Below are 57,671 nucleotides of genomic sequence, written 5' to 3'. Positions count from 1 at the left end.
GGAGCTAAAAAGATAAACAGCATCCCAACAATGACAACGACAGAAATAAAGTTTGGCGCATATAAAAACAGCTGGATATTTTTCTTAATGGCTGCTCTTCTGACTTGGTTCAGCATCAGGGCAAGGATAATGGGAATCGGGAATCCAAGCAAAAGCCCGTATAAACTGAGCTTAAGTGTGCTCATAAAGATTGTTTCGAAGTTTGGCGAGGTCAAAAACTCTTCAAAATGTTTAAAGCCGACCCATTCGCTGCCCCATATCCCTTTAATTGTGCTGAAATCCTTAAAAGCAATGATGGCTCCGTACATCGGAACATATTTAAAAACGATTGTCAGAATAACAGCAGGTGCGATCAGCAAGTACAAAAAGTAATTCTTTTTTATATAGTCCCATTTGTGCTTTGCCTTTGCCTTTTTTTCCGGCTTGCTAATGATAACGCTCTCATCTTTTGCCTTCACTACCTCCTGCATGCAACTCCCCCTTTGATAGAAAACCTATATAAGCGCTTTCAAAATTGATGTTCCAGAGATCTCTTTTCTGTTTCTCTGTATCTTCACTTTATCAAACAGGCATTTTGAAAAAGTTTGAATTCTTTGGAGGAAGGAGTTTAATATTTTTGGCACTTAAAAAAAGAAAAAACCCGAGTCCGAAGACTGCGGGTTCCGTTTAGTGCAAATTTCTCTGTAAATCCATTGTGTTTTTAACTGCAAATTGTATTTTTCTCCTCTAAAATGGAACAACTTGTGCAGCGACCCCATTTCATTACTAGTCATTTATATCATCCAGTCCACTGTTTATTTTCGCCACTGCCTTATCTGCAGATGCTTTTACCTCTTTTCCGCCTATGCCGATGTCTTCAAATAATTCCTTAAGAGAATCGCTTATGACCGGGTATGCGGGGGAAACTGGCCGGTTTTTTGAGTACTTCAATGCCTGCTGCACAAAGATATTTTTGGGGTAGGCAGTCAGCTCAGGAAATGCTTTTAAGACGGAAAATCTTGCTGGCATATCGCCTGTTATATCCACATATTTTTTTGAACCCTCAAAGCTTGTCATATACCTGATAAACTTCCATGCCTCTTCCGGATGCCCGGATTTAGCCGAAATTCCGAGTGCCCAGCCTCCATTTGGAGTAACCTGATAATTTCCCTTTGGCAAAGGAGCTACTCCGAAGTCCTCCCCAAGTTTAAAATCAGGGTTATTCCGTTCGATTTCCCCAAGCATCCATGATCCCAAGACAGACATGCCCAGGTGTCCTGTTATAAACGGATCGGGAGGCAGTTCAACAGACGCCACTTTGTAGCGGTGATAGAGGTCCTGATAGAATTGCAGGGCCTGTACCGCGTTTTTTGAATTAAGATAACCGGAGGCAGTTTTTCCATCAGGGCTCAAAACATCCGCACCAAATTGCCATAATAAAGGCGTTTTGAAGTAGCTTGGAGATTCCCCGTCGCTGAATCCCTGTGCAGGATCAATCCCGAAGATTTCATTCCCGGGATCATTTATTTTTTTGGCCATTTCCACTACCTCGTCCCATGTCATTGGAGATGCAGGATCATCGGATGGAAGCGGCAATCCGGCTTTTTTAAATAGGTCAATATTATAAAATAAGGCCACACCTGATTCTGCAATGGGAGACAGATAGATTTCATCTTCAAATTTCATTCCTTCAAGTGTTGAAAAAGGAATATCCTCGATCTCTCCTTCTTCTTTCATTTCCTTGTCAATCGACAACAGCGCACCTGAATTGGCATAGAGGGCGAGGTTAGGACTGTCGATCGACATAATGTCAGGCGGGCTTCCGGCCGCGATTTCCGTTCTCAGTCTTAACTCATAATCTCCATACGGGATGGCATTCATTTTAATAGTGATTCCAGGATGAGAGGATTCAAAGGCTGCTATCAGTTCTTTATAAGCTTCATTTTCTAGCTTGGTGCCATAATTCCTCCAGAAAGTCAGTTCAATGTTCTCTGATTTCCCAGAGAGCACTCCTGGGTTGTTTTTTTCCTCATTTGAAAACAAGCTGAATGAAGAAAAGGCATAATAGCCTGCTGCAATGAACAGCAGAATGACTGGTATAAAAATGGCAGCTCTTTTTTTCATCGTCTTTCCCTGCCTGCTATTTCATCCATGTTTAGTGCTGCCTTCCGATATTCTGCAGGAGTCTGTCCGGCATGTTTTTTAAAAACGGTGCTGAAGTAGCCGGAATTAGAATAACCTGTCAAGTACGCGATATCAATCACTTTCAGCTGTCTGTCTTTTAATAATTCACATGCATGCTTCATCCGTACCTCCACTAAATAATCACTGAAGTTCTGGCCGACATGAAGCTTAAAAAGTTCAGATAAGTAGGCACTATTGATATGAAATTTTTCAGATAAAGAGGTCAGCGTCACTTCATTTGCAAAATTCAGGTCCAAATAACGGCGGACATTTTCAACAATAGCCAAACCGTTTGGTGAAGAACGTGACTTGCTTACCAGAAGGATAATTCTGTGAGCAAATTCCATTACTTGCTCAATCACTTTTTCATGGGCGGTCAGTTCTCCGATGCTCTGCTGGCAAGTCCACATCGTCTGATTGATTTCCGCTCTGTTCATATCATATTTCGCAGCAAGTGATTCAAGCAGAAGGAGCAGCCGATTGGCTGCAAAAGAAAAAGACAGCACGGACCCCGCTTTTGCTTCATTCAGAAGGTCATGTATCAGCTTCCTGCCATCCTGCAAGTTTCCATTTTCAATCAAGTTTGCTGCTTTTTTCTCCTGATCAGGTGAGAGTTCGAAAACGTCCTTATGAAGCGTTCCATCGATTACTTGTGATTTCAGTCCCGTATCACTCTGGCTCCAGGCAAGTAAAGAAGAAATATAGCCTGTTTTTAACTCCGCCAGATTTCTTACCTTCTTGCCCATCCCGATCACTGTTTCAGCTTGGAGATACTTTTTAACATACGTTTGTACCTTTTTCACAATACTCGAGGTTTCTAAAGACTTCTTTCTATCTATGCAATGAAGAAAGTGAAGCATGTTTGAATAGCCCGGATCATAATATGCACAAGTCCCTTCATACTGTTCGGCTATTTCTTTGCAGAGCATCCTAAACGGGAGCCAAAGTTCTTTTACTGAATGTTCTTCTGACGCCCTAAGTTCAACAGTGAAGAATTGAACGTGTTTTTCTTCTTCTGCAAGAAAGCCCAGCTTGAGGTGCTGGAGTCTTTCTGCAGCGAGAAATGGTTCAGACCATTCTTCCTTTACCAGCTGCAGCAAATACTGTTCTTTCATTTCTTCCAGCTGGGTGTGAACCATCCTGGAGATTTTTTCTGATTCAAGCAGCTGTTTTTTTTCAAGGACAATTTCTTCTTTCACTCTTCTCAAAGCCCCTGTGAGCTCATCGGGAGCTACTGGCTTCAGCAAGTAATCTTTCACACCTTCAACAAGAGAAGATCGGACATATTCAAAATCTGAGTACCCCGATAAAACGATGACTTTTACATGGGGATATTTCCTGTGGCACTTTCCCGCGAATTCAATTCCGCCCATGACCGGCATCCGTACATCTGTTATGACCAGATCTGCCTTTGTTTCTTCCACTAATTGAAGCGCTTCCCATCCATTTGATGCTTCTCCGGCAATCTGGAATCCTTCTTCCTCCCACTTTGCTTTCATTTTCAGCCCTCTGCGGACTTGAATTTCATCATCCGCTATAATGACCTTCATCATGTATATCCCCCTCATTTTCCTTTATACATAATGCAATGCTTGTCCCGGCTCCTTCTTCTGACTTGATTTCGATTGAAAAGCGGCTGCCGCAGAAGAGCTTCAATCTTCCAATCACATTTCGCAGGCCAATGCTGCTTCCGCTGCTGTCCAATACGCCCATGGTTTCATATTCTTTTTCTTCTGCCAAAAGCTGCGAAATCATCTCCTGAGACATGCCTATGCCATCGTCTTCTATCGATATCGTTAACCTGTTTTCTCTCCATTCTGTCCGAATCAGAATCTCTGCATCTGTTTTTTCCAGTAAACTGTATTTCACTGCATTTTCAACAAGCGGCTGGATAATAAATTTACAGATAGGGAAGGAAGCAGCTGCTTGATCCTCCTCAATTCTAAACTTGATGGCACCATCGTACCTCAGCTTCAGGATTTCAATAAAATCCCTGATGTAGGTAAGCTCCTCCCTTAACCTGACAATGTCTGTTTTCGTGTTTAATGAGTATCTCATCATTCTTCCAAGATAGATGCTCACATCCAGGACTTCCTTCTGTTTATTCTGCAGGGCAAGACTGCCGATAACTTCAAGCGTGTTGTTCAAAAAATGAGGATTGATCTGAAGAAGCAAGGCTTTATATTCAGCATCTTTTCTTCGGAGATTGGCCTTGTATTCTGTTTTAATCAATTCATTCAGCTTTACGATCGTATGATCAAATACCTTTATGGCATACCCAACTTCATGATTATAGGATTTTATCGTCGGCATAAACGTTCTTGCTCCTTCAAGGTCCCCTTTTTCAACAAATTTCATGGCATTTGTAAGCTTTCCAAGAGGCCGGACAATATTTGAAGAAAGGACATAAGAGGCTAGGATCGTCAGCAGAAAGATAACTCCGCTGAAAATCAATAAATTCTTCTGCAGTCTGTCAATTTCGGCAAATAGCTCAGACTTGGTGATTTCGCTCACCAGCGTCCAATTGCCTATCTTCAGCTTTTGAAAAAAGACAAGATAGTCTTCATGTTTGTACTCTGTTTCTATTAATCCATTAAACTGCTTCATGCGCTGAATTTTTCTTAGACTGTCATTTAGAATGGAATCTGGGGTTTCCATTTTTCCGGTAAGAACGTTCTCTCCGTTTTCATCAAGCAAATAAACACGTCCGTTTTCGCCGAGTTTAATTTTGCCAAGTGCCGTTTCAAGCAGCGAAGATGGAAAACTGACCTTGATGATTCCGGATAAATCAAGCATCTGCATATCAAAAAGGGGGATTAAATAACTGTTAATCTCTGCTTCCCTCATCGTCTGATGCAGCAGATACGGATCACGGTGATGGTTGACCCAGCGCTTTTCTCCCTTTGAAAACTCCTGGTACCATTCTGTTTCAGCAAGCTGAGGGTTATCCCCCCAGGTTCCTGTCCCATCGTTTAAAAAAACAGAAATGCCCATGCCATTTGAATTATTAATCATCATGGAAGAAAGCTGCATTTTCAGCTGATTTTTGATCAGAAGCCGTTCAGCAGACGGGACAGCCGGATCACTTTCTGCATGCAGCCACTCTTGAGTTGCCTGATTGACCAGTACCTGCTTCCCCAAATCCTCTGCCTGCGAGGTGACAGAATCAATATAGATGGAGTATTGCTCCATCATTTCGACTGTTGAATCTTTTGTCTGATCTTCTATTACGGATGTAAACCATGCCGGAATAAGAAGCGATAAAACAAGAAATGGAACGGTCAGGAGAATGGTAAAAATGATGAACAAACGGTTTCTCAGAGAATAAAACATGGAGCCTCCCGGGAACTTTTCAAAAGTTTCTGCTAGTTCTATTTTCTTAAAGTATAATACAAACCGGGGATGGCTGGGTTGTATTTTTATAATCAATCCGTTTGGTAAAAAAACTCGGGAGTTAGACATCATTCCATAAAAAAAGAAAAAGCAGCTTAAAAGCAAGCTGCCTTTTTCTTTCTCTTATTTCCGAATCCAAACCGCCCCAGCAGAGTTGTCCTTCGCTTCGCCTACAACCTGGAATTTCAGGCCGTAGTTTGGAACTTTGCGTCCAGCGTCTGGAACAACTTCATTCATGTATGATCTTGAGTCATCGAAGAATGTGACTCCTTTTAAACCGTTGTAGCTGTATTCGCCGCGTGTTGGGCTGTCTACGTACCAAGACGCAGATTTGTCATAAGAGAATGCTGCGTCTGCGATTTGGTAGCGTGTTGATTGTGTTGTGGTCAGTTTTCCGTCCAGCAATCCGTATAATGGCTGCGGATGAGAGTCAACGACTCCGAGGAATCCTTCACCAGGATGCTCACCAACCCAGTTGTCTGTGTAGCTGTCATCTGCATACCAGACGACCATGCCTGTATTGTATTTAGGTCCGCGGGAGAAAGCTAATGCTTTGTCAGATCCAGCGTAGTTTCTCCACTCTAAGTAATAATGGTGCTGTGCAAGGTATGTTCCGTCAAATGCTTTGAAGCCATCCAATATAAATTTAGATGTACCTTCTGCGTCGTCGCTGAAAACTTGCTCGCCGTCAGCTGTTAGGACTGCGTTGTCTAAAGCAAACCCTTCAGGTGCAAGACCGCCGTCTGTTAAATAATCAAATACCAGTTTTACTTTTTTGCCTGCAAATTCGCTGAGGTCATAGGATTTGTCAATCCATTTTCCGTTTGTTGTTCCTTTAGTAGCGTCGCCATCTGTTACATCGCCGCCTAAGATTTCAAGAACTTTGGTGCCATCTGCTGTCTCTGCTTTTACGGTTAATGAGTCACATGCGCAGCCGTATTCAATGTCATAGTTTGCTTTGTAAGAGAATGTTGCATTTGTTTTTCCTGTTAAATCGAATTCAGATGTTTCCATCACTGTATGAAGGTCATCGCCTTTTGAACTATGATAATATTTTTCACCGAATTCAGGCTGAATTGTGCTTTTTACTTGTTTCTCAGGAAGGTTTACTTTGACGATTCCCGGGTTGTTTGATTTTGTGACACTTTGATCGAGGAATGCTGCTGTTCCTTCAGCTGTCACGTCTTTGTAGTCAATTTCCTGGATATTCGCCCAGTTTCCGCCCATAACAGTTTGAAAGAATTCTTTATTCTGCGGGGAGAAGCTTGTCGGTTCTGTTCCCGCTGTTTGGCCATTCCAGCTGCCTCCGCTCATGATTGACCATGAGGCAACAGGCTCGCCGTTTCCGGAGTACTGCGTGTCATATTCGTCAGGAAGACCTAAATCATGTCCGAATTCATGTGCGAATACACCGACTGCACCATCTTCTGGCTGGATCGTGTAGTCAAATGCAGCCATTTGTCCACCCCAGTATGGTACTTCTGCTTTTGTTCCCGGGACAGCAAATACACCGTTTAAAGTCCAGCGGTGAGACCAGATTGCGTTGTTGCCCAATTTACCTCCGCCTGCTTCTTGTCCAGTACCTGCATGCACAATCATCAGGTGGTCAACAAGACCATCCGGCTCGTTTTGATTGCCGTCACTATCTAAATCATATAAATCAAACTCGTCATATTCAGCGAGGTCCATTCCAGATTCAGCTGCAGCTTTCAGCGTTTCTTTTACAAGATCACGAGGTCCAAGCGGCGCCAAGTTGTCATGGCCTCCAGCTGCATTGTCATCTCCATAATCCGCTGCTTTGCCCGGAACAGTCAGCCATTCAGAGACTGTACCGTCTACTGTATAGCTTCCGCCTGATTGCTCTTCATAATATTGCTTGAAGGTAGGTACTTTTTTACCGTCTAAAAGCTGAAACGGCTTGTCTCCGAAAAGCATTTTTTCATAATGTTCTTTGCTGAAATCATTCGAATACATGTAGCCTTCTTCTTTGACAATATTGTTATGTTTGAAATCTTCAAACTCGACAAGCAAAATTAGGACTTTGTCTTCTCTTACAGTCCCATTGTATTCAGACTGCTTTGCCGGCTTTACATTTACAAATTCGTCCTTTTTACTTTTTCCCAGCTTTTCATGACCTTTATTTAATTGCTTTGTCAGCTGTTCTTTCTGCTTTGTTAAGAAATCCTTTGATTTCATATCCATGTCGACTTTTGCCTCTTGATCATCTTCATGAAGATTTACTGTCGGTTTTTCGCCTTGCTTTTTCTCAATATATTTTTTCACGGCTGCAGCGACTTCCTTGTCACTTGCTTTTTGCGGAATGAGTCCTTGTTTTTTTAGTGCATTTGCCAGGCGGTCTTCATTGATAATGTTCAAATCAATTGGTGCAGACAATGCTGTTTGAACGTCTGTTGGTACAGGTTCTTTCGCAAATGCAGCTGGCGCGAATAAGCTTGCGGCCAAACTTGTTGCCAGAAGTGATGTTCCGAATTTCTTGCTCCACTTTGCCAATACTACCCCTCCTATTTGTAAGAACATGTAGAATTTTCTGTTTTTTCTACATATTTAAAGATAGCACAATCCGAATTAGATAGAATTGACCTTTTCTCCTATAATCGGAAAAATTTTACTAGAACAATAGATCAATAGGAATAAGCAGAACCTATTCTAATTAGCCTATAATCCTATTGCGAAGCAGGGAAGAAGGACGATAATCCCCGGATTACCCCCACAAAAAAGTCATAGATTATAAATAGTGTATTGAGATACATAGGCGAATAAGCTGCTTAGGAGGGGAAAGATGGAATCATATGTGAAAGATTCTCTGCATCAATGGAAAGAGGATATGCTGAAGCAAAAGAATGAAATAGACACTGAATATGACAAAGTCAAAAGCGAACTTCAGTTATATTCTTATAAATTTGGCATTACAAAACAAGTCATTCAATCTACTATAAACGATGAAATTATCAACAATATCAAAACAACCTATCAAAAGCCATTCGAAGAAAAATTCAATGAGCTGAAGCTTTATATAAAAGAGCTGGAAGAGAAGCGCAGAGTTTATCAGATGTTTGTAGAGAAGATTGAGAAGGTTAGTGAGTCGGAGGAGAATTAACAGATTGCAATCATCTTTTTTAAGTGGCTCTGATTACCCAAAGAAAAGGACCATCAATGAACTGCACCCAAATTGTTAGACACATCTAACAACTGAAGGTGTAGTTTTTTTATGACGAAATATTCATTAGATACTAAATTAGCTGCTGTTCATGCTTACCTTGACGGTGTGGAATCTTTTAAACAGAAAGCTCCAAAGCACAAGTAAGTACATTGAAGAAAAGCCACTCTGTTTATTGAACAATATAGTTAATTTACAGAAAGAAACAATACATCTTCTCCTGCATATACCTCCCCAGTGGGAAGAAAGCCAAAACTATTATATAGTTCGCGGGCAATTTTGTTCTCTTTATAAACAGTTAAACGAATTTCTTTGCATATGGCAAATTCACTTACTATCCATTGAATGATCTCGGTAGTGCAGACCTGCCGTAGCCTTTTCCCTGAAATCTTTCATCAATAATAAATCCGTTAATCCAGTACATATTAGTCGTATTTTCTTCGTAAGCATGCATAATAAATCCGACCATTCTCTCTTTGTCATAAATAGCAAATGGAATGTATTCGACGTTATCACCGTCTGGTTTAATGTAGACTTTTGCAAGGGATACGGCAACTGGGGGAGCATAATTACTTTGCTCCTTCTTAACTTTCAGAGTTAATGCTTCCTCCCAATTTTCTCTCGTAACCCGTTTCAATTGCACCTTCATAGAATCTCTCCTTTAATCATGATTTGATTTTCACTCTTTTTTATTACTATCTGGCACGTAATGAAACCTCTTCTTTAACTAAACTGCCAAGTAAACGGAACAACAAAAAAAGTTGCTTAAGCAACGTGTTCACTGACCTTTTAGTTATCAGCTTGCTGTTTAATTGAAACCTTTAAAGTGATTTAATTTGAGAGTTTTAAGATTTTTTCTTTGATTTCATTAAAATTATCTCTCGGTTACTTCTACAATCTATGGAAATATTCCTCCCGAGCTGCAGCCCGCAGAATTAGTGGATAATCTAGACTATAAGGATCGCTGCTGGCTAAAAAAATGCATCATAAAAAACAGCCGGAATAATCTTTTCCGGCTGTTTCCTATTGAAGATATTTCCCATGATCAGGCACCGCAAGCTTTTCGAAATCCCTGCTTAATTCAGCCAGTCCTTTTCTCAAGACTTCGCCTGACATTGGCAGTCCATGGCCTGTAATAGCAGTTGATGGCTTAAGTGCTTCCAAGGTTTTCACTGAGTCCCAGGCAGCTTGCCAGTCTGTTGTTAAGTACCTTGGAGGACCAGAAATTTCCTGCATTTGAGTAAACACCTTATAAAGTGAATCCTGTCTTACAGTTACAAACGCATCTCCTGCGATCAAAGTCCGGTCTTCTTCGCGATAGAAGGAAACATGGCCAGGTGTGTGACCAGGCGTATGGATCCATTTCCATTCTGCTAATCCTGGAATTTGTCCATTTTCTCCAAATGCCTGAACATGATCAGTTAGATTGATGGCATCATTCGGAAAAAGCGGTGACATCTTGGCGATCAAGCCGCCTTCAACGCTTCCATCCGGTTCCGGATAATCTTTTTGACCGGTCAGGTAAGGCTGTTCGAGTTCATGAGCATAGACTGGAACCTGCCACTGTTCGATAAGTTCAATGATGCTCCCCACATGATCAAAGTGCCCGTGTGTCAGCAATATTGCTTTAGGCGCAACTTCTACGCCAGCATGCGCTTCAAAAGCCGATTTAATCGTGTCTGCAGAGTGCGGCATGCCCGCATCAATCAAATACCAGTCATTGCCGCTTCTTAAAAAAACTACATTTACGATTTGATTGGTGTAGCAGTAGACCCCTGGCAGGACATCGAATTCCAGCCCGCTTGCAACAGATGTCATCGGCATCCATTTGTTCTCAAAGGAGCTCTCCATTTGGTCACTCATTGCTAATACCTCCTATGTATGGTTCAAAGGGTTAGTATCCTCAGGTCTGCCGTTATTTATTCACAAACAAGTATCTGCCTTGAAAACATCTGCTTCCTCACTGTACAGCGGTCTGCAATGCGAAACCCTGCTTCTTCAACCATGTGATCCATCGTTTCACTTGTCACAACCACCGTTTTATTCGAAATTCGGCGGGCATGTTTTAAAATAGACATCTGCTCATCGGGTGTAGCGTGAGTATAAAGGTTATATGGCATATCAATAATGGCGACATCATACTTGCCTGTGACTTCTGAAATCGGTGCTGTCCTGACGTCGCATTCATAGCCGAAATGAGCGATATTTTCTCTAGATCCATCTGTTACAAGCGGATTGATATCGCGTCCGATAATATCTATGCCCATGGATAACGCTTCTACAAGAACGGTTCCAATTCCGCAGCACGGATCGATCGCTTTTACTCCCAAAGGATGTGGAACAGCAATATTGGCAACTGCCCTTGCAACCCTTGTACTTAGTGCAGTTGAATATTCCCGCGGCTTTTTTAAATGATGCAGCCAGACCGGTTCGCTCCTGCGGTACTTTCCGAAATACCAGCGCCCTTCATGAGTTGTAATACCAAACGTCTGGTCTGGATTCCTGACATCAGCCTCTGCTTTAAAGGGCCAGCCAACCTGCCGCTCAATGTTTCTGCGCTCTTGATAACTAATTTGTTCATGATCTTCAAGATCATTGATTTTCAGAAAAATGATCTTAAACGTATCCGTTCCAATATCAATCTGCTCAACCTGCTTTACAATCTCAGAAAGCTCGTTTCCTTCATAGATGACTTCCAACCTCTCTTTCATAAAAGGACTTCTGCTCGGATCAATGTCAACGTCACTTTTCAAACTGAATCCATCGGGCTGAAAGCCAAAAAATGAACGCATCTCCAAGTGACACAATAAAAGCTCCTCTTCTGTACACGCAAATGTATATATAAATGCCGGTTTTCGGCTAAGTTTATTCAATCTATTCCCATCCTTTACCGCTTTAAAATATTCTTCCTTTCAAACCATATCTGTATTTGCGGAGAAATGCAATTGTCCAGATGGGTAATTTCTTCTTTTTGAGCAAATGCTACATATAAAAGGAGGCTGAGTGTCTTGAAAGAGAGGGAACCTTTAAGCCAAGAAGACGATCAAACTTCAGAGGGTCTGAATCAGATATTTGAGATCATAAACGCAAAAGGTGATGCAGGGGAATTAAAAGAGATCGTACAGACACCAGATGAGCATTTGTTATGCAGCGACGATTTATTTGACCGCCAGCTTTTTGCGATTGTGGATGATACTGTACGTGAAGATGAAGAATAAATAGAAAAAAAGCGCACCTTCACATACAAGTGAAAGTGCGTATTTTTATTCTACAGGAATTAACTTAACCGGTGCCATCGTTTCAATGATATTGCCGTCATCGCAGAAAAACACATATTCCGGCACTGAGAATGAATCATTCCCAAGGATCGTGTTGACCGCTGCCATTCCGCTTGAATCATAGACGAAGAAATTGCTTCCTTCACCGTTTGGCACAGCTTTATATCTTCCTGCCGGCAAATCTTTTCCTACTATATATTGACCTGCACTTAACGTTTTGGGAGCATCTTTTTTTTCAAGAATCTGCCCTTCGATGGAGGCTAATTCAAGTTTTTTTGCATCGATTTCCTTCTTTAGTTTTGCTGCTTCCGCTTTAGCGGCTTCAAGGTTCTCAGAAGAATGTTTGATTTCTTCTTGTACTTTCTCTTTTTCAGATATAATGGCTATTGCTTCGCTGTACTCTTTTTTCTTGCTTTCTAAGGTGTCTGTTTTGCTTTCGATTTCTTTCTTTACTTGATCAAGCTCTGCCTCTCTGTTTTTCACTTCCTCAGATTTTTCTGCAAGTTCATTTTCCTTATCTGCCAATTTCCCTGTCAGCTTTTCATATTTTACTTTTTGCCCTTCAAGCTTTACTGCAGCTGTACTGTTTCCGATAAAATAAGCTGCAATAAGAAAAATCACGACAGCTGTTCCAATGCCTATCTTAAGTAATCGTGAATTCTTATTCTGTGTATTTTCGGACACTTCATTTCCCCCTTTATTTTTCGGCCGTAATCTCACCTTATTACTAGGAAAATGAATTAGAACAGCAAAAAACTCCGCCAAGGATGAACGGAGTTTTCTTACTTTATTTATTCGCTTCATGAACTTTCAAAAGCTTGCCTTTAATCGTTGTATTTTTCATTGCTTTCAAAACGATTGGTCCTTTTCCATTAAGAATCTCTACATAAGAAACGTTATCCTGAATGGTGATGATGCCAATGTCGCCTGCTGTCATTCCGGGAATCTTGGCGATCGTACCGACAAAATCGACTGCACGGATTTTCTTTTTCTTGCCTCCGTTGAAATAGAGCTTCATAATTCCTTTATTCAGCTTGGCACTTTTGTCTTTTTTAATTTCAGGACGGGATGTTATTTTTTCTTCGAATGCACCTTTTGCTTTAGAAATAACTTCGCTCGTTGGGGCAAGTGTTCTAGGAATTTCAAAGCCGATATAATCTTCAATTTCGGTAAGGAATTTTTCCTCATATGGCGTAATGAAAGTAATCGCTTTTCCTGTTTTGCCTGCCCGGCCCGTTCTGCCAGTTCGGTGTACATAGCTTTCTTTTTCAAGCGGCAGGTCATAGTTAATGACATGTGTAATATTATCAATATCGATTCCTCTGGCGGCGACATCTGTCGCAACTAAATACCGGAATTTTCCCTTTTTGAAATCATTCATGACAGCAAAGCGATCTTCTTGATAAAGGCCGCCATGAATTTTATCACAGGGATAATTGGCGCGGTCTAATTGTTTAAATACGGCATCAACCTGCTCTTGTGTTCTGCAGAAGATGATGCAGCTGTCAGGGTTTTCAACGACAGTCACAGCTTTAAGAAGAGTGAACTTCTCCTCTTCTCTCACCACAATCAACGAATGTTCAATTGATGCAGTCGTCAGCCCAGCAGCTTTTATCTCAATTTCAACCGGTTTTTTCATATATTTATGGCAGAGATTTTCTACATCCTTTGGTAAAGTAGCTGAAAAGAGCATTGTAACTCTGTCTGTTGGAAGCTTATCAATAATCGCTTCTACCTGGTCGATGAATCCCATATTCAGCATTTCGTCGGCTTCGTCAATAATCAGATATTGCAGCTTTTCCAAAGCAAGTGTTCCTTTTTCAATATGATCAAGGACTCTTCCGGGTGTTCCGACTACAACATGAGTCTTTTGCTTCAGCTCAATTTTCTGCCTGTCAAATGGCTGTTTGCCATAAATGGCCGCCGCTTTTATCCGTTTGAACCTGCCGATGTTTGTTATATCCTCTTTTACCTGTGCAGCGAGCTCCCTTGTTGGAGTCAGAATTAAAGCTTGAGGCTTATTTTCCTCCCACTCAATCATTTCACAGAGCGGAATGCCAAACGATGCCGTCTTCCCGCTCCCTGTTTGTGATTTCACGACAAGATCCTTCTTTTCTAAAGCGACAGGAATGACTTTATTCTGAACTTCTGTCGGTTCCGTATAATTTAAGCTATCCAGCGCTCTCACAATTTCCGCGCTTAATTTATAATCAATAAACCCTTTATTACTCATTTAGCATCCTCATTTTTTCTTGTGTTTTTTCAAGTATTTAACTCATGAATCATCATTATACTTGAAATAAGCTGTTAGAGCGTGATAAATATTGGTTATTGATTCATTTCACCTGCGGATGAAAAAAACAAGAAAGGATAACCCTTCTTGCTTTTCCTGAGTTTTCTTAAATTAATTATGATAAAAACGGCTGTATGACGTGATATTCTCGATTTGTTCCAGGTCCGGTTCATACCCGATTCCAGGACTTTCTGGAATATAAATGTATCCATCTTTCATTTCCACTTCCGGAGTAATAATATCCCGCTTCCAATAATGAGAAGAAGGGGCTGTATCTCCAGGCAGAGTGAAGTTGTTCAGTGAAGTTATGGCAATATTATGAGCTCTGCCGATTCCCGCTTCAAGCATTCCGCCGCACCACATCGGAACGTTGTGCAGCTCACATAAGTCATGAATTTTTTTTGATTCTGTGAGCCCGCCGACACGTCCGATTTTAAGATTGATAATCCTGCAGCTTCCAAGCTCAATCGCTTTTCTCGCATCTTCTGCACTATGTATGCTTTCGTCCAGACAAATAGGCGTTTTGAGCTGAGCCTGCAGCCTTGCATGGTCAACGATGTCATTATGAGCCAGCGGCTGTTCAATCATTGTTAATCCGAATTCGTCGAGTGCTTTTAGGTGTTCTATATCATTCAGCGTATAGGCGCAGTTTGCGTCGGCCATCAGCTGAATATGCGGAAATTCCTGACGAATTAATCTAATAATATCAACATCCCAGCCCGGCATAATTTTCACTTTAATCCGCTTATATCCAGCCTTCAAATAACCATCGATTTGTTTTAGCATTTTCGCCTGAGATTGCTGGATGCCGACACTTACACCCACTTCGATTTTGTCTCTTGCACCACCGAGCGCTTTCGCCAAAGTCATGTTTTTCTCTTTTGCATAGAGATCCCAAACAGCCATTTCAATCGCGGCTTTGGCATTGTAGTTACCGCGTATCTTTATAAATCGCTCTGACACCCCATCTGGATGAGTGACAGGCTCTTGATAAAGAAGCGGAATCAAGTGATCGCTCATCATATGCCAATTCGTTTTGACCGTTTCTTCATTATAGATTGGCTGCGTAATGGAAACAGATTCTCCCCAGCCTGATAATCCTGATTTCGATTTCACTTCAACTAAAATAATGTCTTTATCTTCTTCTGTTCCGACACTTGTGGTAAAAGGATGCAGCAGATCCATCTTGATTTGCCTTAGGATAATGCTTTTAATTTCCATTTCCTTGTCCCCCATTCTCTAAGAGGTATAGATACTGGCCAATGTGACGATTATCTTTCACTAAATCGGATACCACCCACCCCTGACTTAAATAATGGGAGAACACTTCGCCAGTTTTATCTCTCCATTCTTTAGCAAGCTGAAAATCAGCCCTTTTGATTTCCTGAAACTGTCCAGGCACGGGAACGAAAATATGCGGACTTTGCAGGGACAGGTCTGTTTTTTCCGGAAAAGGAAAATTGTCTATTTCATTTGTATAAAGAGCATATGGAATGTTTGCTTGTTTCACATTTACTTTGTTTTGCTCATTCAAATGCCATTCGACTAAAAAACGGTCTGTCGGTATACCAGCGTTTAAATTGTCCGCCATTTCGCCGTAAACATTAGGGATATATTCCTTTGCAATTGCACCTAGCTTATGTATGTTAAGATTTCCATTGACGGTTTCCAGCGGATCGTATGTCCAGGTGATCCGGTCATATCCCATCTCAAGTGCTGTGTCTTTTTGTGCGATTTTCAGTTTTTCTCCGATTCCAAATTTGCGGTAATCCGGATGGATGCCTAAGCTGTGGGAAACGAGATACACTTTATTCCCGTCATATCCCGGAAAACTGTATTGAAAGCCAATGAGCACATTTTTATAAAAGGCGCCAAGAATAAAGCCGCCATTTTTCACAACAGCCACACTTTGATTAACAGGAACAGAATCCTCTATACTCCAGATTATTGCCTCAAGGCGCCTGACTTCTTCCAGCTCTTTTACCGTTTGAAGATTGCGGATAATCATTGAATCCTGCACTTCTTTTTTCAAGATTCTATCCTCCTTGTTTACCATCGCTGCTGATCTGCATCCAGCAGCATTTGTGTTAAAATCTTAGTGCCATAAACTAAAGCCTCTTGATTAAATTGCATCTTTGGGTGATGCAAACCAGGTTTTAGGCCACAGCCGAGACCTATCATTGTAGCGGCAATCGCCGGATTTTCCGCCGTATAAAAATGAAAGTCCTCTGCCCCGGGAGAAACACAGGCCTCTTCGGTATTCTCTTCGCCAAGGATTGAGACAATCGCTTTTCTTGCTATCTCAATCGCAGGAAGATTCTTTACCGCTGCGGGTGAGTATTCCTCTACCTTTGAAGTAATTTCCGTCTCGGTTAACTCTTCGATTTTTGTAATCGTATGCTTCGCTTTTTCCAGAAGCATCTCCATCGTGTCATTCGATTCTGCCCTCAAATCAAGCGTAAAGCGAGCGTTCTCAGGAATCAAATTGGAGGCTTCTCCCCCATGCAGTTCCGTTATTTTTATTGAATAATGATCAGCTGCATTCAATTGAATTTGGCGTATCGCCCCGATTAACAGAGCGGCGGTCTCAAGCGGATTATTGCCCAGTTCTGGTCTGGCAGCGTGAGCGGGCACCCCTTTTATTACTCCTTTAATGCTTGCCGTTGAACCATGCAGAATAACAGGCGCGGCCTTTCCAAACGGAATTTCCATCACTGGACGCAAATGGATGCCGCCAAGAAACTTCACTTTCTGAAGGACGTTTTCCTCCATCATCTTAAGGGCGCCCGCTGCCTTTTCTTCCGCCGGCTGGAAGATAAAACGGACCGTATGCTTCATCTTCTGTTTTGAGAGAGTGAGTGCGGTAAACAGGACCATTGTGCTATGAGCATCGTGGCCGCAGGAGTGGTTGGGCACGACCACCCCGTCCACTTCCTGAACCAGTGCATCCATATCCGCGCGGAGGGCAATAACATCTGACTGCTCCCCCTCAAGCTCTGCGATAAAACCGAAATGCCCTTCATAGGTTTGAATAATAAAGCCTGCATTTACTAGTTTTTCTTTTATATATTGTGAGGTTTTTTCCTCCTCCCAGCTTGGCTCTGCAAGCAGGTGCAGCTCCTGATACGTTTTTAGTATTTCTTTCTTGTGTTCGTCTGCAATGTGCATTCCTGTCTTTGCCTCCTATTAAAAAATCATATGCGCGAATATCACAACAATTGGGAGAGTAATCAATGTTCGGATTAAGAAAATCAGGATCAAATCAAAAATAGTGACCGGCAGCTTTGAACCGAGCAGCAAACCACCCACTTCAGACATATAAATAAGCTGCGTAACAGATACACAAGCAATAATAAATCGGGTCATTTCGCTTTCGATCCCGCTGCCGATTACAGCAGGCAAAAACATATCTGCAAATCCCACTACCATAGTTTGCGCTGCTTTATCCGCTTCTGGTACCTGCATTAAAGTGAGAATCGGTTCAAACGGTTTTCCCAAATACATAAAAAATGGAGTAAACTCTGCAATGACAAGCGCGATCGTCCCAATAGCCATCACAATCGGCAAGACCCCAAACCACATATCCGCCACATTTTGGACTCCCTCTTTTAATACAGAACGTGGTCCATCATTCTTTTTTGCTTTCATAACTGCTTGCTGAAAGCCCCACTTTGCCGGGGAGATGTTTTGAAGAATTTCAGTTTCTTCCTTTAGCACTGTTTTTTCATAGCCAGTATTCGCTTTTCTTGAAAGCGGCGGAATACGCGGCATGATCAGAGCAGCAGCAAGTCCGGCAACAACAATCGTCCCGTAGTAAGGAAGAAAATACTGTTCTAATTTCAAGTAATTAATGACCACGATTGTAAACGTGATGGAAACAACAGAGAACGTTGTCGCGATAACCACAGCTTCGCGCTTTGTATAATATCCATCCTCATATTGCTTCGTTGTTAAAAGAACTCCAATCGTTGCATCCCCTACCCATGAAGCCAGGCAGTCAAGTGAAGAACGGCCGGGAAGTGTGAACACAGGTCTCATTATTTTTAGAAACAGCGCTCCAAAAAACTCGAGTAATCCAAAGTTTAATAGAAGAGGCAAAAGCAGTCCTGCCAATAAAAACGTTGAAAAAAGAATCGGAATTAGCTCATAAATTAATAGTCCTCCTGTATTCTCTGAAAAAATCATTTCAGGTCCTATCTTGTAGAAGGTAATTACAGCAAATACAGTTCCTAGAACCCGGGCCATCAGCCAAAATGGACTAACGTTTAATAATGTATTAAAGTAAGTGCTTTTTGTTATAAACTTCGGCTTTATAGCTGCTGCTGCAAGTGATCCAGCCATGGAAAGAACCATAATCAATACTGTAATGGCAGGAATGAGATTACCTATATACGAGTTAATTTGACCGGCTAAAAAAGCAACCGGAATGGTCATTCCATCTTCCGTCATAATCGGTATGACAAACAAGAAGATTCCAATTAATGAAGGAATTAAGAATGTTAATATGTCCCCTGCAGGAAACGTTTTGAACTCTGCTTTTTCATTTAATTTCGGCACTCCATTCATTCAAATACCCCCTATGTTTGGTTTTACTCTAAAAATAATTCCTGATCCGTATAAAGCTTTTCCAATTTTTGCTGACGAAGGCTGATTCTGTCCCGATCCCGATGCTTAACACCTTCCATGATGACTTCCAGTAAACTGACAACAGAAGCAATCGAATGATCCCCCGAGTCCAGCTTTTCCTCCGTTGTTAACGTAATTTCAGCAAGCTGTCCAACAGGAGAAAACTGTCTGTTTGTAAGGGCTATCACTTTTGCCCCTTGAGCTTGTGAGCATTTTGCAAGTTCTATGGATTCTCTCCGGTATCTTGGAAACGAGAAAATAATCACCGCAGAATTTTGATTCAGATCAAGAATATCTTCAAGTGAAAAGCCTGATGAACTTGAAATTGCTACATTATCCCTATATTGCTTGAGGGTATAATGCAGCCAATAGGCAGCTCCGTAGGAACTTCCAAATCCGCCTATATAAATGCGGTCAGACTGTATAAAGTGATCAACCGTCTTCCAAATCTCGTTCTCATCGACCTGCATTAATAATTGCTGCAATACAGATGTTTCTTTCTCGATGACCGAACTGAAAATGCTCATTTCATTTGGTTGTTTCAATTCTGCAGGCAATCCTTCAAGGCCTGCACCCTGTTTCTTTTCCAGCCAATTCCTGCGCAGTGCCTCCTGCATGTCTGAATAACCTTTAAAACCTAGAGCATAGGCCAGACGAATAACGGTCGTCTCACTTACGCCTGCTCTTTTCCCTAATTGAAAAGCAGTGAGCAATACCCCTTCTTCCTTGTGCAGAGTAAGGAATTCAGCAGCTTTTTTCTGACCTTGCGATAAAGAAGAATAATTTTCCTTAATAATTTGAGAGATTGATTTTGGTTTCATGTCTGCTCCTTTTCATTTACGTGAAGGAAAAACTTCATTTATTTTATTATATTAAATCTTTCCCTTCATATTCAATCATTATTTTAATTATTCAGAAATTAACCAATAAAAAATACGGCAGATTTCCATTTTTCGGAAGGTCTGCCGCATCTTATCAATCTGTTAATCTATTAATTTAATACCTTCACATTAACTTCTCTCTTACCGAATGCTACTGCAGCATCTTGTGTCGGGATGAAAACATCAATGCGGTTCCCATTAATTGCACCGCCAGTATCTTCTGCTGTTGCATAGCCGTAGCCTTCAACATATACCTTAGATCCAAGCGGAATGACGCTCGGGTCTACCGCGATTACTTTTTTATCAGGGTTCGCTTTTAAATCAACGCCTGTAGCAGTTGTTCCTGAGCAGCCTTCACAGCTTGCAGTGTATGCTGTAGCTGTTACGGTTAATTCTTTTGCTACGCCTTCTTCACTGACGTCGTTTTCTGCCACTGCACTTGCAGAAGCATCATTTACAGAAGGGTTTTGATCCTTCGGTTCTGGCTTAGCTTCTGGAGCGGGAGCTGGACTTGCATTGTCAGCATCACTGAAGATCACAAGCTCTTGACCAGGGTGGATGACATCTCCTGATAACTCGTTTTTCTCAGAAATATGCTCTACACTAGCGTCAAATTTCTCTGCGATGCTCCAAAGCGTATCGCCTGCAACAACTGTGTATACTTCTTCATCTGATATCTTTAATGTATTGTCTGCAATAATTATGTCTGATGTTAAATTGTTCCAGTTTTTAATATCATCTACTGAAACTTTGTGCTCCTGTGATAGGCTCCACAGAGTGTCTCCTTTATCTACTACGACCTCTTCTGCTTGCGCGCTAATTCCTGCTGTAGTTGTTAGAGCGGCTACAGCCGCTAATGAAAAGATAGTTTTTTTCATATTTTTCTTCCTCCTTCAGCAATTACGAATGTTTCCCATGTTATCACAAAAAGGAGGCTAATAAAAAACAGAGAGATAATAAATCTATTACAATTGTAACAGCGCTATAACAATAACCTTACTAATAAACTGAAAATTTCCACTTTATTCCTTGTTTTCCTTCAAAAATCCCTTGCAATCTAGTTAATTAATCACCTTTTTACTATAATGTTTCATTATATTAGCCCAGTTTAGAAATTCAATTATAAGAAAGAAATTGTTTTAAAAATAGGTACTTCATACATTTACTATTTTCCGATAGAAACATCTTAAATTTAATGATTATTGGGGTAATTTCACACCCAGAAAGACCTATATGCTTATTTTATTGAATCAGTTCTAATGATGACTTTTCCCTCTATTAACACAATAGATCAGCGTAGATGTCTGGTTTCTTCTTAATCTCTTATGCTAAAAGAACTACTGATTTTGAGGCTTTCCCCCTCTTAAATTACCCCAATTTACAAAGAAACGCTTCTGCCTATACTATTAATTTTGAAATAGTTTAATTTTTCCCACAACTAAAAAATTAAGGGGGAACTATATGAAGAATAATAAAGGCAAGAAGCTGATAACAGGCACACTGGCAATGGGTTTATTACTCACCGCCTCAATTCCGTACAACATACTCGCAGAAAATCCCATCAAAACAGCTAAGATCAGCAATGTTGAAAAAGTGTTAAGCAATCTATCTGAAGAACAAAGAAGAGCTCTTGAGCAGGTGGATGTTGGCCCAGGCTTTACAATTGATCCAAAGATAAACACTTCAAGTCCGGAACTCGTACAAGTCATCGTAGAATTTAACCAGGCACCTGCTAAAGTAGATCTTCAAAAAGAAGCCTTAAAAGGAAAAAAAATCTCCTTATCTTCCGCAAAAGAAAAAGTAGAGGCATCTCATAAAGACTTTAAAGCCTATGTAAACTCCTTCAAATCAAAAAAGAAAAGCGATCTTTTCGAAACGGCTAAAGTAGAAATTAAACAAGAGTATAAAAATGCCTTCAACGGTGTTTCAATGACTCTGCCAGGCATCGCGGTAGAGGAACTGCTTCATTCAGGCTCGGTTAAACGAATCTGGAGCAACGCAGAGGTTCAGCTTGAGCTTCCGCCTGAAGCAAAAGGCATCTCGCCTAAAATGGCGGACAGTATTCCGCAAATTGGCGTGGATAAGCTTCATGATGAGAACATCAAAGGTGCAGGAATTAAAGTTGGAGTTCTTGATACTGGCATTGACTACACACATCCTGACTTAGCCGGTGCTTACAAGGGATATAAAGCACAGGCCGGACAAGATCCGGCAGCCGTGGATCCTGCTTCTGTTAAAGGCTGGGATTTTGTAACCAACGATGCAGACCCAATGGAGACAACTTATAAAGATTGGAAAGAAACGAATAATCCTGAGATAAATCCATCTACAGGCTCATCCTATTATACTTCTCATGGTACACACGTCTCAGGAACCGTTGCAGCTCAACAGAAAAACAATGTGGATTATGCGGTCAAAGGAATTGCCCCTGAGGTCGACCTTTATGCTTACCGCGTTTTAGGACCATATGGATCAGGCAGCACAGCAGGTGTTTTGGCCGGTATTGACAAAGCAGTCAGCGATGAAATGGATGTTATCAATCTTTCATTAGGTGCCTCAATCAATGACCCGCTCTATCCAACATCTGTAGCCATTAATAATGCCATGCTCTCCGGTGTCGTCTCTGTCGTATCTGCCGGAAACGCGGGACCAAATGAAAAAACGGTTGGTTCACCGGGAACCAGTGCTTTTGGCATTTCAGTCGGTGCATCTGACGCTGCCATCTCCATCCCGTCATTTTCGGCTGCTGTGAATGACATCCGCTTTGAATCTATGAAGCTATTAGGCAAAAATTTTGCGGATCAATTAAAAGAATTTGAAGGTCAAACACTGCCATTCATTTATGCAGGACTTGGAAACCCAGCAGATTTTGATGGAAAAGATTTCAATGGAAAAGTCGCTCTTATTGAGCGGGGCTTGCTGACATTTGATGCTAAAGTTCAAAATGCTAAGAATGCCGGGGCAGCGGCTGTCATTATTTACAACAATGCAGATGGTGAAATTCCAACCTACATTGGTGAAAATACAAAGTACATTCCAACCTTCCAGCTGTCAAAAGCAGACGGTGAAAAAATCAAGGGATTAACAGAAGCCTCCATTACCTTTAATGAGTTAAAAGAAGTAAAAACAGAAGGTGATTCTCTTGCAGACTTCAGCTCAAGAGGACCTGTGAACGGTAATTACGATATCAAGCCTGATATTGTTGCTCCAGGGGTGTCTATTTTCTCTACGTATCCTGAGTATATGAATCATCCAGAAGACGGAAATGACTACACAGCAGCATACACGCGTATGCAAGGAACTTCTATGGCCGCTCCGCATATTACGGGTGTAGCAGCTCTAGTTCTGCAGCAGAACCCTGATCTTGATCCTTTTGAAGTGAAAACTGCCATTATGAATACAGCTGATGACCTTAAACAAAATTATTCCGTTTTTGAAGTCGGTGCCGGTCGCGTTGATGCCTACAATGCCGTGCATTCCAAAGTTTCGTTTAAGGTGCTGGATACGACAGAAAATATTGAGAATTTTGAATATGTGGACATTCCTGAAGTTACAGGATCGATCGGTTATGGTTCCCGCTATACAAAAGAAGGAGCTGCAGTGAAAGACAGCAGAACTCTCCAAATTGAAAACAAAACCCGCAAAGCTCAGACTTACCGTGCAGATGTGGAATACCATCAAGCAAGAAAAGGTGTTCAGGATGCTCTTGAAAATAAAATTCAGGTAGCTGTCCCAGAAACCCTTAAGGTTGGCGCCGGAAAAACTAAAGATATTCAAGCTAAAATTACGGTACCGGAAAACGCGGAAATCGGCCGTTACGAAGGATATATTCATTTAGTGAATGAACAAAATCCTGAAGAGAAATTTCAAATTCCTTTTGCGATTCGCGTCACTGACAAAGGAATAGAGTATACGGAACTATTGCAGCCATCCGTCACAAACGATACGCAGTTCCATCAATATGCATCACCTGGTTCACCAATGATCTTTAAGCTGAAAAGTCCATTAAAGCAGTTTGATCTTGTTTTAAAAGACACAAAAACGGGTGAGCCAATAGGCATAACCGGAAGCTTTGACGGAACAAACGCTGTTCCGGACCGTGAATATTTCATAAGGCTTGCTTTTAGAGGAATCGTTTTTCCATTTACAGGAAATAAAGACCAGCCTATTTCAGAGGCACCTGTAAGAGTCCCTGCTGGTGAATACTCTTTAGAAATGATCGGTCATGATGAAGATGGAAAAACATACAGCGTTGCCAACGTCGCTGTTGTTGATAATACTCCGCCTGAAGTAGATCTTGATGTAGAGCCAGGTGTTGTGGAAATTGACGACAGCATGCTGACAGAGGAAGATGGTTACCGCGGTCTGTGGGTTCACGGCAGTGTAACAGATTCAACTGTAGATCTGCTCGCATCAAAAGGCTATGATTATACACAAAAATCAAATACAGCTGCTTATTATGAAAACAACGGACCGTTTATTAGGGGCTTCCTCAAGCTTGAGGATAATGGCGATACGAAATTCGGCGTCCTACCGGAAGAATACGAAACAAAGCCTTATCAGCTTCGCATTTTCCCTTGGGACATTGCGACTGCAGCCAATGTTTTAGCTTCACCTAACTATGTATTTATGAAAGAAGGCACAGTGCACGCCACAAACCGCTATAACAAACAAAGCGTGAAAATCGGCAGCGAAATTACGATGACTCTTGACCTGAATAATGTGAAACGATTTATGTCCGGTGAATTTGAAATTGACAATACGTACTCTGATATTTTTAAATTCCAAAGTGTGAAAGTAAATAGAGCCTTCGAGGCCCTTGCTAAGCAAAAAGGAGTTAAGGTAGGCCTTCATGAAGCAGAAGTGAGCGCAGAATCCGTAAAAGTTGGAGCTTCCTTATCTAAAGAAGGCTTCAAAGGATTCGACGGTGATCTTCCATTCCTGGATGTAACTTTTAAGGTAATCGATGATACGTTCTACAGTTCATTAGCACTTTTCAACGTGACTAAGCTTTCATACATCAAAGCTGGACAAACGGAGCCGACTATTTTGCCTGCTTACAGCTTAGAAAGATTTACTTTCATCTCCAAGCACTCACAAGTTACGGGTTATATTTCCCCAGAAGCCTTTTTGACTTCGGGAGGCTATTTAGGGAATAAACATGATTATAGTAAAATGGGCTTCAGGGTTTACGCAAAAGCAGCTGACGGCAGCACATATCCGGGCATAATAAATGAAAGAGGCCAGTTTAAAATTCCGGGAATTCCTGTTTCCAAAGATTATCATACTGTTTATGTTGAAGCAGACGGCCATACAAAAGTAGCTACTAAAGTCATGCTGAGCAAGCAGGTTGATGGAAAGCTATATGGCATAAATCAAGGGATTAATCCAAATACAAATCTTGCAGGAGACGTAAATCGGGATGAAATCGTCGATATACGTGACATCCAGCTTGCAGTTAATCATTATGGAAAAACAAATCCAAGCAATCCAAACCTTGATATTGATCAAGACGGAGTTGTAGGAGAAACAGACATACGTTTCATTGAAAAGAATTTCCTCGCAATCGGTTCTTTAGCATCAGAAAAAGCCAAACTGAAAGAAAAAATCGGCAAAAATGGTCTAGTTGAATTTTTAAAGAAGATTGGTCTTGCACCTAAAAGCAACTAACATTTGAAGACAAAAAGAACAGCAGATTTTGCTGTTCTTTTTGATATTTTTGAAACAAATTAAAAAGGGGAATCGTCTTATTTATATAAAAAAATAAAGGGGAAATGATGATGAATCTATTAAAGAAATTGGATATGACAAAACAAGACCTATTCTTTGGACTATCAGGGGCTTTGCTTATTGCTTCATTTGTACAGTTTATTTCTTAGACGTCTTTCCTCAAGCAGGAAGGCGTTTTTTTATCATCTCTTTTATTCCTGCTAGATTCACTCTCAAAACTTTTCTATAATAGTAGAAAAGTTCAAGCAGCCGGGGTGAAACAGATGTTAGAGGGGAAACTGATTAAATTTTATCGCGAAAAAGAAGGCTTCACACAAGGTGAACTCGTGCAGGGCATTTGCTCTGTCACCCATTTAAGTAAAATTGAACGGGGCATTACGGAGTATTCGGGAGAGATCACTTTTTTACTATCAAAAAGATTAAAAATTGATTTGGAAACAGAAGTGATCCGCTATAACAAACTCAATGAAAAACTGACGGAATGGCACGAAGCGATGATCATGCAGAGAACACAGGAAGTGGAAATTCTTAAAAAAGAAAGCGAACAGGAAACGCTAAAGGACTTGCCGGATTATTTAATTCTATACCGCTTATTGCTTTCTAAATATTATCTTTTTACGAATCAGCTGGAAAAAGCGAAACAGCTCATTTTCACGCTAAGCAAGCAGGAGCACTCTCTTCCCGCATATGAACAGAATCTTCTGAAGCACGTCCTTGGAATCTATTATTTTCTGAGCTCGCAATTCAATGATTGTATACAGATTCTTAAAAGCATTGACCAAACACAATATAATCATCATGAATTCTATTATCACCTTGCGATTGCCTATCACTCCATTCATTCAAATATAACATCCTATTATTACGCGGAAAAAGCCCTTCATTATTTTCGCAGAACGTTAAACATCTTAAGAATCATCGATACTGAAACCATTATGATCGCCCAGCTTAACGCAAAGGAGCTTCATGACTTTGAAGATACGAAGCGAAAGTATGACTCTCTCCTGAAACTGTGTGATGCCTGTTTGGCACAGGACCGGAAAGCAAAGCTCTATCATAACCTAGCGTTTGAACACTCCAGGCGCAAATTGTATAAAGAAGCATCTGATATTTATCAAACGGCTATGAGACTCATAACCACTGAAAACCCGCATTATTTAACTACACTCGAAAGTTACCTTACAGCCTGCCACAAAGGAAAGCTATTGCCTGAGACAGAGCTGATCTCACTTGCTAAAGAAGGATTGCAGCTATGCAAAAAGAGAAATGATAGAAGGTTTGTTGATTTTCAGCTGCTGCTCTATTTATTTCAAAAGCAGGAAATCCGTTATTATCAATACATAGAGTCAACTGCCCTAAACCATTTTCGCGAAAGCGGCTATAATATCATTGTTGATCATTACGAGAAAAAATTATTCCATTACTACTTAAAACAAAATGAAACTGAAAAAGCTTTAAAGCTCGCTGAATCCTTGCTTGATGGCAAAAGAAGTTTTTATGATTATGAGTGAATTTCCCCGGATGAAAAAACCCCTTTTATTAAACGCGACAGTTTAATAAAAGACTTTGATATTCCAATTGATTTAATACATTAGAAGAAGTAAAGAAAACCTCAAACACTTTGATGAGATGAAGCAGATCATTAACCGAAATGAATCTTTTGAGGTTAAAAAAAGCCACGAATATGGTATGGTGCACCTATTATTCATTCCATCGAAACGGGAGTCAACAGGGAGATCTGGGGGAATGTTCTGAACACAACTAATTTACCGGAAAACGCATGTGTTGAAGTACCCTGCTTAGTCAATAAGCGCGGAATCCAGCCCATTCATATTGGAGATTTACCTCCTCATTTAGCTGCGATGAATATGACAAATATTAATGTCCAGCAGTTAGTTGTTGAAGCTGTTCTTACAGGAAATATAGATTACGTTTATCAAGCGGTTATGCTTGATCCTCATACCTCATCTGTTTTGTCACTGAATGAAATCTGGGATATGACTGCTGAGTTGATAGAAGCGCACGGTGATCGATTGCCAAAGTTTACAAAAGAAAGAACCTTGCTAAAAGGGAAAGCAGTTTCACAATCTTTATAAACGAGAACTTGAAAAAGGAGGAACATAAGCCCTCCTTTTTTTCAATTTTATTCTATCAAACACTTCATATACTGATTGCTTCCTCAGCCTTTATCCGGTTCCTCCTGACCGCATATCCAACCGCCATTGCCCATCCAATCAATATGAAACCGTAAATAAACGGCACAATGGAAGCGTCAACAGCCCATGTAGTTAGAAGAGTTCTTGAATTTGTCAGAACAATAAATCCCCCGACCAGAACACCCAGCAGATATGCCGGCAGTTTTTTAACAAGCCATGCTGCAATCGGAGCTGCTACTATTCCTCCGATCATAAGCGTAAAAACCCAGTACCAGTTTACTTGCTCCCAGCCAAGTGCAATGAAAAATCCTAGGGTAGCAGAAACAGCGATTGCAAATTCGCTTGTGTCGACCGTTCCGACAACCTTTCGTGCAGATGACCCTTTTTGCGATAAAAGGACAGGAGTTGCAATTGGTCCCCATCCCCCGCCGCCTGTTGCATCTGCAAAACCGGCAATTAACCCAAGGGGGATCGATTTTTTCCGGGTTAGTGGGAGGGATTCACTTTGCTCACGTGCTTCAAAATGAAATAAGAAACGCAGCAGGACATAAAGACCCAATACTAAAAGAAAGATGGCTATAAAGGGTTTTGCTAAATCACCAGGCAAATTGCTCAAAAAGGCTGCTCCTGCAAAGGCCCCAATAGAACCTGGGATAATTAGTTTATATACTGCCTGTTTATCAACATTCCCAAATTTTATATGTGATGCACCTGAAGCCGCCGTTGTAACAACCTCTGCTAAATGAACGGAAGCAGAGGCAACTGCCGGTGCTATTCCAAACGTAAGCAGCATTGTTGTGGATGTAACACCATAGGCCATTCCTAAAGAACCATCAATAAGCTGTGCCAGAAAACCGATGAAAGCAAAAATAATTAATTTCCTCAAAAAAATTCCTCCCCTTCGGAAACGAAAAAGGCCCTTAACAAATTGTTAAGGACCTTTGGTTATCCAATCAGTCTGATTATTATAAATTTTTAATGTAATTTTATTATACATAATTCCTATGTGTTTACAAGGATTAATTTCCGGCTTATTTCGGCCGCTATTTTATATTTTGCTCCTTCAGATTTCTCTAATTCTAAGTCCGCAGTTTAACCTTTTCTAATTCTCGCTCACTTGCCTATTTTTTCACTTGCGAATCCTGTTTTTTCTGAAAAGGTCACTCTTTTTTTTGTTTGAGCGGGGAATATGTCTTATATTCCATCCTCATTTTTGATCAAAACCATTTATGCCTCTCATGGCCAGTTTCTGCGCGTTCACCTTATATATGTGCACGCTCAGGGGAATTTGTGCGCGTCCTGCCAATTACATCCTAAATCAGCACAACTAAAAGCTTGATTAGCGGTTGGAGCAGCACTCAACAAATTCATTTTTTTCTTAGATTTGAAAATCTGATAAACTAAGTGGAACACAAGATATAAGAAACGGAGTGTCTCCCCCTTTGATACTAGGACCCAGAGTTTTAAAGACTGGATTATCAGTTACACTTGCTTTATTTATCTGCTCTATCTTTCAGCTTGAGCCTTCAGTATTTGCAGGAGTCTCTGCTATTTTTACGATTCAGCCCTCCATTTACCGGACATGGAAACAAGTGCTTGATCAAGTACAGGCGAATACACTTGGAGCCTTGCTTGCTCTGTTTGCCATTTTCTTTTTCGGCAGCAATCCGATTGTGATCGGGGTTGTTGTGATTTCTGTCATTTTAATCAGCTTAAAGCTCAAAATGGAAGCGACCATTTCGCTGACTCTAGTAACAGTCTTGGCGATTATGAGCGCTCCCGGCAATGAAGACTTCTTATTTGTCTGGAATCGATTCTTGATTATATTGATAGGCATTGCCTCTGCTTTTCTTGTTAATCTGCTGATTCTTCCGCCTAAGTATAAAGAAAATTACTACGCAAAAGTTCAATCTGTTTTTGAAACCATGTCCCTGTTAATGAGGACAGCCATCTCAGATGAATTAACGGAGAAATACTTTCAGGAAAAACAAAAGGAATTTAGAAGCGAACTTCAAAAACTGGAGGATTTATACGAAATCTTTGACGAAGAACGGGAAAAGATGGCAAAAGTAAATCCGGTGAATGTCAGGGAGCTGGTCGTTTATAAACAAATGCTGAAAACTATTCAGCAGGCTGCAGATGTCTTAAAAGTCATTGAAGAACATTACTTTCAAAGCCGCAGCACGATGATTGACGATCAATTATTTGATTCCCAGATTGAACAATTAATAAAGTGGCATGAATATCTTCTCTTTAAGTATGAGGGGAAAGTTAAGGTTAATGATCAGTTTGAAGATGACAACTTGATCCGCGAAAGCAGGATATTCCTTATTCAAATGATGGAGTCCGATTCTGAAAAGCTTAAAAATCAGCGTTTGACTGTTGTTGCTTCAGCTATTTATGAATATGCGTTCCAATTGCAGCGTCTTGATCAGCTTGTCGACCGGCTGGTAAAAAGAACATAAAATAAGGAAATAAAAAAGCCTTCTATTGGGCTTTTTTCATTAAATCAAAGGATATCTCCGACTATATGTCTAATTTAATAGGTATCAAAAGTTGTGAGGGATGAGAAATGGAAACCCTTAGCGAAAAAATCAAAGCTTCTGGCGGAGACCTTGCGGCTAGAACCATTAAGCTCTCTCCAAGCCTAAGAGAATATGAATCGATACTTGTGACTTTTTATCAAATCATCGGGGACTTTTTGCACAGTGAACAAGAAGAGCTTGAGCATATATTCAGGTCCTACGCTAAATTATTTGCAGGAAGATTAATTAGCACCCCCTCCACAGCAGATGCATCCATAAAAAGCGTCTCTGTTGTCCGGAAAGTTCTAATTGATTTTCTTGAAAGACAATCAGCAGACTTTCCCATTTCTGCGATTTTTGAGGTTCTAAAGAAACTTGATCCTCTCCTGCAGATGATGTCCGCCTCTATTTTGACCCACTATCATGAAAATCTTCTATTGGCAAAATTTGAACTAGATGAATCGAATAAAGATCTGCAGATTACATTGAAGGAGCTAGCTGATCTCAAAAAAGCACTGAATGAAGCCACTATTTTTGCCATTACAGATAAAAATGATGTGATTACATATGTTAACGATAAATTTTGCACAATCTCAAAATACGATAAGGAAGAACTTATCGGTCAAAATCATCACATCTTAAACTCATCCTTTCATCCAACGTCATTTTTTGATGAAATCCTGACGACGATAAAGCATGGTCATGTATGGAAAGGTGAAATTCTTAACAGAGCAAAAGATGGTTCTGAATATTGGGTTGATACGACAATCGTTCCCTTTTTAGATGACCATGGAAAAACCTATCAGCATATTTCCATTCAATACGATATTACAGATACGAAAAGAACGGAGGATATGCTTCGCAAAGCTGAAAAATTATCAATGGTAGGAGAGCTCGCTGCCGGCATCGCCCATGAAATCCGTAATCCGATGACCGCAATAAAAGGCTTTGTCCAATTATTGGACGAGTCATATGACGGAATGAAATATGCGGATACCATTTTAGCTGAAATTGAACGGATCAATTTTATTGTCAGTGAATTTATGGTTTTTGCAAAACCTCATGCGACTTATTTCAGCAAGTGCAGCCTGCCTGAAATCGTTAATAGTGTGATAAAGCTTTTAGAGCCTGAAGCGCTTTTGAAGAATGTTGTCATTTCCTTATCGGTTCCGTCTGATGAAGTTTCCATTTTCGGGGAAAGCAATCAATTAAAACAAGTCTTTTTAAATTTGCTGAAAAATGCAATTGAATCCATGTCAGCAGGCGGAAACATTTATGTTTCCATTGAAAAAAATTCAAAACAAATCAAGGTTTCCATTCAAGATTCAGGAATTGGACTGTCAGATGAAGAAATCCAAAAACTCGGCATCCCCTTTTACACAACAAAGTCCAATGGAAATGGCCTCGGACTGATGGTAAGCTATAAAATTGTTCAAAATCATGGAGGGCAAATTGAGGTAACCAGCGCGGTAAATAAAGGAACATGCTTCACGCTTTTATTTCCTGTCAAATCAGAGGGAAAATGAAATGTATAATTGAAAAAAGTCCAGCTATTCACTGGACTTTTCAAGACAAGATTATGCAGACTGCTGTACTCTTTTCTCAACAGATTCTGGTTGAGAAGTACGCTTTGTTTTTTTTATTTTCGGTACAGGTATGATAAAACCGCTAAGCGGTATAAACTGCAGAACTCGGATAAACATGACTGCAATCAGCATGACCGCTAAAAACATCAGAGGTACATTTGCTACTGTCCAATAATGTTCCGGCATATGATTCGCAAATAAATAAAGGATCATCGGATGAATGAGATAAATACCCATTGAATATTGTCCAATTAGCTTCAGGGGCTTATTAATCACACTCCACCTCGACAGCAGCGGATAAATGCCTATTGTAGCAATGCATAGTAACGGAAGGTTGATTAAATTTGTCAGCCTCCGATTGGATACTTGTCCAGTCACCTTGTATTCAACGACTGCTCCAGCAGAAACAGTCAGAGCAAGAGCAAGCATTTGCCAAGGACGTTTAGTTGCAAAGCTGACAATTTCATCCCAAAAGTAGGCTAGTACACCCCCAAATGCAAAATAAAACACCCAGATCGGCATAAATGTTTTACTTGTTAAAAACTTTCCAAAAGCCCCTTCAATACCCGGGTTAAATCCAAATAATTTATAGCTGATTATAAGAGCAATAAATGCAAATACAATCATTAGCGTCTTTTTCCGAAACAGCTTTTGTATAAAAGGGAAAATAAAATAAAACTGAACAACAATGGCAACAAAATAGAGATGATAAAAAGATTCTCCCATCAGAATCTTCTTTAATTCTGTGCCAAGATCTCCGACGGCCTGTTTGTCATAATAGTAGGTAAGAAAACGGTAAACCAAGCTCCAGATCAGAAAAGGAATCAGGATTTTAGAAAAGCGTGATTTAAGAAAGCTTCCCATTTCGAAGCCCTTCCTCTTTACCTGGTAAAAAAGGAGAAAACCGCTGATGACGGCGAATGTCGTTGTACCAAACCTGCCTAACTGATTAATAAAATACGTAAACCAATGCCACGTTTGTTCATTAGCATAATAATGTGTCGCAGTTACATGTACTCCTACTACTGCGATGCAGGCAAATGCCCTTAAAAAATGAATTTCAAAAATGTAATTTCTGCTTTTTTTACTAGCTGCACCCGTTGTCTGAGCAGACATTCATTTTCCCCTCCCTTTTTTCTAAAGTCCCATTTTAGTTTAGTTGGAATCCGGATACAAGTGGTGGTTTTTGTAAAAAAGCGTTCTTTCGTATGAAATCGGCATTGGTGACATATGATTCAAGAATTCAATATGTAAGCGCTTAATCAGCTGTGGTTGTTTGTAAGTTTTTATACCCATTAAAACTATTTCCGGAAAAGTTGATTGAATAGTCATCCGTTTTTGGTAAATGTTTCTTTTTTCTGGGAAATGAAAGAATTTGTTCTCATTGCTAATGAATCTGAAGTATTACATTCCAAAATTAACACATCCTAACACTATCTTTTTAACAAAGGCGTGTTATTCAATGAAAAATACATACGAATGCATTATAATCGGCGCAGGTATTGCAGGTCTTCAGGCTGCTATACAGCTTGGACGCTATAATCGCAGGGTTCTGGTGATTGATTCAGGTTCAGGCCGTTCTTCTCTATGCAGGAGCTACCATAATATTTTAGGATGGCCTGAGGGCGTAAGCGGAAAAACGCTTCGGGAACTTGGTAAAGGTCAGGCAGAACGGTCAGGTGTTCATTTTTTAAATGGGTATGCAACAAGTGTCAGTAAAGCTGATTCTATCTTTCATGTGAAGACAGAAAATGGTGAGAGGTATGAGGCGATGAGAATTTTAATTGCAACCGGCTTAACTGATCGCCTGCCTCACTTGCCTAATTTGTACCCTTGTCTTGGGATAAGTATTTATGTCTGCCCTGATTGTGACGGCTATGAGGTTCAGGGGAAAAAAACATTGGTGCTCGGATCAGGGACTTCTGGGGCAAATATGGCTCTCACTCTTACTTATTGGACAAAAGATCTTACCTATATCAATCATGAAAAAGAGTATTTGCCTGAGGATATAAAAATGAAATTGCGTGAAAAAGGGATTGGCTGCGTGGATGAAGCTATTGATTCTGTTTTAGTAAATGGAACTTCCACGTTTACAGGTGTTCAGCTCTCTGATGGAAGAAGGATATATGGTGACCGTGCATTTGCTGCGTTTGGGGGGAATACTGTTCATTCTGAATTGGCAGGAATGCTCGGAGCTGAAAGACTGGAGAACAAGCATGTGGTGGTGAATCCAAGAACTAAAGAGACGAGTGTCAAGCATGTCTGGGCTGCAGGAGATGTCGGAGTTCATTCCGAACAAGTTACAATTGCCATGGGAGACGGCTGTCAGGCTGCAATTTGGATTCACAAGAGTTTGCTTTAGTGTGGATAAATTTCTAAAAATGGAAGATAAAAAGGGAAAATAGAGAGGGATATGGCTGAAATCTATTGATAAAATCCGAAAATCAATTGATAAACTGCATATTGAAAGCCGGCTCATCAGCCGGCTTTCTTCTAATTATATTTTTTAAAAACCAGCGTCGCATTGTGACCGCCAAATCCAAGTGAATTGCTTAAAACAGCGTTCAGCTCCTGATTTCTTGCTTCATTCGGAACGTAATCCAAATCAAGTTCAGGATCGGCTGTCTCATAATTGATTGTAGGCGGAATCACCTTATCTCTAATAGCCATTACAGAAAAAATAGCTTCGATTGCACCGGCTGCACCCAGCAGGTGACCTGTCATGGACTTTGTTGAGGAAATCGGGAGCTTATAGGCATGACTGCCGAAGACTGCTTTGATAGCCTGTGTTTCGTAAAGATCGTTATAATGAGTGCTTGTGCCATGAGCATTAATATAATCCACATCTTCAGGCTTTAATTCTGCATCCTGCAGCGCCATTATCATCGAACGCTGGCCGCCTTCGCCTTCTGGTGCAGGTGTTGTGATATGGAAAGCATCACCTGTTGCCCCATACCCGGCAATTTCTCCATAGATCTCCGCCCCCCTGGCCAATGCATGCTTAAGCTCTTCAAGTATTAAAATGCCTGCCCCCTCTCCGATGACAAATCCATTTCTGTTTTTATCAAAAGGCCTGGAGGCTGTTTGAGGATCAGGATTTGTAGACAGGGCTGTCATATTTGAAAATCCGGCAACTGTCATTGGAGTAATGGCTGCTTCTGTTCCGCCGGTAATCATGACATCAGCATCTCCCCGCTGTATCACTTTAAAGGCATCGCCAATTGAATTTGCCCCGCTCGCACAAGCCGTTACTGTACAAGAATTGATTCCCTTTGCACCAAGCTCAATAGAAACTCTCCCTGCTGCAAGGTCAGGAATCAGCATTGGAATAATAAAGGGGCTTACCCGTCTTACACCTTTGTCCAGAAATTTAATGTGCTGCTCTTCAAACTCTCCTAAACCGCCGATGCCTGAACCAATCCAGACTCCGACTCTCTCTGCATTATTTTCATCAATTGTAAGCTCTGCATCTTTCACAGCCATTTTGCTTGCAGCTACAGCCAGCTGTGTAAACCTGCCCATTCTTCGTGCTTCTTTCATATCCATATACTCTTCGGGTTTAAAACCTTTTACTTCGGCAGCAACTTTCACGTTATAAATACTAGAATCAATATGAGATAAGGGTCCTATTCCGCTTTTCCCTTTTATAATGCGATCAAAGCTTTCTTCCGCTGTACCTCCAACCGGAGTGACGGCTCCAAGACCTGTTACAACAACTCTTTTTTTCAAGCTAAATCCCCTCCCTGAAAATGTTTCTGTATAGAGTATTTTAACATCAAGTTTCAGGCACTTGCCACCAATCCTCTTCCATTAAAGAAATAACAGCTAATCATTGAAAAAATAGTTTAAAAGACTTAGTATTTAACTAGTAAAGGAATTTACTATTTTTACATATTTTTGAAATAATTTTATACTAAAATTTACCTAAGGAGTGAACAATTGAATGGGTGTTACGCTCAGCAAAGGTCAAAAAGTTGATTTAACAAAAACCAACCCTGGTCTTCAGAATGTCATTGTAGGATTAGGATGGGATGTGAGCCATCATGGATCTACATACGATCTCGATGCTTCGGCGTTTTTGCTGGGACAATCCGGCAAAGTAAATAGTGATCTTGACTTCGTTTTTTATAATAATCCGAACGGCGGAAATAGCTCGATTCTATACACTGGTGATAATCGCACAGGCGCAGGACATCAGGATGATGAACAAATTCAGATTCATTTAACGGCTGTTCCTCAGTCCATCCACCGCATTGCCTTTACGATAACCATTCATGATGCACAAATGAAGCAGCAAAATTTCGGACAAGTCCAAAATGCATATGTGCGAATCTTTAATCCTCTTAATAATGAAGAGCTCATCCGATTTAATCTTGGCAGAGACTTCACAGTTGAAACAGCGATTGTGGCAGCAGAGCTTTATCGACATAACGGCGAATGGAAATTCAATGCGATTGCAAGCGGCTTCCAGGGCGGCCTTGAAGCCTTGTGCCGCAATTTCGGAGTATCTGTTGATGATGAGCCTGCACCGGCGGCAGGAATTCATTCACAAGGATTTCAGCAAAACCAGACTCTGCCTTCATACTCTCAGCCTTCACCAGAATACGGGCAGCAGAATCAGGCATTTGGACAGCAAAGTCCGTCCTATAATCAGCAAAATCCATCGTTTGGTCAACCTGCATATGGTCAAACAAACCAAGCTTATTCTCAGCCTCCCGCTCAAGGATCACAGACATACAGCGGCGAAAACATCAGCTGTATCCGCTGTCATTCAACAAATGTCCGGACTGGTGAAAAAGGATTTGGTCTTGGAAAAGCGGCTGTCGGCGGTTTAATTCTGGGTCCTGTCGGTTTATTGGGAGGATTTATCGGAAAAAACAAGCTGAAGTTCACATGCAACAGCTGCGGAAATTCCTGGTCTCCCAATCAGACGGATTATGCAGACTGGGCCAACCAGCAAAAAAGAAAAGCAATGGAATTGTTCCAGAAGTACAAGAGCCAGGACGTGCTTGAAGCTGTTGTTTCCGCATGCGCACTAGTAGGAATGGCAGATGGCAGATTAGATCCTGCAGAACGCCAAAAAATGATGGAATTTGTGAATCAGAGTGAGGAATTGCGCGTTTTTGATACAAATAAAGTCATTCAGCAGTTCAATCTATATGTACAGCGAATTGAAAGGGATCCTATGATCGGCCGTGCTGAAGCATTTAAAGCACTTGGCAAAGTCAGATCAAAGCCTGAAATTGCAAGACTTGTTGCACGCTACTGCATTGCAATCGGCTTTGCTGACGGCCATTTCGACCACAATGAACAAAGAGTGGTAGCTGATATCTGCAATGAACTCGGATTGAATCCGAATGAATTTCTTTCTTAAAAAAAGCGGAAGCTCCGAAAGGCAGATAAGAACCTGGCGGAAAAGTCCGGTTTTGACTTTATTGGAGGAGCCGTTCTGACCGGTGAGCTAGGCGCTGGAGCCAGACACGAAACCATTTACTTGCTTATCCTATAAAAAAATGGAACCCCTGATCGATCAGAGGTTCTTTTTTACATATAAAATAGTCTGTTGCATTTTCTCACACATTTGGAGTCTTTATGATTTTTCTATAGTAGAATAAGAGAAAATCAGAAAAAAATTTACCCTTCCCTGATCATATAAACCCCTCTTCTTGGTTTTACGACAGAAGGATAGCGCTCAATAACCTTTACCATAAATGCGGAGGGAGACGATACCCGTTTGCCTGTTTGTGCTTCCAGATCATCTGCAATTTGTTTAGGAGTAGCTACTTTTCTGTTCCTTAAAAGGTGAAAAGCAGCTGCAATCAATTCATTTGACTCTTTTTTTGTATATCTCACAGTTCTCCATCCCTTTCCGATAAAAATGCTATTTTATTTATTTTACTTGGAAATTCCCCTTAAATCTACAACGTTTTAAAACGTTAAAGCGTTGATTCGTATTTTTACTATATTCCTATATTAACTTTTTATAACCTCTTATTTTATAAAATTATCAATCAGAAGGTTGCATATAATGATTCGGTTTTCTATGGGCTCTCTTCTTATTAAAAATGCACAAATCATTTCAATGAATGAACAGAATGATATTTTTACAGGAGATATTTTCATAAAAGATGATCTGATTGCAGCGATTGGACCAAATCTGAAGAACCCTGCTGAAAAGGTCATTGATGCTGCCAGCCGGACCATTATTCCGGGATTTGTTCAAACACATATTCACTTATGCCAGACGCTCTTCCGCGGCAGAGGAGATGATCTTGAATTATTGGATTGGCTGAAAAAAAGAATTTGGCCTCTTGAAGCATCCCACGACGAGGAATCTGTCTATTATTCTGCGATGCTTGGAATTGGGGAATTGATTCAAAGCGGTACTACCACCATCGTTGATATGGAAACCGTACACCATACCGATTTTGCTTTTCAGGCTATTGCCGCAAGCGGGATAAGGGCGTTATCAGGCAAAGTCATGATGGATAAAGGATATGACGTGCCGGCAGGACTTAGAGAGAAAACGGAGTCCTCTATCCAGGAAAGTGTTGATTTGCTTGCGAAATGGAATTTATATGATAACGGCAGGATCCGTTATGCTTTTTCTCCAAGGTTTGTCATTTCCTGCACAGAACAGCTGTTAAAGGAAGTAAGAGAGCTATCGATTGAACATGATGTGAAAGTACATACTCATGCTTCTGAAAATCAAGCAGAAATTAAGGTCGTTCTTGAAGAAACAGGCATGAGAAACATCGTCTATTTAGATCATCTCGGACTTGCGAATGAACGCCTGATTCTTGCCCACTGCGTCTGGCTTGATGAGAATGAGAAGCGGATTATTAAAGAACGCGGCATACATGTAAGCCATTGTCCCGGTTCAAATCTTAAACTCGCTTCCGGTGTAGCAGATACAAATGGACTTCTCGATATGAATGTGAGTTTAAGTCTTGGAGCTGATGGTGCTCCCTGCAATAATAACCTGGATATGTTTAATGAAATGAGGCTTGCTGCCCTTCTTCAAAAGCCGATTCATGGCCCTGCAGCCATGGATGCGAAAACGGTTTTTCAGATGGCGACGATTGGCGGAGCAAAGGCCGTCGGCTTAGAAAATGAAATCGGCAGCCTTGAGATTGGGAAAAAAGCAGATATGGTCATTCTGAATCTCAATCAGTTCCACACATACCCTTCAGAAGCAGATCCTATTTCAAGAATTGTTTACTCTGCCGGACGAGGAGATGTTGAGACAACAATCATCAATGGAAAAATCGTGATGGAAAACGGCATCATGAAAACAATGAATAAGGAAGTCATATTAAGAGAAGCCAACCGCTCCATTCATCGCCTGCTGAAAAGAGCGGCATTGACTTAGTGAGGTATAATAGAATCATCACCTTATAGAAATGAGTGAATGTTTCTGAAAGATTTTATTAAGCTTATAGCTGAAATCGTTAATAATATACACGATATGATCAATGCGGCTGCCTACCAGACGCTTGGACTGAACGTGACAGATAAAGACCTGCATTTTTGGATTATGGGCATTATCGGAATGGGTGTATTTGTGTTCGTTTATCTATTATCTAAATGGCTGTCAAAGCTGCCATTTGGCATTACTGCTCTCTCATTCTTATATACACTGACATTTATGTTTGTTCTCGTATTTGGAATAGAGATACAGCAGGCCCTGACTAATAGAGGAAACATGGAATTTATAGATGCTATAGTTGGACTTTGGGGATTTGTTGCCATGTTCTTGATTTATATTGGACTCATTCTTGCATTCTTGATCATCAGAGGTATTTTCAAGAGTGGCAAAAATGAGGATGTTGATCTGTAAAAGAGCTCTCCTGCGGGGGCTCTTTTCTTTTTTAGAATGGTGCCTTAGAAATCGGAATAAGCGAAATCCATGACCCCAATTTCGGATGCTGATATCGCAGCTTATCTGGCCAATAATCTGTGCCTATTAAATGTTTATCAGCGTAAATCGAGAGTTTATCAGTATTAATTATTTACCCCGAAACCACTCAGGTTCGGTTCTCCGCACCCTTTTCCAAATTCAGCCTGTCCGCCTTTATTTTTCTATTTTCACGCAACAAGCTTATACATATTTCGAAAAATTCTCCATACCTATTATTAAGCTCGTTTATTTTTTTGAACAACTTATGAAATCGCTTACAAAAGGGGGGCTGTTTAGGTGAATATTTTACTATGCTGTGCTGCTGGGATGTCAACAAGCCTGCTTGTTTCTAAAATGGAAGCAAGCGCGAAGGAGCAAGGACTTGATTGCAGGATATGGGCTGTTGGCGCCAGTGAAGTAAACAAGCATTTGGATCAGGCGGATGTCCTGCTCGTAGGACCGCAAGTCCGCTATTTGCTGCCGCAATTAAAGACAAAGGGGCAGAAACGCGGAATTCCGGTTGATTCCATCAATATGCTGCATTATGGAACATGCAATGGAAAGGAAGTACTAAATTTTGCTCTTGGACTTATTAATTCAGCTAAGGGGTGACTAGAATGGGAAAGGTCAATCGCTTCTTTGAGGAAAAATTTATGGCGGCTGCAGCAAAGGTTGCAGGACAGCGGCATCTGCAGGCTTTAAGGGATGGTATTATTCTTACAATGCCGCTCATTATTATCGGATCTGTGTTTTTAATTCTCGGATTTCTTCCGATCGAAGGCTATCCAGAATTTATGGCAAGTGTATTCGGGGACCAATGGCTGACAAAGCTTCTCTATCCAGTCGGGGCTACGTTTGACATCATGGCGCTGATTGCATCTTTCGGGATTGCCTATCGCCTTGCTGAAAATTATGGTGTTGATGCCCTTACAGCTGGTGCGGTTTCTGTTGCAGCCTTCCTCTTGGCCACCCCCTACCAAGTTCCGTTTCTAGCAGAAGGTGCATCTGAAGCTGTTTTGGTCGGCGGCGCCATTCCTGCCGCTTTAATGGGAAGCAAAGGACTATTTGTTGCGATGCTTCTTGCTATCCTATCAACTGAAATATTCAGGTTCGTCATTCAGAAAAACCTTGTGATCAAAATGCCTGACGGTGTACCGCCGGCAGTAAGCCGTTCGTTTATCGCGCTTATACCTGGATTCTTTATTCTTACATCCGTCTGGCTTTTGCGGTTACTCGTTGAAAATACGTCATTTGAAAGTCTTCATAATGTAGTCAGCATCCTGCTTGGTAAACCTCTCGGCGTCCTTGGCGGAAGTTTGATCGGAAGTATTGTCGCCGTTATCCTGATTCAGCTTCTTTGGTCTACAGGACTTCACGGAGCAAGTATCGTCGGCGGAGTCATGGGGCCAATCTGGCTGACTTCTATGGATGAAAACAGGGTTGCCTTTCAAGCAGGTGAAGCTCTGCCAAATATCTTCACTCAGCAGTTCTTTGACTTATTCGTCTATATTGGCGGATCGGGGGCCACGCTGTCACTGGTCTTCTGTATGCTCTTCCTTGGAAAAAGCCAGCAAATGAAACAGCTTGGGCGTCTGTCCATAGGACCGGGTGTGTTCAATATTAATGAGCCGGTCACGTTTGGAATGCCGATTGTCATGAACCCCCTGCTGATTATTCCATTTATCTTAACACCTATTGCGATTACAATCGCAACCTACATTTGCATGACGACTGGAATTGTCGCTAGACCAGCGGGAATCGGAGTTCCATGGACAATGCCTCCACTCTTTGGCGGGTACTTGGCAACTGGCGGAAAAATATCGGGGCTCATCATGCAGCTGATTAACATGGTGATTGCCTTCTTTATCTATTATCCTTTCTTCCGCATGTGGGATAAACAGAAATTCAGCGAAGAAAATCATGCTGCTTCATAATGGAGGGAATCTATGAATAAAGAACAGCTTTACGAGCTTTCCTTCCATCTGATCGCCCATAGCGGCAATGCAAGAAGCCTTGCGATGGAAGCGATACAAGCATCCAAAAAAGGAAACTTTGAACTCGCTGTTGAAAAACTTGAAGAAGCCGATAAGGAGTTCGTTAAAGCTCACCGGTTCCAAACAGAGCTGATTCAAAAAGAAGCCGGCGGTGAAAAGTACGACCTCCCTATCATCCTTATCCATGCACAGGATCATTTAATGACAGCCATGACTGTCAAAGATCTTGCCATAGAAATCGTTGAAATTTATCAGCGGACAAAGAAGGTGTAAGCATGACGAATAAAAAAGGATTAAAGATCGCAACGATTGGCGGCGGTTCATCCTATACGCCTGAGCTGATTGAGGGGTTCATTAAACGCTATGATGAACTTCCCGTATCAGAGATATGGCTTGCAGATGTTCCAGAGGGAAAAAGAAAATTAGAGATCATAGGAAGCCTCGCTAAACGAATGGTTGAAAAAGCAAATGTGCCAATTTCCATTCACCTTACTCTTAATAGGCGCGAAGCATTGGAAAACGCAGATTTTGTTACCACTCAATTTCGTGTAGGACTTTTGGAAGCACGGGCAAAAGATGAACGTATTCCGCTTAAATATGGGGTTCTTGGCCAAGAAACAAATGGTCCTGGAGGCTTGTTTAAAGGTTTGCGCACCATTCCTGTTATCCTCAGCATCTGCAGGGAAATGGAAACCCTTTGCCCCGATGCCTGGCTGATCAATTTTACCAATCCAGCCGGAATGGTAACGGAGGCCGTCCTGAGATACAGCAATGTCCGCAAGGTTGTTGGTCTATGCAATGTGCCGATCGGCATGGAAATGGGTGCGGCAAAGCTATTGAATGTTGAGCACAGCCGGATCCGGATTGATTTTGCGGGCTTAAATCACATGGTATATGGACTTGATGTGTATTTAGACGGGGTAAGCGTTAAACAGAAAGTGATTGATCTTATTACACATCCAGAACAATCCGTCACGATGCAGAATATCGTTGCGCTCGGATGGGAGCCTGAATTTTTAAAAGCCCTGAATATATTCCCTTGCCCATACCATCAGTATTATTACAAAACGAGGGAAATGGTTGAAAAAGAGATGAAAAACGCGGAAACCGCCGGTACCCGTGCAGAAGTTGTGAAAAAGCTTGAGGATGAGCTGTTTGAACTCTATCAAAATGAGGAGCTTGCGATTAAACCTCCACAGCTCGAAAAACGCGGCGGTGCTTATTACAGTGATGCTGCTGTACGGCTGATTCACTCCATCTATACAGACAAAAGGGACATTCAGCCAGTAAATACAATGAATAATGGGGCGATTGCAAGTCTTCCCCATGATTCTGCGATTGAAATCAGCTCTGTCATCACAAAGGATGGTCCTAAGCCGCTTGCCATTGGTGATCTGCCTGTTGCTGTACGCGGTTTAGTTCAGCAAATAAAATCGTTTGAACGTGTCGCAGCAGAGGCCGCTATTACCGGAAATTACAGTACTGCTTTGCTAGCAATGACGATTAATCCACTAGTCGCTTCCGATACAACAGGTAAAAAAATACTTGATGAAATGCTTGAAGCTCATAAAAAGCATCTGCCTCAATTTTTTAAATGAAAAAGAACCGGCCTTACCTTGAAGTGACCCCAAAAAATTAGACTCGTTATTTAGTTAAGCTGTTTTATAGGCAAGATTCCGGTATTGTACCGGGCTCTTGCCTTTTAATTTTGCCTTAATTCGTTTGTGATTATAGTAATGGATATACTTTCTGAGCTCTTGCTTAAAATGCTCGACACTTTTAAAGTCTTGGTAATAAAGAAATTCCGTTTTTAGGATACCAAAGAAGTTTTCTAAGACCGCATTGTCGTAACTGTTCCCTTTACGGGACATGCTTTGAGTGATGTTCTTGTTCTTTAAAGCCAGCCGATATTTCTTCATTTGATAGTGCCATCCCTGGTCAGAGTGAATCAATAAATCATCATCCATAGTTTTTCGTTTAAAAGCCTTTTTTAACATATCTGAGACAAGGGAATAGGTTGGTCTGGCATCGGATAAAGTTAAAGTTTTTCTACAAATAATTTGACTTCAGTGATGTCTATGACCCATTTCTCATTCGGCTTAGAAGCTTCAAAATTCCGATTCAGCACATTATCTGCAACCCTCTAGTTTATCGTCCACTGAATAGGTTGTATAGCGTTTTATAAATGCACTTTCTCCGTGATACTCATACCGCTGGATCCATGTGAATAACACCCCATGTCCTACTCCAATGCACATCCGGGCAGCTGAAGCACGCTTTAAAGTTTTTATATAACGAGAATTTAGTCTTTATCTTTAAAGATTACCTGTTCCAGTGAAAGAAATTTACTTCCGCTCAAAACAAGATAAATTGACATAGCAAGTAATGCCACATCCAACTCGTATCCGCCTATAAAACCGCTGCCAAGCTTAGCTGTAAAGATGGCTCCAAGCATAATCAGCCCAATGAGAGCGGAAATAATTCGTGTACCAAGTCCAAGCATTAAGAGAATTCCTCCGGCTGCCTCTATTAGGGCCACAGGATAAGCCAGAAAACCAGGTACTCCTATACTGTCGAAAAATCCTGCTGTATTTTCGACTCCTCCCTGAAATTTCGTTAAGCCGTGCACGAAAAAAATAAATCCTAATGCGATTCGTACAATCAGTCCGCCAAGTTCTGCATTCTTTGTCATATGTAAAACACTCCTTTTTATTTTATACTACATGTCGTAGTGTAATTCCTTAAAAATTTTTAGGACAGCTCGATCAAAAACATCATCAGCAGCATGAAGAATACCAGCATAGAGACCGCAGCCTTTTTTAACGGGAGATCTAACGGTGTCTCTGAGAATGGATCAAGGATTTTTTGGATTCTAAGATTAATCGCTGTATCTGCAAATGGTGCATACGAGAATGATAGAAGCTTCTTTTTTTGATTTTTTTTCAAGATTTTCAGCAGTGCACTTCCTAAATCTGCTGAAGATTGAAGTCTGCTGATGGCATAATGATCTGCCAGCAGTTCGCGGATCATTCTGTATTTTTGATAAAACCAGCCGAGAATCGGAATATACCACATCACAGATGAGCACACCGATAATACAAAAAGCTTCAAAGGATCTCTGTTTTTTTGATGATAAATTTCATGCAAAAGAACTGCGCGTCTTTCTCCTTCATCAAGCAAATTTAATAGTCCGGTAGAAAGAATGATTTTCGGACGAAAAAACCCCATCGTCAATGACAGAACAGCATCCTCGTCAATCACCTGGATAGTCTCTTTTGGCAGAGAGAATTGCAGGTTGTATCGAGACGTTAAAGATATGTTCATCCGTTTAGCCATTTTTTTATGAATGGTATGAGAGAGGTAAAGCTGTTTTATAATCTTGTAAACTGTCATGGATACGGTCGCATAAATAATTACTTCAAGTAAATATTCAAGCGACGTAAACCCCAAGGACTGAAGGGCTGTGCTGCACAATTGAATCAGATTAAACTCAATCGGCAGGCCGAGCAATTTTCGAAAAAGATAGATCGTCATTTGAATGAGCAGAATCATTGAGATGGACACACAAGCTAAAAATACTTGTTTTGATCTTTTTTCCCACATTCTATTTTTCCTTTTTCATTTCTTTTATTTTTTGCTCAAGCTTTGCAATCAAGCTCTCATCTGCTTCATCAATGCTGTCAATCATATGGCTTACGACTATTTGTCCAAACTCGTCAATCAGTCCGTTTGTCAGCTCTTTGGATTGTGCACAAAGAAACTCTTCTTTAGTCAGGACTGGACGGAACAGCGATCCTCTGCCCTCAGACCGCTTGGTTAGGACATCCTTTTCAACTAGGCGGTTCATGACTGTCATCACCGTGTTAAAGCTCATTTTTTTCTCTTTTTCAAGCTTCTGCTGAACGTCTTTTATCGACATTTCAGATGAATTCCAAAGGATATTCATAATCTTAGCCTCTAATGGACCAAAAAAACGATTTAAGCCTTTTTCATTAAATTTAAAATGCTGGATTTTCACAATGACAACACCTCACACTACACATTGTAATGTGGAAATACTCCAGAGTCAAATGATTCTTAAAGTTGTTTCGGTCTAGTGGTAGATGGTAGATTAGTAGAAAGGGGGAAAACTTGCATGATTCTTACCGGTATGATTCTCGATGTGGAAACAACAGGCTTATCGCCCATTCAGGATGAAATGATCGAAATTGGTTTCCTGCTGTTTCGTTATGATACAGATACAGATGTCTTTTTAGAAACGCTAGAAGAGCACTCCTTTTTAAGAGAGCCTCTGTCTCTTTCAGCCAGAAAAAACTATGAATTTGCCTTTCGGATTCATTCGATTCCTTTTGAAGATGTTAAGGGTAAAACGTTTGATGATACAAAGATAAAGTCAGCGATCCATCAGGCTGATTTTATTATTGCTCATAATGCTTCATTTGACCGGAGCTTCACCGCTAAAATGTACCCTGAGCTGCATTCAAAGAAATGGTACTGCTCTGCCAGAAATATTCCGTGGAAGAAATACGGCTACCAAAGTGCCAAGTTAATCAGCCTATTACATAGTCACAAGCTTGCAGCTGTGCAGACTCACCGTGCACTGGATGATGTAAAACAGCTGCACCAGCTGCTGAAGAGCTCGAATTACGAAGGCACATCTTACTTGAATATCGCTTTAACAGAACGTGCTTCTGCACCAAAGTCAAAGTCGATTAAATGTTTACTTTCCGGTGTAAAACAAAAAAGGGCAGACGGGATGAATCCGCAGGCATATTTGCCCCGCCTTATCCAAAACGAAACTTTGCTATTAAAAAAAGAAGAGGAAACAGATCGGTTTCATGTGTATACCACTGAACGAAACTATCTGGGCTTCATTGGCGCTGCCCAAAGCAAAAAATTAGCTGGCTATATGAAAGAATCTTTTCAGCTCACAGCAAAAGTTCTTGAAATTCTTCTTAATGAAAAGGGAGAGCACGGCTGCAGGATCGAAATCAGCATCGAAGAACAGACAAAGAAAAAAGAGCATTCATTTAACCGTTAAAAGAGCAGCATGCAGCTGTTCTTTTTTATATTTATAAAGTGCCGGCAGGGTTTCTGTATAGACTGAATGTATAGTGAGAAATGAAATGGAGAAGAAGGCTGATGACACATAAAACTCCTGAGCTTACTAAGTATACAGATGCCATGCCCATTATTCCGCTGCTTGGGCCTCATCAAAAAGTTGATTTCCAGATCCTTGATCGAAGACCATTTGATGCAGAGAAGTTTAAAAAGGAAAAAGTCATTTCTTACACAGGACCGAGCATACCGCCAGAGCCTCAGGAAAGAGGCTGGAAAGACACTGTCAGAGCGAATCCTGAGCAGGTAACACGAATCATTATGAAGTTTGGACCCTACACCGGATTTGTATGTTTGGCATTGTCATATATTAGAGCATGAAGATTACGAAATGATGCGGCCATTTATCGTCATTCGCTGAATATTTATGTGAAAGATCAACTTACAGGGTGTTGATCTTTTTTGTGCTGAAAGTATTAGTTAACATTTGTACCTGTAATTTTAAAATGACTTCCTGCATTCATTCCATATTCGTTCCATGATTAAAGGTAATTCAGCCAAATCATCAATGATGAAATCTGTTTCTAAACTGCCCCACTGAGAGTCTTTTTTCCATATTCCTTTCATTCCTGCTTTTTGAGCCGCACTAACATCGTTTTCAGGATGATCTCCAACGTATATACTTTCGTCCGGTGAAACATTTAATTGCTCTAAAGCTTTTTTGAATATTAGAGGATCAGGTTTTTTTACACCTTCCCATTCCGAAACAATGATCGTTTCAAAATATGTTTTAATTCCCAATGCGTTTATGTTATCTATTTGGAACTGGCCTTTTCCGTTCGTTATGATTCCTAATTTAATGGACTTGCTTTTTAACCCTTTTAACATACTGATTAGATGGGGAAAAGGGATACAGCTATTCTTAAATTGATCTAAGTAATCTTGAAGTAAACTCTCCCAAGTGATTGCGGTAATGGTAAACTCATCGACCAATTGCTGATATACTTTATCTTTCCAAACATACCCACGGCAATCTAATTCGATAAACCTGGAAGTATATTTTTCTTTTGGTATATGACTTATCAGTTTATTCATTCTATCGTATTGGCCGGCTATAAACTTCTGTACTGAAGCATCCCGATTTAACAATGTTCCATCTAAATCAAAGATGACTGCCTTAATCATTCTTGTATTCTCTCCCAAAAAACATAATTCTTGTTTCTTTCTTTATCATTAGACTAAATACCTCCCTCTCTTTTTGGTCCAGTTCAAAAGACGCCTCCTTATTAAAGAATGGCGTCTTTTTCTTGTTAAAAAGTAACCTATAGTCACCAAAGATAAACGGGATTACTTTTTTAAAATCGGTATCCATATTTCACTTTTAAACGCCGGAGAACTTGTATCTTTATTTTCATTCCACAGGATTTCCGGACCTTCTAGTTGTTCATAGTTTGAGGATGGAAACCATTCGGAATATATTCGCCCCCATACTTCTTGCAGCCTATCAGGAAATGGCCCGATTGCTTCAAATACAGCCCATGTTGAGGCAGGAACTTCAAGCTGTGACAAGTTATCTGGACATTCCAAAGTTGTTGCTGCGCCAATATAGTGGTCAAGCTCCCCTTTTTCCTCCATTCTTCCTTCAGAAAAGTTCGTGGAGGCGCTAATTAGCCCAATAGGCTCCACATTAGAAAGTTTTTTTAGTTTATTGATCGTTTCAATATCTAAACTTCGCCACATAGAAGCAATCTCTGGATTAACCCCATTAAATTGAACATGAACTCTTTTCTTAATACCAACAATGCGAAATGCCTCTTTTTCTTCTATTCGGTAGTTCATTTCACTTCCTCCTTTAATTGATAACTGAAAGGTCATCCGCAGGAAAGCTTTAAGTGAATGGCCGCTATTTCTGGCTTCTGACGGTGTGATTCCATGCAAATTTTGAAACGCCCGTGCAAAAGAATCTGGTGAGCTGTATCTGTATTTCATTGCAATATCAATGACCTTTACGCTGCTGTTTATAAGCTCAAATGCTGCAAGTGTAAGTCGTCTGCGGCGGATGTATTCTGACAGCGAAATACCCGCAAGGAAAGAAAACATCCTTTTAAAATGATATTCAGAGCATAAAGACAGCCTTGCAACTTCTTTCATGTCAATATCATCAGTAAGGTTTTCTTCAATGTACTGAATCGTTCCATTCATGTTCTTAAGCAAATCCATTCGGATGACCTCCTTTATCAATAGATTAACAGGGGAAGACTGTTACTGCCCGACATTTCGTGTTCACTTATGCAGGGTCTTATTATTCGGTTCTTACTATTTAATTTTGATTACAATGCAATTGAACTTATCCATTAAGCCTCCCCATCAATAAAGTATTATAATAATTTCCGTCAGATAATATTTTGTCTTTTTTCAAGACCCCTTCTACTTCAAAACCAAAGTCCTTATAAAGCTTTATAGCTTTTTCATTGATTTCCAGAACATTCAGCGTTAGTTTCCTGATTTCATTAGTGTCTGCCCAATAGACAGATTCTTTTAAAAGGTTTTTTCCTATGCCATATCCCCAATATTCTTTTAATAAACCGACTCCAAATTCTGCTTTATGAGAAATTCTTTTCAATTTTCCCCCTTCACATCTAGAAAAACCTACGATACTTCCATTTACTTCTGCTACTAAAAATAGGTTATTCATCCTCTCTGTATCATCTTTAATAATCTGTTTAAATCCTGATTCATCTATGTACGCCTCTCCCTTTTCTCTATCTAAATTTTCTGTTTCCCCATCTATCTGCAATCTTAGACCAGACAAGTTTTTCGCATCTTCCTCTACTGCAGACCTTACAATATAACGTAAATCATGAACGTAAAATTCTTTTTGAATAACTCTCAAGTTCAATGCCTCCATCTGTATTATTTACTTCTCCTTTACCGTTTTTCCATAGCTGCTTCAACAAAAAGAGCATCAACCCTTCTCGGATCAACGCCCAGTAACTTTATTAAAAATATTAATTATATGAATGTTTTTTATTTATCAAAATGGTAACTATGTCCGTAACGATCAATAGTGGAATTGCATATATTTGTCCAATAAACAATTTCCATCCTAAGAAATTATAACCTTAAGAATCAGGAATTGAGATTACTATTATACAAACAATCAAATAGGCTAATATTGGCTGAATTATATTTTTCATCCGTTCAGATCCTTTGGGTAATTTTACATTAATTGTATAAAACCTAATAGAGTAAAAGGGAATTTTTAACTATACTGCCATTGCCCTCGGATGGTGCAAAATTGTGCCTGATATTAATTTTTTTTTATCTTCCACACTAATTGATCTGGCTCATCTTTTTCAAGGAATGTTAAGCGGTAAATGTTTTTAAATCTATCATCAGCAAACTCTAATTTATTGTTGAGCTTCCATACGAGGATCCAGTATTCATTAAATAAGTCTTGTTCGTCAGTATTCTCCACAGAGAAAATTTTCTCCTTGCCTACAACTTTACCGTTTCTTTTCTTGATTTCCATGTATACATCGATTGAAGACACCTCATGATGACATACGATGCTGCCCACGTATTTCTTATTTGGGCTGCTTTTTTTTATAAGAGGATAGATATTCTCGTAATCCAGTTGTTTGACTTTCTCATAAACTTCATCAAGAAGAGATGTGTCCCAGTTAAATTCACAAGCAGCCAGCTTCATCCCTTCGTGAACGATTTCTAAGGTTTTAACTTTCTTCTTCCTATCAGATAATTCTAAAAATCCCTGAACATCCACCTCTACAAATACAGGAAAATAATTAAATATGATGTAACCATAAGGATCCAACTGCTTTACTTTTTCAAGATTTTCTACACAGTTGATCTGAATTCCTCTATCATCCTTCGCCTGCAGTTTTGGCAGAAGACGGCTGTACAAAAATGATATGCTTCTTGTCTGATTAAAGAATAGCCAATTCTGATCCATATCCGCTGGAACTAAAAGCTGAATATCTTTTATAATCGGCATAATAACAATCTCCTTATGGTCTATGTTGGAATCTTCAAGCCAGTTTTCTTTTCTTTATATTCGTTATTCGAATGTACCCGTTTAGCGAAGATTGCATGGAACATTCATTCTGCATGAATATACGAATAAGGATATTTACAGCTAAGTAACTCCATGCATTAATCATTTCTCCATCCTCCGGAAAATCAGTTAATAGAAAGAGACTTATTCTGCCAATTTGCACATTTACTTAATACTAATTATTTCAAAACGAAACAATTTACTCAATACTTTATTTCATTAGAAAGATGGGAAACCTTCGGGTAATTTAAGAATTGGAAACGGAAACTGCTGCTTTAATTGTCATTTCAAATTCTTTTTCAGTTGTACCTATGCCGTTTAATTAAGTCATCCAAAACTCCATGTCCAATTGTTAATTGTGTCTAACAATTTGCAAGCAGTTCATCAATCGGCTGCATATTTATTCAAATTATTCTAAAATAGCCTTCTTTCCCCAAAAATTGAATAATAGCCGAACAGTATATTTCTAATAATAGTGATTTCACAGGCTTAAAGGCCCGTGATTTTCAAGAAGCCGTATTTATTTTTAAAAAATTAATTTTCATATAATACTAAATAGTGATAAAATAATGGAGATTTTAAATTCTGTAAACGCTTACTCATAAGGAGGCTTCCATGTTAAATCAGAATCAGGAATTGAAAAAAGAATTAAAAGAAAGGCATATTTTGATGATTGCCCTAGGCGGTGTAATCGGTACAGGACTATTCCTGAGCACCGGGTATACCATTGGCGAGGCGGGACCGGGAGGAGCAATTCTCGCGTATCTGATTGGCGGCTTTGTCATGTATTTGACAATGCTTTGCCTCGGTGAATTGGCCGTTGCGAACCCACACGTAGGATCTTATCAAACTTACGCAACGAAGTTTATATCACCGGGAGCAGGCTACGTGGTAGGGTGGATGTCGTGGCTGAATTGGTCAGTCACAATTGGCCTGGAACTGCTTACGGTCAGTATTTTGATGAAGCGCTGGTTTCCGGACGTTTCGCCGTGGATTTGGTGCATCGTATTCGCCATCCTGCTTTTTTGCATCAATGCATTGTCTACAAAAAGCTTTGCAGAAGTTGAGTTTTGGTTTGCAGGTATCAAGGTAATTACCGTTATCGCTTTTATTTTTTTAGGCGGAGCAGCCATGTTTGGATTTCTTCAAATGGGGGGCGGAGAGCCTGCTCCATTTTTAAGCAATTATACGGATCACGGCGGATTATTTCCGCATGGAATAGCGGCAATTTTAATTACGATGATCGGCGTGAATTTTTCTTTTCAGGGAACGGAACTCGTTGGAATCGCAGCTGGGGAGAGTGAGAACCCTGAAAAAACAATTCCAAAAGCCATCAATAGTACAGCTTGGCGCATTCTTATCTTCTTTATTCTCTCTGTGTTTGTATTGGCTGGACTGTTTCCATGGAAAGAAGCAGGACTTGTGGAAAGTCCGTTTGTCGTTGTATTTGATAACATAGGGATTCCATATGCGGCTGACATTATGAACTTTGTTATTATCACTGCTGTGTTATCGGTCGCAAACTCTGGATTATACGCTACATCCCGTATGCTCTGGTCGATGTCCAGACAGGGGATGATTCATGAAAGGTTCGGGAAGCTGAATAAAAGCGGAGTCCCTATCAATGCTCTAGCTGCAAGCATGATTGTGGGCTGCTTGTGCCTATTGTGCGGCTTTTTTGCAGAAGACACAGTATACTTGTGGCTGCTGTCTATCGCGGGTTTTGGAGCAGTGTTTGTATGGGCATCCATCGCTCTTTCCAACTACCTAGGCAGGAAAAAGTTTTTGAGAAATGGCGGAAAGATCAGTGACCTGAAGTTCAGGACGCCATTTTATCCGATCGTTCCTCTAGTTGCGCTGTCTGCCAATGTACTGGTGATGGTGAGTCTAGCTTTCATTCCAGACCAAAGAATGGCACTTTATTGCGGGATTCCTTTTCTGATAGGGTGCGCTTTATATTATCGTTTTGCAGCAAAGGACAAGATGGAGAAGAAGCGGCTCGTTCAAGAGCAGGACTTAATGGAATTGGATAGAAAAAAGATCTTATAACAGGTAAAAAGAAAAAGGACCAATTAATGAACTACACCCAAATTGTTAGACACATCTAACAACTGAGGTGTAGTTTTTTTATGACGAAATATTCATTAGATACTAAATTAGCTGCTGTTCATGCTTACCTTGACGGTGTAGAATCTTTTAAACAGACAGCTCAAAAGCACTTCCGCCTTCTACAGTTTTTGCCTTTCCAGCTAATCATAATTCCAGCGTGAATATTTTTCTTAATCCATTTCCATTCTTTAGGCTTATATAAGAGTAGTTTATTTCAAAGATTACAGCTGGCAATTTGTATGATCCTTTTTAGTAGCCTCTATTAAATAAGAGGCTTTCGCCTTAATAACACACCCCCAAAAAACGTACGTTCATCATGGTTTGATTACACAGTACTATGACATTTATATGTGATTTAGATCATAAGATGAAAATATCACATATAAAAGAAATTATGGAGGAGACTTATGAAAGCAATTGTATGCACAAAATACGGATCACCAGATGTTCTTCAGCTTAAAGAGGTAGAAAAATCTTCTCCAAAGGACAATGAAATACTGGTAAAAGTTCATGCGACAACAGTTACAACCGGGGACTGCAGAGTTCGAAGTTTCGAAAGCCCTATCTTGTACTGGATCCCCATGCGTATAGTCTTAGGTCTCAGCAAACCAAGAAAACCTATACTGGGTGTGGAATTAGCCGGGGAAGTTGAAGCAATAGGCAAAGATGTAATACGATTTAAGAAAGGTGACCAGGTTTTTGCATTAACTGGGATGAGTTTTGGTGCTCATGCCGAGTATACATGTCTGCCTGAAAACGGATTAGTGGCAATAAAACCTGCCAATATGACTTTTGATGAAGCCGCTGCCGTTCCCTTTGGGGGAACTACAGCCTTGCATTTTCTTAGAAAAGGAAACATCCAAAACGGACAAAAAGTTCTTATCTATGGAGCTTCTGGAGCAGTAGGGACTTCCGCGGTACAGCTTGCCAAGTACTTTGGGGCAGAAGTTACCGGAGTATGCAGTACCACAAATTTAGAATTGGTGAAATCTCTGGGAGCCGATAAGGTAATTGATTATACTCAAGAGGATTTTACGAAAAGAGGAGAGCATTATGATATCATCTTTGATGCAGTTGGGAAAAACTCGAAATCAAATTGCAAGAAAGCCCTGACTCCGAACGGAAAATACGTATCAGTTGTAGGGCAAGGGATAGCAAAGGTACGCACTGAAGATTTAATTATCCTTAGTGAGATTATTGAGACGGGGAAGATAAATTCCGCCATAGATAGACGCTATCCGCTCGAACAAATACCTGAGGCTCACAGATATGTAGAAAAAGGACATAAAAAGGGAAATGTAGTCATAACTTTGGATCAGACTAACAAAACCTGACAAAGCTCTGCAGCCGGCTGCTGTTGCTTCATAGTCCAGTTGAGCATGGTTGTTATGTGTGTCCAATCATATATAAAAATCCACTTATACCATAAGTGGATTTTCCCTTTTATTTATGTGAAATCGACTATAAAGTGAAATTTCATCAGCAACCATTAAATCTTAATGTTACTTAACTAAAGCTGCTCTCAAATTAACACCATATTCCAAATATCCCTTTAAACATGTCAACATATAGACCCAACCCTCTTTATTATCTATCAATTCACTAATTACCTCACCATCATTTTCATTAAAACCTTCTTCGTTAACTTCAATAATTGTACTCGAGTTATCCAGCTCTTTTAGCGTAATTGTAACAATATGTCCCTCCCCCCACTGAAACACAATTTTCTTATTTATGTCGACTTCCATTACTTCTATATCCCCTTGAGCATTGTATTCATCATATCTCAGTGTAACCGTCTTGCCTTGTTCCCATCTTTCAGAACTTGATGAAAACCAAAACTTTCCAATTTTAAAAGGGTCTACGAATGCTTCAAATACTTCATTAGCAGGCTTTAATATTTTTAATTTCGTGTGGTTGTTCATACTTACATCAACTCTCTTTCGGTTTATATAAAAATATTCTTAATAAAGTATTAATCTGCCTATTCCGATTTATACAATTCTCGAGGGTGGCAGAATCAACTTATCGAGATGCTCAAGTACAAGCGGCAATGTCTGTTTACACTTGTTGGGTATGAGAGTATCAAGACAGCAGCTTATAGAAACATCTTTTTTTCAAAGTAAAGAACTATCACAATGTTTTCTATTACCCGTATAGGTTAATTTCGATTTTCTTTCCATAAAACCTTCTATAGTTTAACAATCTTGCCCTTTAATAAAACTTGGTTTAAATCCCTCTTTTACTAATCTGATAAGTAAAGGAAGAGCTGAAGATCAATTAAATTGATCTTCCTTTAATGAGACATCACTACAAAACCTTCAGGCTGCTTCTTTTTTTAAATAAATAGGGTATATTAGTTAACATTTACTAAAATTATAATATTTGTAAAGAATTCTTTATTATACTAATACAGCTGCTTAATAAAACCAATTTATTATTAAAGCTGTTGTTAAAAGTAGATTGGGTTGGGAAAATATCTGTCGGTAAGACAGAATCTTGTATAATTTAGGGGGGAAAAGGAATGGTCAAGAAAAGTTTTAAACAGAAGCTATTACCTTTAGCAGTTGTGTCTTCTATTGCGATTGGCGGTTTAGCTACTACTCTGTCAACACCAGCAGCAGAAGCAGAAAATAATCATAACAATGGAAAAGTAAAAAATGTCATCTTTATGGTTCCAGATGGATTTTCAGCTTCTTACGCAACAAACTATCGCTGGTTTAAAGGTGAAGAATCACTTATGGATTCTATGTTGGTAGGCATGCACCGTACATATTCAGTTAATTCAGAAGTCACTGATTCAGCTGCTGCAGGAACAGCAATGGCTACAGGTGTTAAAACAAACAATGGAATGATCAGTACATCACCAGATGGCAAAGAACTAAAAACAATTCTGGAAGCATCTGAAGAAGCTGGAAAAGCATCAGGTTTGGTTGCGACTTCAACGATTACGCATGCAACTCCGGCTGTCTTTGCTTCGCATGTTGCCTCACGTGCAAATGAAGCAGATATTGCACCACAATTGCTGGAAAATGAAGTAGAAGTTATTCTTGGCGGCGGAAAGAAATACTTTCCTGATTCTCTTTTAAATGAAGCAAAAGAAGAAGGATACAAATTCGTTGATGACAGCAAGGAATTAGCCAATGCAGAAAAAACTGACAAGCTTATCGGTCTATTTGCTGAAGAAGGAATGGCTCCTGAGTTAGACCGCAATGAGACGAAGCAGCCTAGCCTGGCAGAAATGACAGAAAAATCCTTAGACGTTCTTAAGAAGGATAAAGATGGTTTCTTCTTAATGGTGGAAGGAAGTCAGATTGATTGGGCAGGCCACGATCAGGATGCAGCTTGGGCAATGAAGGATTCAGAAGCATTTGAAGATGCATTAGCAGAAGTATTGGAATTTGCAAAAAAGGATAAAAACACGTTAGTAGTTGTAGCAGGAGATCATGATACGGGTGGTATGTCTGTTGGCGGTTACGATAAAGGTGATGCAAAACTTGAAGTGCTTCGCAATGTAACGGCAACGGGTGATTTCATGGTAAGTAAGTTGACTGCTGACCGCAGCAACGCAAAAGAAGTCGTAAAACAATATGCGAACATCGACCTTACAGATGCGGAAAATCAAAAAATCAAAGTTGCCAGCAAGCCTGATATCGCCATTAACGAAGTAATTTCTAAGCGTGCATTAGTTGGATGGTCGAGCACTAACCATACAGGGACAGATGTTCCTCTTTACGCATTCGGACCTGGCTCTAACTTATTTAGCGGTTTACACAATAACACAGATTTACCACAATTAATGGCAAAAGCAATGAAAGTTAACTTTACACCATCTAAATAATATTTATGAGTCAAAGATTGAGAAAAAGATATTTCAGCCATTAGTGTCTTTTCCTCCATATAAAATAATGAATTAATAAAATGATGATTATTTTTATACAGAAAGCCGATAAAAAGGACAACGTCGCGTTGCCCTTTTTATGTTATCCTTTTTTTATTATTAACATTGAGTTAGCATTTGCCTGAAATTCATATGGCACTTTAACTTCTTCGACTGTACATCCATTATCAGCGAGATAACTTATTAATTTATCTAAATGCACATATCGTTTTCCTTCCAAATCAACTAAAGGGAAAATGCGAAGTTCCTCTTGAGTAACCCTCAATAACTCATTTATCGTTGTTATATGAAATTGATAATCTAATCGGTCCGCATACATAAATAGAAAATGAGCGGAAAGAAGAATATCAAATTCTGCATCATTAAACGGTAAAGAAGGTAAAGTGACAGGAACGTATCGTTCACTCGATTTCCTCATATCCTTAGCACAATCTTTTAAGGCACTCAGACGATGTTTTCTAAGACCGGTTATATCTTCAAAATAATCCCAAATATAATTACTTTTTGCCTTATCCATAAGTTCCATAGCGTGTTCGATATCCTGAAGCCCTTTATTATACAGTTCTTCCTCTGAATGATAGTATGCAATATCAGCAGCTTTTACATCTAGACCTTGTTTGTTGCCAACAGCAGTAAAGGAACACGCTCCTGCTGGACAATCCAAAATTTTTTTCCCCTTCAGTGATTCAACCGAAAGAGAAAACATATCCAAATATTCTTCAAAGGTTCTCCCAATAAAAACAATTCTTTCTAAATCTAACTTTGTACTTTGCTCAACTCTACTCAACTAAACTCACCTCTTACAAAAAGAATTAAAATAATACT

At 40.2% G+C, this 57,671-nt stretch carries 47 protein-coding genes and 4 pseudogenes (1 of these 51 only partly in view); 20 read left to right on the top strand and 31 right to left on the bottom strand.

Features of this window, described 5'->3' with window-relative positions:
• The 5 genes from QFZ72_RS06665 to QFZ72_RS06645 all read right to left on the bottom strand — a co-directional run.
• A protein-coding gene (locus QFZ72_RS06665) for an ABC transporter permease (protein WP_307431050.1) crosses the window boundary here: on the bottom strand, positions 1 to 470 show its start. It extends 502 nt beyond the left edge of the window; the window shows 470 of its 972 coding nt (coding positions 1-470); the start codon lies at positions 468 to 470; the stop codon falls past the left edge of the window.
• 295 nt (positions 471 to 765) lie between these two features.
• Complete coding sequence (locus tag QFZ72_RS06660) at positions 766 to 2,103, bottom strand: ABC transporter substrate-binding protein (protein ID WP_307431047.1); 1,338 nt, start codon at positions 2,101 to 2,103, stop codon at positions 766 to 768.
• Entirely contained in the window at positions 2,100 to 3,716 is a 1,617-nt protein-coding gene (locus QFZ72_RS06655) for a response regulator transcription factor (protein ID WP_307431044.1), read from the bottom strand. Before QFZ72_RS06655 ends, QFZ72_RS06660 begins: the two co-directional genes overlap by 4 nt.
• Positions 3,691 to 5,496, bottom strand: coding sequence for a cache domain-containing sensor histidine kinase (locus tag QFZ72_RS06650; RefSeq protein ID WP_307431043.1), 1,806 nt, complete (start codon positions 5,494 to 5,496; stop codon positions 3,691 to 3,693). The genes QFZ72_RS06655 and QFZ72_RS06650 overlap by 26 nt, the downstream gene beginning before the upstream one ends.
• A gap of 183 nt (positions 5,497 to 5,679) precedes the next feature.
• Positions 5,680 to 8,094, bottom strand: a complete 2,415-nt coding sequence (locus QFZ72_RS06645; RefSeq protein ID WP_373464439.1) for an immune inhibitor A domain-containing protein — start codon at positions 8,092 to 8,094, stop codon at positions 5,680 to 5,682.
• A gap of 262 nt (positions 8,095 to 8,356) precedes the next feature.
• Here QFZ72_RS06645 and QFZ72_RS06640 point away from each other — a divergent pair, with 262 nt between their 5' ends.
• On the top strand, positions 8,357 to 8,674 hold the full coding sequence (locus tag QFZ72_RS06640) for a hypothetical protein (protein ID WP_223437639.1): 318 nt from the start codon (positions 8,357 to 8,359) through the stop codon (positions 8,672 to 8,674).
• A 248-nt stretch (positions 8,675 to 8,922) separates the two neighbouring features.
• On the opposite strand, the pseudogene QFZ72_RS06635 reads toward QFZ72_RS06640, so the two are convergent.
• The 3 genes and pseudogenes from QFZ72_RS06635 to QFZ72_RS06625 form a co-directional block, all read right to left on the bottom strand.
• Positions 8,923 to 9,383: pseudogene (locus QFZ72_RS06635) on the bottom strand (GNAT family N-acetyltransferase).
• Between the two features lie 374 nt (positions 9,384 to 9,757).
• The gene (locus QFZ72_RS06630; RefSeq protein ID WP_307431038.1) at positions 9,758 to 10,597 is read right to left on the bottom strand and encodes an MBL fold metallo-hydrolase; all 840 of its coding nucleotides are present in this window, start codon (positions 10,595 to 10,597) and stop codon (positions 9,758 to 9,760) included.
• 56 nt (positions 10,598 to 10,653) lie between these two features.
• A complete protein-coding gene (locus tag QFZ72_RS06625) occupies positions 10,654 to 11,607 on the bottom strand; it encodes a TRM11 family SAM-dependent methyltransferase (protein WP_307431035.1) in 954 nt (317 codons plus the stop codon).
• A gap of 135 nt (positions 11,608 to 11,742) precedes the next feature.
• On the opposite strand from QFZ72_RS06625, the gene QFZ72_RS06620 reads away from it, so the two are divergent.
• Positions 11,743 to 11,952, top strand: a complete 210-nt coding sequence (locus QFZ72_RS06620) for a hypothetical protein (protein WP_307440046.1) — start codon at positions 11,743 to 11,745, stop codon at positions 11,950 to 11,952.
• Positions 11,953 to 11,997: 45 nt separating this feature from the next.
• On the opposite strand, the gene QFZ72_RS06615 is transcribed toward QFZ72_RS06620, so the two are convergent.
• The 8 genes from QFZ72_RS06615 to QFZ72_RS06580 all read right to left on the bottom strand — a co-directional run bounded on the left by QFZ72_RS06615 (position 11,998) and on the right by QFZ72_RS06580 (position 20,690).
• Positions 11,998 to 12,696, bottom strand: a complete 699-nt coding sequence (locus tag QFZ72_RS06615) for a coiled-coil domain-containing protein (RefSeq protein ID WP_307431032.1) — start codon at positions 12,694 to 12,696, stop codon at positions 11,998 to 12,000.
• Between the two features lie 103 nt (positions 12,697 to 12,799).
• Positions 12,800 to 14,245 carry a DEAD/DEAH box helicase gene (locus QFZ72_RS06610; RefSeq protein ID WP_307431028.1) on the bottom strand — a complete coding sequence of 482 codons (1,446 nt, stop codon included), beginning with the start codon at positions 14,243 to 14,245 and terminating at the stop codon, positions 12,800 to 12,802.
• 171 nt (positions 14,246 to 14,416) lie between these two features.
• Positions 14,417 to 15,526 carry an o-succinylbenzoate synthase gene (menC, locus tag QFZ72_RS06605; protein ID WP_307431025.1) on the bottom strand — a complete coding sequence of 370 codons (1,110 nt, stop codon included), beginning with the start codon at positions 15,524 to 15,526 and terminating at the stop codon, positions 14,417 to 14,419.
• Positions 15,516 to 16,337 carry a GNAT family N-acetyltransferase gene (locus QFZ72_RS06600; protein ID WP_307431022.1) on the bottom strand — a complete coding sequence of 274 codons (822 nt, stop codon included), beginning with the start codon at positions 16,335 to 16,337 and terminating at the stop codon, positions 15,516 to 15,518. The genes menC and QFZ72_RS06600 overlap by 11 nt, the downstream gene beginning before the upstream one ends.
• A 17-nt stretch (positions 16,338 to 16,354) precedes the next feature.
• The gene (locus QFZ72_RS06595; protein ID WP_307431020.1) at positions 16,355 to 17,473 is read right to left on the bottom strand and encodes an amidohydrolase; all 1,119 of its coding nucleotides are present in this window, start codon (positions 17,471 to 17,473) and stop codon (positions 16,355 to 16,357) included.
• 18 nt (positions 17,474 to 17,491) lie between these two features.
• Complete coding sequence (locus QFZ72_RS06590) at positions 17,492 to 18,871, bottom strand: YjiH family protein (RefSeq protein ID WP_307431017.1); 1,380 nt, start codon at positions 18,869 to 18,871, stop codon at positions 17,492 to 17,494.
• 23 nt (positions 18,872 to 18,894) lie between these two features.
• Complete coding sequence (locus QFZ72_RS06585; RefSeq protein WP_307431016.1) at positions 18,895 to 19,752, bottom strand: MurR/RpiR family transcriptional regulator; 858 nt, start codon at positions 19,750 to 19,752, stop codon at positions 18,895 to 18,897.
• A 170-nt stretch (positions 19,753 to 19,922) separates the two neighbouring features.
• On the bottom strand, positions 19,923 to 20,690 hold the full coding sequence (locus tag QFZ72_RS06580; RefSeq protein ID WP_307431013.1) for a 3D domain-containing protein: 768 nt from the start codon (positions 20,688 to 20,690) through the stop codon (positions 19,923 to 19,925).
• Positions 20,691 to 21,273: 583 nt separating this feature from the next.
• On the opposite strand from QFZ72_RS06580, the gene QFZ72_RS06575 reads away from it, so the two are divergent.
• The 3 genes from QFZ72_RS06575 (at position 21,274) to QFZ72_RS06565 (ending at position 27,638) form a co-directional block, all read left to right on the top strand.
• On the top strand, positions 21,274 to 25,482 hold the full coding sequence (locus QFZ72_RS06575; RefSeq protein ID WP_307431010.1) for a S8 family serine peptidase: 4,209 nt from the start codon (positions 21,274 to 21,276) through the stop codon (positions 25,480 to 25,482).
• Positions 25,483 to 25,805: 323 nt separating this feature from the next.
• On the top strand, positions 25,806 to 27,053 hold the full coding sequence (locus QFZ72_RS06570) for a helix-turn-helix domain-containing protein (protein ID WP_307431007.1): 1,248 nt from the start codon (positions 25,806 to 25,808) through the stop codon (positions 27,051 to 27,053).
• Between the two features lie 171 nt (positions 27,054 to 27,224).
• Positions 27,225 to 27,638, top strand: coding sequence for a family 4 glycosyl hydrolase (locus tag QFZ72_RS06565; protein WP_307439620.1), 414 nt, complete (start codon positions 27,225 to 27,227; stop codon positions 27,636 to 27,638).
• Positions 27,639 to 27,702: 64 nt separating this feature from the next.
• Here QFZ72_RS06565 and QFZ72_RS06560 read toward each other — a convergent pair whose 3' ends face one another.
• Positions 27,703 to 28,584, bottom strand: coding sequence for a sulfite exporter TauE/SafE family protein (locus QFZ72_RS06560; protein ID WP_307431004.1), 882 nt, complete (start codon positions 28,582 to 28,584; stop codon positions 27,703 to 27,705).
• Between the two features lie 556 nt (positions 28,585 to 29,140).
• On the opposite strand from QFZ72_RS06560, the gene QFZ72_RS06555 reads away from it, so the two are divergent.
• Entirely contained in the window at positions 29,141 to 30,163 is a 1,023-nt protein-coding gene (locus tag QFZ72_RS06555; RefSeq protein ID WP_307431001.1) for an FUSC family protein, read from the top strand.
• Positions 30,164 to 30,270: 107 nt separating this feature from the next.
• A complete protein-coding gene (locus QFZ72_RS06550) occupies positions 30,271 to 31,749 on the top strand; it encodes an ATP-binding protein (protein ID WP_307430999.1) in 1,479 nt (492 codons plus the stop codon).
• Between the two features lie 51 nt (positions 31,750 to 31,800).
• Here QFZ72_RS06550 and QFZ72_RS06545 read toward each other — a convergent pair whose 3' ends face one another.
• Positions 31,801 to 32,925 (bottom strand): acyltransferase, encoded by a 1,125-nt coding sequence (locus QFZ72_RS06545; RefSeq protein WP_307430994.1) that lies wholly within the window; start codon positions 32,923 to 32,925, stop codon positions 31,801 to 31,803.
• 346 nt (positions 32,926 to 33,271) lie between these two features.
• Here QFZ72_RS06545 and QFZ72_RS06540 point away from each other — a divergent pair, with 346 nt between their 5' ends.
• Positions 33,272 to 34,171 (top strand): NAD(P)/FAD-dependent oxidoreductase, encoded by a 900-nt coding sequence (locus QFZ72_RS06540; protein ID WP_307430992.1) that lies wholly within the window; start codon positions 33,272 to 33,274, stop codon positions 34,169 to 34,171.
• Positions 34,172 to 34,302: 131 nt separating this feature from the next.
• On the opposite strand, the gene fabF is transcribed toward QFZ72_RS06540, so the two are convergent.
• The gene (fabF, locus tag QFZ72_RS06535; RefSeq protein ID WP_307430987.1) at positions 34,303 to 35,538 is read right to left on the bottom strand and encodes a beta-ketoacyl-ACP synthase II; all 1,236 of its coding nucleotides are present in this window, start codon (positions 35,536 to 35,538) and stop codon (positions 34,303 to 34,305) included.
• Between the two features lie 214 nt (positions 35,539 to 35,752).
• Here fabF and QFZ72_RS06530 point away from each other — a divergent pair, with 214 nt between their 5' ends.
• The gene (locus QFZ72_RS06530) at positions 35,753 to 37,183 is read left to right on the top strand and encodes a TerD family protein (RefSeq protein WP_307430982.1); all 1,431 of its coding nucleotides are present in this window, start codon (positions 35,753 to 35,755) and stop codon (positions 37,181 to 37,183) included.
• Positions 37,184 to 37,443: 260 nt separating this feature from the next.
• Here QFZ72_RS06530 and QFZ72_RS06525 read toward each other — a convergent pair whose 3' ends face one another.
• Positions 37,444 to 37,662, bottom strand: a complete 219-nt coding sequence (locus tag QFZ72_RS06525; protein ID WP_070875820.1) for a Rok-like winged helix domain-containing protein — start codon at positions 37,660 to 37,662, stop codon at positions 37,444 to 37,446.
• Between the two features lie 190 nt (positions 37,663 to 37,852).
• Between QFZ72_RS06525 and QFZ72_RS06520 the strand changes: the two genes are divergently transcribed.
• The 6 genes from QFZ72_RS06520 to QFZ72_RS06495 all read left to right on the top strand — a co-directional run bounded on the left by QFZ72_RS06520 (position 37,853) and on the right by QFZ72_RS06495 (position 43,301).
• Positions 37,853 to 39,181 carry a 5'-deoxyadenosine deaminase gene (locus tag QFZ72_RS06520; RefSeq protein ID WP_307439618.1) on the top strand — a complete coding sequence of 443 codons (1,329 nt, stop codon included), beginning with the start codon at positions 37,853 to 37,855 and terminating at the stop codon, positions 39,179 to 39,181.
• A gap of 39 nt (positions 39,182 to 39,220) precedes the next feature.
• The gene (locus QFZ72_RS06515; protein WP_307430977.1) at positions 39,221 to 39,649 is read left to right on the top strand and encodes a hypothetical protein; all 429 of its coding nucleotides are present in this window, start codon (positions 39,221 to 39,223) and stop codon (positions 39,647 to 39,649) included.
• A 357-nt stretch (positions 39,650 to 40,006) separates the two neighbouring features.
• A complete protein-coding gene (locus tag QFZ72_RS06510) occupies positions 40,007 to 40,321 on the top strand; it encodes a PTS sugar transporter subunit IIB (protein WP_307430974.1) in 315 nt (104 codons plus the stop codon).
• 5 nt (positions 40,322 to 40,326) lie between these two features.
• Positions 40,327 to 41,643 carry a PTS cellobiose transporter subunit IIC gene (celB, locus tag QFZ72_RS06505; RefSeq protein ID WP_307430971.1) on the top strand — a complete coding sequence of 439 codons (1,317 nt, stop codon included), beginning with the start codon at positions 40,327 to 40,329 and terminating at the stop codon, positions 41,641 to 41,643.
• 12 nt (positions 41,644 to 41,655) lie between these two features.
• A complete protein-coding gene (locus QFZ72_RS06500) occupies positions 41,656 to 41,976 on the top strand; it encodes a PTS sugar transporter subunit IIA (protein WP_307430968.1) in 321 nt (106 codons plus the stop codon).
• A gap of 2 nt (positions 41,977 to 41,978) precedes the next feature.
• Positions 41,979 to 43,301, top strand: coding sequence for a 6-phospho-beta-glucosidase (locus QFZ72_RS06495; protein ID WP_307430966.1), 1,323 nt, complete (start codon positions 41,979 to 41,981; stop codon positions 43,299 to 43,301).
• Positions 43,302 to 43,355: 54 nt separating this feature from the next.
• On the opposite strand, the pseudogene QFZ72_RS06490 reads toward QFZ72_RS06495, so the two are convergent.
• The 4 genes and pseudogenes from QFZ72_RS06490 to QFZ72_RS06475 form a co-directional block, all read right to left on the bottom strand.
• Positions 43,356 to 43,846: pseudogene (locus QFZ72_RS06490) on the bottom strand (IS3 family transposase); the annotation flags it as partial.
• A gap of 159 nt (positions 43,847 to 44,005) precedes the next feature.
• Positions 44,006 to 44,395, bottom strand: coding sequence for a DoxX family protein (locus QFZ72_RS06485; protein WP_307430964.1), 390 nt, complete (start codon positions 44,393 to 44,395; stop codon positions 44,006 to 44,008).
• A 59-nt stretch (positions 44,396 to 44,454) separates the two neighbouring features.
• A complete protein-coding gene (locus QFZ72_RS06480) occupies positions 44,455 to 45,306 on the bottom strand; it encodes a M56 family metallopeptidase (RefSeq protein ID WP_307430961.1) in 852 nt (283 codons plus the stop codon).
• 1 nt (position 45,307) lies between these two features.
• Positions 45,308 to 45,721, bottom strand: a complete 414-nt coding sequence (locus QFZ72_RS06475; protein ID WP_307430958.1) for a BlaI/MecI/CopY family transcriptional regulator — start codon at positions 45,719 to 45,721, stop codon at positions 45,308 to 45,310.
• Positions 45,722 to 45,838: 117 nt separating this feature from the next.
• On the opposite strand from QFZ72_RS06475, the gene QFZ72_RS06470 reads away from it, so the two are divergent.
• Both QFZ72_RS06470 and QFZ72_RS06465 read left to right on the top strand, forming a co-directional pair.
• Complete coding sequence (locus QFZ72_RS06470; protein WP_307430953.1) at positions 45,839 to 46,744, top strand: exonuclease domain-containing protein; 906 nt, start codon at positions 45,839 to 45,841, stop codon at positions 46,742 to 46,744.
• A gap of 179 nt (positions 46,745 to 46,923) precedes the next feature.
• Positions 46,924 to 47,182: pseudogene (locus QFZ72_RS06465) on the top strand (multicopper oxidase domain-containing protein); the annotation flags it as partial.
• 80 nt (positions 47,183 to 47,262) lie between these two features.
• Here QFZ72_RS06465 and QFZ72_RS06460 read toward each other — a convergent pair.
• The 5 genes and pseudogenes from QFZ72_RS06460 to QFZ72_RS06440 all read right to left on the bottom strand — a co-directional run bounded on the left by QFZ72_RS06460 (position 47,263) and on the right by QFZ72_RS06440 (position 50,776).
• Positions 47,263 to 47,946: an HAD family hydrolase gene (locus QFZ72_RS06460; protein WP_307430948.1), complete on the bottom strand. Its 684-nt coding sequence runs from the start codon at positions 47,944 to 47,946 to the stop codon at positions 47,263 to 47,265.
• A 162-nt stretch (positions 47,947 to 48,108) separates the two neighbouring features.
• On the bottom strand, positions 48,109 to 48,981 hold the full coding sequence (locus QFZ72_RS06455; protein WP_307430945.1) for an AraC family transcriptional regulator: 873 nt from the start codon (positions 48,979 to 48,981) through the stop codon (positions 48,109 to 48,111).
• Positions 48,982 to 49,108: 127 nt separating this feature from the next.
• The gene (locus QFZ72_RS06450; RefSeq protein ID WP_373464437.1) at positions 49,109 to 49,669 is read right to left on the bottom strand and encodes a GNAT family N-acetyltransferase; all 561 of its coding nucleotides are present in this window, start codon (positions 49,667 to 49,669) and stop codon (positions 49,109 to 49,111) included.
• Between the two features lie 100 nt (positions 49,670 to 49,769).
• Positions 49,770 to 49,958 (bottom strand): annotated as a pseudogene (locus QFZ72_RS06445) (DUF4017 family protein).
• Positions 49,959 to 50,071: 113 nt separating this feature from the next.
• Positions 50,072 to 50,776, bottom strand: a complete 705-nt coding sequence (locus QFZ72_RS06440) for a hypothetical protein (RefSeq protein ID WP_307430939.1) — start codon at positions 50,774 to 50,776, stop codon at positions 50,072 to 50,074.
• 675 nt (positions 50,777 to 51,451) lie between these two features.
• On the opposite strand from QFZ72_RS06440, the gene QFZ72_RS06435 reads away from it, so the two are divergent.
• A complete protein-coding gene (locus QFZ72_RS06435; RefSeq protein ID WP_307430936.1) occupies positions 51,452 to 52,885 on the top strand; it encodes an amino acid permease in 1,434 nt (477 codons plus the stop codon).
• A gap of 467 nt (positions 52,886 to 53,352) precedes the next feature.
• A complete protein-coding gene (locus QFZ72_RS06430) occupies positions 53,353 to 54,279 on the top strand; it encodes an NAD(P)-dependent alcohol dehydrogenase (protein ID WP_307430933.1) in 927 nt (308 codons plus the stop codon).
• Positions 54,280 to 54,447: 168 nt separating this feature from the next.
• On the opposite strand, the gene QFZ72_RS06425 is transcribed toward QFZ72_RS06430, so the two are convergent.
• The gene (locus QFZ72_RS06425) at positions 54,448 to 54,870 is read right to left on the bottom strand and encodes an SRPBCC family protein (RefSeq protein WP_307430930.1); all 423 of its coding nucleotides are present in this window, start codon (positions 54,868 to 54,870) and stop codon (positions 54,448 to 54,450) included.
• 599 nt (positions 54,871 to 55,469) lie between these two features.
• On the opposite strand from QFZ72_RS06425, the gene QFZ72_RS06420 reads away from it, so the two are divergent.
• Positions 55,470 to 56,786: an alkaline phosphatase gene (locus QFZ72_RS06420; RefSeq protein ID WP_307430927.1), complete on the top strand. Its 1,317-nt coding sequence runs from the start codon at positions 55,470 to 55,472 to the stop codon at positions 56,784 to 56,786.
• A 142-nt stretch (positions 56,787 to 56,928) separates the two neighbouring features.
• Here the strand turns inward: QFZ72_RS06420 and QFZ72_RS06415 are convergent, their stop codons facing one another.
• Positions 56,929 to 57,633: an SAM-dependent methyltransferase gene (locus QFZ72_RS06415; RefSeq protein ID WP_307430924.1), complete on the bottom strand. Its 705-nt coding sequence runs from the start codon at positions 57,631 to 57,633 to the stop codon at positions 56,929 to 56,931.
• Between the last annotated feature and the right edge of the window lie 38 nt (positions 57,634 to 57,671).

The organism is Bacillus sp. V2I10 (assembly GCF_030817055.1).
Taxonomy (GTDB): domain Bacteria; phylum Bacillota; class Bacilli; order Bacillales; family Bacillaceae; genus Bacillus_P.
Note: the sequence above shows the minus strand (reverse complement) of the source record. Positions and strands in the feature narration are given on the sequence as shown.

Bases quoted from the DNA above. Each gene is read 5' to 3' on its own strand.
- QFZ72_RS06660 (WP_307431047.1), bottom strand. From the start codon at position 2,103: ATGAAAAAAAGAGCTGCCATTTTTATACCAGTCATTCTGCTGTTCATT.
- QFZ72_RS06655 (WP_307431044.1), bottom strand. From the start codon at position 3,716: ATGATGAAGGTCATTATAGCGGATGATGAAATTCAAGTCCGCAGAGGG.
- QFZ72_RS06650 (WP_307431043.1), bottom strand. From the start codon at position 5,496: ATGTTTTATTCTCTGAGAAACCGTTTGTTCATCATTTTTACCATTCTC.
- QFZ72_RS06645 (WP_373464439.1), bottom strand. From the start codon at position 8,094: ATGTTCTTACAAATAGGAGGGGTAGTATTGGCAAAGTGGAGCAAGAAA.
- QFZ72_RS06640 (WP_223437639.1), top strand. From the start codon at position 8,357: ATGGAATCATATGTGAAAGATTCTCTGCATCAATGGAAAGAGGATATG.
- QFZ72_RS06630 (WP_307431038.1), bottom strand. From the start codon at position 10,597: ATGAGTGACCAAATGGAGAGCTCCTTTGAGAACAAATGGATGCCGATG.
- QFZ72_RS06610 (WP_307431028.1), bottom strand. From the start codon at position 14,245: ATGAGTAATAAAGGGTTTATTGATTATAAATTAAGCGCGGAAATTGTG.
- menC (WP_307431025.1), bottom strand. From the start codon at position 15,526: ATGGAAATTAAAAGCATTATCCTAAGGCAAATCAAGATGGATCTGCTG.
- QFZ72_RS06595 (WP_307431020.1), bottom strand. From the start codon at position 17,473: ATGCACATTGCAGACGAACACAAGAAAGAAATACTAAAAACGTATCAG.
- QFZ72_RS06590 (WP_307431017.1), bottom strand. From the start codon at position 18,871: ATGAATGGAGTGCCGAAATTAAATGAAAAAGCAGAGTTCAAAACGTTT.
- QFZ72_RS06585 (WP_307431016.1), bottom strand. From the start codon at position 19,752: ATGAAACCAAAATCAATCTCTCAAATTATTAAGGAAAATTATTCTTCT.
- QFZ72_RS06580 (WP_307431013.1), bottom strand. From the start codon at position 20,690: ATGAAAAAAACTATCTTTTCATTAGCGGCTGTAGCCGCTCTAACAACT.
- QFZ72_RS06575 (WP_307431010.1), top strand. From the start codon at position 21,274: ATGAAGAATAATAAAGGCAAGAAGCTGATAACAGGCACACTGGCAATG.
- QFZ72_RS06570 (WP_307431007.1), top strand. From the start codon at position 25,806: ATGTTAGAGGGGAAACTGATTAAATTTTATCGCGAAAAAGAAGGCTTC.
- QFZ72_RS06550 (WP_307430999.1), top strand. From the start codon at position 30,271: ATGGAAACCCTTAGCGAAAAAATCAAAGCTTCTGGCGGAGACCTTGCG.
- QFZ72_RS06545 (WP_307430994.1), bottom strand. From the start codon at position 32,925: ATGTCTGCTCAGACAACGGGTGCAGCTAGTAAAAAAAGCAGAAATTAC.
- QFZ72_RS06540 (WP_307430992.1), top strand. From the start codon at position 33,272: ATGAAAAATACATACGAATGCATTATAATCGGCGCAGGTATTGCAGGT.
- QFZ72_RS06530 (WP_307430982.1), top strand. From the start codon at position 35,753: ATGGGTGTTACGCTCAGCAAAGGTCAAAAAGTTGATTTAACAAAAACC.
- QFZ72_RS06520 (WP_307439618.1), top strand. From the start codon at position 37,853: ATGGGCTCTCTTCTTATTAAAAATGCACAAATCATTTCAATGAATGAA.
- QFZ72_RS06515 (WP_307430977.1), top strand. From the start codon at position 39,221: ATGTTTCTGAAAGATTTTATTAAGCTTATAGCTGAAATCGTTAATAAT.
- celB (WP_307430971.1), top strand. From the start codon at position 40,327: ATGGGAAAGGTCAATCGCTTCTTTGAGGAAAAATTTATGGCGGCTGCA.
- QFZ72_RS06500 (WP_307430968.1), top strand. From the start codon at position 41,656: ATGAATAAAGAACAGCTTTACGAGCTTTCCTTCCATCTGATCGCCCAT.
- QFZ72_RS06495 (WP_307430966.1), top strand. From the start codon at position 41,979: ATGACGAATAAAAAAGGATTAAAGATCGCAACGATTGGCGGCGGTTCA.
- QFZ72_RS06485 (WP_307430964.1), bottom strand. From the start codon at position 44,395: ATGACAAAGAATGCAGAACTTGGCGGACTGATTGTACGAATCGCATTA.
- QFZ72_RS06480 (WP_307430961.1), bottom strand. From the start codon at position 45,306: ATGTGGGAAAAAAGATCAAAACAAGTATTTTTAGCTTGTGTGTCCATC.
- QFZ72_RS06470 (WP_307430953.1), top strand. From the start codon at position 45,839: ATGATTCTTACCGGTATGATTCTCGATGTGGAAACAACAGGCTTATCG.
- QFZ72_RS06460 (WP_307430948.1), bottom strand. From the start codon at position 47,946: ATGATTAAGGCAGTCATCTTTGATTTAGATGGAACATTGTTAAATCGG.
- QFZ72_RS06455 (WP_307430945.1), bottom strand. From the start codon at position 48,981: ATGGATTTGCTTAAGAACATGAATGGAACGATTCAGTACATTGAAGAA.
- QFZ72_RS06450 (WP_373464437.1), bottom strand. From the start codon at position 49,669: ATGGAGGCATTGAACTTGAGAGTTATTCAAAAAGAATTTTACGTTCAT.
- QFZ72_RS06440 (WP_307430939.1), bottom strand. From the start codon at position 50,776: ATGCCGATTATAAAAGATATTCAGCTTTTAGTTCCAGCGGATATGGAT.
- QFZ72_RS06435 (WP_307430936.1), top strand. From the start codon at position 51,452: ATGTTAAATCAGAATCAGGAATTGAAAAAAGAATTAAAAGAAAGGCAT.
- QFZ72_RS06430 (WP_307430933.1), top strand. From the start codon at position 53,353: ATGAAAGCAATTGTATGCACAAAATACGGATCACCAGATGTTCTTCAG.
- QFZ72_RS06425 (WP_307430930.1), bottom strand. From the start codon at position 54,870: ATGAACAACCACACGAAATTAAAAATATTAAAGCCTGCTAATGAAGTA.
- QFZ72_RS06420 (WP_307430927.1), top strand. From the start codon at position 55,470: ATGGTCAAGAAAAGTTTTAAACAGAAGCTATTACCTTTAGCAGTTGTG.